Source organism: Vogesella sp. XCS3 (assembly GCF_020616155.1).
GTDB lineage: Bacteria > Pseudomonadota > Gammaproteobacteria > Burkholderiales > Chromobacteriaceae > Vogesella.
On the sequence record NZ_CP085530.1, the window covers coordinates 3345343 to 3401405 of the forward strand.

General features: G+C 59.5%; 57 protein-coding genes (2 of these 57 only partly in view). 44 read left to right on the plus strand and 13 right to left on the minus strand.

The window, feature by feature from the left end; all coding sequences use genetic code 11:
- Both mutS and LCH97_RS15935 read right to left on the minus strand, forming a co-directional pair.
- On the minus strand, nt 1-202 hold the 5' end (the start) of the coding sequence (gene mutS, locus LCH97_RS15930; RefSeq protein ID WP_227302530.1) for a DNA mismatch repair protein MutS. 2342 nt of this gene lie to the left of the window's left edge; 202 of the gene's 2544 nt are visible here — the first part of the coding sequence; it begins with the start codon at nt 200-202; its stop codon lies off the left edge, out of view.
- A 93-nt stretch (nt 203-295) separates the two neighbouring features.
- Nucleotides 296-2149: a diguanylate cyclase domain-containing protein gene (locus LCH97_RS15935; protein WP_227302531.1), complete on the minus strand. Its 1854-nt coding sequence runs from the start codon at nt 2147-2149 to the stop codon at nt 296-298.
- A 177-nt stretch (nt 2150-2326) separates the two neighbouring features.
- Here LCH97_RS15935 and LCH97_RS15940 point away from each other — a divergent pair, with 177 nt between their 5' ends.
- From LCH97_RS15940 to arsB, 9 genes are all read left to right on the plus strand, one after another.
- The gene (locus LCH97_RS15940) at nt 2327-2896 is read left to right on the plus strand and encodes a GbsR/MarR family transcriptional regulator (protein WP_227302532.1); all 570 of its coding nucleotides are present in this window, start codon (nt 2327-2329) and stop codon (nt 2894-2896) included.
- A gap of 2 nt (nt 2897-2898) precedes the next feature.
- On the plus strand, nt 2899-4227 hold the full coding sequence (locus tag LCH97_RS15945) for a cytochrome ubiquinol oxidase subunit I (RefSeq protein WP_227302533.1): 1329 nt from the start codon (nt 2899-2901) through the stop codon (nt 4225-4227).
- A complete protein-coding gene (locus LCH97_RS15950; RefSeq protein ID WP_227302534.1) occupies nt 4224-5234 on the plus strand; it encodes a cytochrome d ubiquinol oxidase subunit II in 1011 nt (336 codons plus the stop codon). The genes LCH97_RS15945 and LCH97_RS15950 overlap by 4 nt, the downstream gene beginning before the upstream one ends.
- Nucleotides 5235-5491: 257 nt before the next feature.
- Complete coding sequence (locus LCH97_RS15955) at nt 5492-5578, plus strand: DUF3149 domain-containing protein (RefSeq protein WP_255619344.1); 87 nt, start codon at nt 5492-5494, stop codon at nt 5576-5578.
- Nucleotides 5579-5852: 274 nt separating this feature from the next.
- Nucleotides 5853-6350 carry a tyrosine-protein phosphatase gene (locus LCH97_RS15960; protein ID WP_227302536.1) on the plus strand — a complete coding sequence of 166 codons (498 nt, stop codon included), beginning with the start codon at nt 5853-5855 and terminating at the stop codon, nt 6348-6350.
- 22 nt (nt 6351-6372) lie between these two features.
- Nucleotides 6373-7383, plus strand: a complete 1011-nt coding sequence (locus LCH97_RS15965) for an ArsJ-associated glyceraldehyde-3-phosphate dehydrogenase (RefSeq protein WP_227302537.1) — start codon at nt 6373-6375, stop codon at nt 7381-7383.
- Nucleotides 7384-7386: 3 nt separating this feature from the next.
- Complete coding sequence (gene arsJ, locus LCH97_RS15970; protein WP_227302538.1) at nt 7387-8622, plus strand: organoarsenical effux MFS transporter ArsJ; 1236 nt, start codon at nt 7387-7389, stop codon at nt 8620-8622.
- A gap of 371 nt (nt 8623-8993) precedes the next feature.
- The gene (locus LCH97_RS15980; protein WP_227305398.1) at nt 8994-9515 is read left to right on the plus strand and encodes an arsenate reductase ArsC; all 522 of its coding nucleotides are present in this window, start codon (nt 8994-8996) and stop codon (nt 9513-9515) included.
- A complete protein-coding gene (arsB, locus tag LCH97_RS15985) occupies nt 9512-10576 on the plus strand; it encodes an ACR3 family arsenite efflux transporter (protein WP_227302539.1) in 1065 nt (354 codons plus the stop codon). The genes LCH97_RS15980 and arsB overlap by 4 nt, the downstream gene beginning before the upstream one ends.
- 77 nt (nt 10577-10653) lie before the next feature.
- Here arsB and LCH97_RS15990 read toward each other — a convergent pair whose 3' ends face one another.
- The 5 genes from LCH97_RS15990 to LCH97_RS16010 all read right to left on the minus strand — a co-directional run bounded on the left by LCH97_RS15990 (nt 10654) and on the right by LCH97_RS16010 (nt 15444).
- The gene (locus LCH97_RS15990; protein ID WP_227302540.1) at nt 10654-11721 is read right to left on the minus strand and encodes a PLP-dependent cysteine synthase family protein; all 1068 of its coding nucleotides are present in this window, start codon (nt 11719-11721) and stop codon (nt 10654-10656) included.
- Nucleotides 11722-12036: 315 nt separating this feature from the next.
- Nucleotides 12037-12321, minus strand: coding sequence for a hypothetical protein (locus LCH97_RS15995; RefSeq protein ID WP_227302541.1), 285 nt, complete (start codon nt 12319-12321; stop codon nt 12037-12039).
- Nucleotides 12322-12400: 79 nt separating this feature from the next.
- A complete protein-coding gene (locus tag LCH97_RS16000) occupies nt 12401-13333 on the minus strand; it encodes an IS5 family transposase (RefSeq protein WP_227301451.1) in 933 nt (310 codons plus the stop codon).
- A 60-nt stretch (nt 13334-13393) separates the two neighbouring features.
- On the minus strand, nt 13394-14761 hold the full coding sequence (locus LCH97_RS16005; RefSeq protein WP_227302542.1) for a heavy metal sensor histidine kinase: 1368 nt from the start codon (nt 14759-14761) through the stop codon (nt 13394-13396).
- Entirely contained in the window at nt 14758-15444 is a 687-nt protein-coding gene (locus LCH97_RS16010) for a heavy metal response regulator transcription factor (protein WP_227302543.1), read from the minus strand. The genes LCH97_RS16005 and LCH97_RS16010 overlap by 4 nt, the downstream gene beginning before the upstream one ends.
- 187 nt (nt 15445-15631) lie before the next feature.
- Between LCH97_RS16010 and LCH97_RS16015 the strand changes: the two genes are divergently transcribed.
- The 22 genes from LCH97_RS16015 to LCH97_RS16120 all read left to right on the plus strand — a co-directional run bounded on the left by LCH97_RS16015 (nt 15632) and on the right by LCH97_RS16120 (nt 39195).
- Nucleotides 15632-16714 carry a hypothetical protein gene (locus LCH97_RS16015; protein WP_227302544.1) on the plus strand — a complete coding sequence of 361 codons (1083 nt, stop codon included), beginning with the start codon at nt 15632-15634 and terminating at the stop codon, nt 16712-16714.
- Nucleotides 16715-16725: 11 nt separating this feature from the next.
- Nucleotides 16726-18114 (plus strand): multicopper oxidase family protein, encoded by a 1389-nt coding sequence (locus LCH97_RS16020; protein ID WP_227302545.1) that lies wholly within the window; start codon nt 16726-16728, stop codon nt 18112-18114.
- A gap of 23 nt (nt 18115-18137) precedes the next feature.
- Entirely contained in the window at nt 18138-18614 is a 477-nt protein-coding gene (locus LCH97_RS16025; RefSeq protein ID WP_227302546.1) for a plastocyanin/azurin family copper-binding protein, read from the plus strand.
- 59 nt (nt 18615-18673) lie between these two features.
- Nucleotides 18674-19015 (plus strand): copper-binding protein, encoded by a 342-nt coding sequence (locus LCH97_RS16030; protein WP_227302547.1) that lies wholly within the window; start codon nt 18674-18676, stop codon nt 19013-19015.
- A gap of 135 nt (nt 19016-19150) precedes the next feature.
- On the plus strand, nt 19151-19564 hold the full coding sequence (locus LCH97_RS16035; RefSeq protein ID WP_227302548.1) for a c-type cytochrome: 414 nt from the start codon (nt 19151-19153) through the stop codon (nt 19562-19564).
- Nucleotides 19565-19772: 208 nt separating this feature from the next.
- Nucleotides 19773-20042 (plus strand): metal-sensing transcriptional repressor, encoded by a 270-nt coding sequence (locus LCH97_RS16040; RefSeq protein ID WP_227302549.1) that lies wholly within the window; start codon nt 19773-19775, stop codon nt 20040-20042.
- 13 nt (nt 20043-20055) lie between these two features.
- Entirely contained in the window at nt 20056-21174 is a 1119-nt protein-coding gene (locus tag LCH97_RS16045; protein ID WP_227302550.1) for a nickel/cobalt efflux protein RcnA, read from the plus strand.
- A gap of 47 nt (nt 21175-21221) precedes the next feature.
- Nucleotides 21222-21701 carry a hypothetical protein gene (locus LCH97_RS16050; protein WP_017507091.1) on the plus strand — a complete coding sequence of 160 codons (480 nt, stop codon included), beginning with the start codon at nt 21222-21224 and terminating at the stop codon, nt 21699-21701.
- Nucleotides 21702-22009: 308 nt separating this feature from the next.
- Nucleotides 22010-23992, plus strand: a complete 1983-nt coding sequence (locus LCH97_RS16055) for a methyl-accepting chemotaxis protein (protein ID WP_227302551.1) — start codon at nt 22010-22012, stop codon at nt 23990-23992.
- Nucleotides 23993-24528: 536 nt separating this feature from the next.
- Nucleotides 24529-25029 carry a molybdopterin-guanine dinucleotide biosynthesis protein B gene (mobB, locus tag LCH97_RS16060; RefSeq protein WP_038296597.1) on the plus strand — a complete coding sequence of 167 codons (501 nt, stop codon included), beginning with the start codon at nt 24529-24531 and terminating at the stop codon, nt 25027-25029.
- Entirely contained in the window at nt 25026-25280 is a 255-nt protein-coding gene (locus tag LCH97_RS16065) for a MoaD/ThiS family protein (protein WP_017507094.1), read from the plus strand. The genes mobB and LCH97_RS16065 overlap by 4 nt, the downstream gene beginning before the upstream one ends.
- 1 nt (nt 25281) lies before the next feature.
- A complete protein-coding gene (locus LCH97_RS16070) occupies nt 25282-25740 on the plus strand; it encodes a molybdenum cofactor biosynthesis protein MoaE (RefSeq protein ID WP_227302552.1) in 459 nt (152 codons plus the stop codon).
- Nucleotides 25741-26047: 307 nt separating this feature from the next.
- On the plus strand, nt 26048-27304 hold the full coding sequence (locus tag LCH97_RS16075; protein ID WP_026107642.1) for a nitrate/nitrite transporter: 1257 nt from the start codon (nt 26048-26050) through the stop codon (nt 27302-27304).
- A 66-nt stretch (nt 27305-27370) separates the two neighbouring features.
- The gene (locus tag LCH97_RS16080; protein ID WP_017507097.1) at nt 27371-28753 is read left to right on the plus strand and encodes a NarK family nitrate/nitrite MFS transporter; all 1383 of its coding nucleotides are present in this window, start codon (nt 27371-27373) and stop codon (nt 28751-28753) included.
- A gap of 298 nt (nt 28754-29051) precedes the next feature.
- On the plus strand, nt 29052-32738 hold the full coding sequence (locus tag LCH97_RS16085) for a nitrate reductase subunit alpha (RefSeq protein WP_017507098.1): 3687 nt from the start codon (nt 29052-29054) through the stop codon (nt 32736-32738).
- Between the two features lie 72 nt (nt 32739-32810).
- Nucleotides 32811-34367, plus strand: coding sequence for a nitrate reductase subunit beta (gene narH, locus LCH97_RS16090; protein WP_017507099.1), 1557 nt, complete (start codon nt 32811-32813; stop codon nt 34365-34367).
- Complete coding sequence (narJ, locus tag LCH97_RS16095) at nt 34364-35020, plus strand: nitrate reductase molybdenum cofactor assembly chaperone (RefSeq protein ID WP_227302553.1); 657 nt, start codon at nt 34364-34366, stop codon at nt 35018-35020. Before narH ends, narJ begins: the two co-directional genes overlap by 4 nt.
- A 48-nt stretch (nt 35021-35068) precedes the next feature.
- A complete protein-coding gene (gene narI / locus LCH97_RS16100) occupies nt 35069-35755 on the plus strand; it encodes a respiratory nitrate reductase subunit gamma (protein ID WP_017507101.1) in 687 nt (228 codons plus the stop codon).
- Between the two features lie 14 nt (nt 35756-35769).
- Nucleotides 35770-37047: a gephyrin-like molybdotransferase Glp gene (gene glp, locus LCH97_RS16105; protein WP_227302554.1), complete on the plus strand. Its 1278-nt coding sequence runs from the start codon at nt 35770-35772 to the stop codon at nt 37045-37047.
- Entirely contained in the window at nt 37044-37535 is a 492-nt protein-coding gene (moaC, locus tag LCH97_RS16110; protein WP_017507103.1) for a cyclic pyranopterin monophosphate synthase MoaC, read from the plus strand. Before glp ends, moaC begins: the two co-directional genes overlap by 4 nt.
- Before the next feature lie 79 nt (nt 37536-37614).
- Complete coding sequence (locus tag LCH97_RS16115) at nt 37615-37938, plus strand: DUF2249 domain-containing protein (RefSeq protein ID WP_017507104.1); 324 nt, start codon at nt 37615-37617, stop codon at nt 37936-37938.
- 3 nt (nt 37939-37941) lie between these two features.
- A complete protein-coding gene (locus LCH97_RS16120) occupies nt 37942-39195 on the plus strand; it encodes an NnrS family protein (protein ID WP_081600539.1) in 1254 nt (417 codons plus the stop codon).
- 113 nt (nt 39196-39308) lie between these two features.
- On the opposite strand, the gene LCH97_RS16125 is transcribed toward LCH97_RS16120, so the two are convergent.
- From LCH97_RS16125 to LCH97_RS16145, 5 genes are all read right to left on the minus strand, one after another.
- Nucleotides 39309-39962 carry a response regulator transcription factor gene (locus tag LCH97_RS16125; protein ID WP_017507106.1) on the minus strand — a complete coding sequence of 218 codons (654 nt, stop codon included), beginning with the start codon at nt 39960-39962 and terminating at the stop codon, nt 39309-39311.
- Nucleotides 39959-41866: a type IV pili methyl-accepting chemotaxis transducer N-terminal domain-containing protein gene (locus LCH97_RS16130; RefSeq protein ID WP_227302555.1), complete on the minus strand. Its 1908-nt coding sequence runs from the start codon at nt 41864-41866 to the stop codon at nt 39959-39961. Before LCH97_RS16130 ends, LCH97_RS16125 begins: the two co-directional genes overlap by 4 nt.
- A 78-nt stretch (nt 41867-41944) precedes the next feature.
- Nucleotides 41945-42595 (minus strand): carbonic anhydrase, encoded by a 651-nt coding sequence (locus LCH97_RS16135; RefSeq protein WP_227302556.1) that lies wholly within the window; start codon nt 42593-42595, stop codon nt 41945-41947.
- 2 nt (nt 42596-42597) lie between these two features.
- Entirely contained in the window at nt 42598-43572 is a 975-nt protein-coding gene (gene moaA / locus LCH97_RS16140; RefSeq protein ID WP_026107644.1) for a GTP 3',8-cyclase MoaA, read from the minus strand.
- Nucleotides 43573-43593: 21 nt separating this feature from the next.
- Entirely contained in the window at nt 43594-43989 is a 396-nt protein-coding gene (locus tag LCH97_RS16145) for a hypothetical protein (RefSeq protein ID WP_017507111.1), read from the minus strand.
- 233 nt (nt 43990-44222) lie between these two features.
- Here LCH97_RS16145 and LCH97_RS16150 point away from each other — a divergent pair, with 233 nt between their 5' ends.
- Nucleotides 44223-44441 carry a DUF2249 domain-containing protein gene (locus LCH97_RS16150; protein WP_227302557.1) on the plus strand — a complete coding sequence of 73 codons (219 nt, stop codon included), beginning with the start codon at nt 44223-44225 and terminating at the stop codon, nt 44439-44441.
- 46 nt (nt 44442-44487) lie between these two features.
- On the opposite strand, the gene cobA is transcribed toward LCH97_RS16150, so the two are convergent.
- Nucleotides 44488-45291, minus strand: a complete 804-nt coding sequence (gene cobA / locus LCH97_RS16155; RefSeq protein WP_017507112.1) for a uroporphyrinogen-III C-methyltransferase — start codon at nt 45289-45291, stop codon at nt 44488-44490.
- A gap of 144 nt (nt 45292-45435) precedes the next feature.
- On the opposite strand from cobA, the gene LCH97_RS16160 reads away from it, so the two are divergent.
- The 12 genes from LCH97_RS16160 to LCH97_RS16215 all read left to right on the plus strand — a co-directional run.
- On the plus strand, nt 45436-45861 hold the full coding sequence (locus LCH97_RS16160; protein ID WP_017507113.1) for a cytochrome c: 426 nt from the start codon (nt 45436-45438) through the stop codon (nt 45859-45861).
- 65 nt (nt 45862-45926) lie between these two features.
- Nucleotides 45927-47357, plus strand: a complete 1431-nt coding sequence (locus LCH97_RS16165; protein ID WP_017507114.1) for a cbb3-type cytochrome c oxidase subunit I — start codon at nt 45927-45929, stop codon at nt 47355-47357.
- Nucleotides 47358-47557: 200 nt separating this feature from the next.
- Complete coding sequence (locus tag LCH97_RS16170) at nt 47558-48133, plus strand: cytochrome c oxidase subunit 3 (protein WP_227302558.1); 576 nt, start codon at nt 47558-47560, stop codon at nt 48131-48133.
- 63 nt (nt 48134-48196) lie between these two features.
- Nucleotides 48197-48469 (plus strand): cytochrome C oxidase subunit IV family protein, encoded by a 273-nt coding sequence (locus LCH97_RS16175; protein ID WP_227302559.1) that lies wholly within the window; start codon nt 48197-48199, stop codon nt 48467-48469.
- Nucleotides 48466-49275 (plus strand): CbbQ/NirQ/NorQ/GpvN family protein, encoded by an 810-nt coding sequence (locus tag LCH97_RS16180; protein WP_017507117.1) that lies wholly within the window; start codon nt 48466-48468, stop codon nt 49273-49275. Before LCH97_RS16175 ends, LCH97_RS16180 begins: the two co-directional genes overlap by 4 nt.
- Nucleotide 49276: 1 nt before the next feature.
- Entirely contained in the window at nt 49277-51094 is a 1818-nt protein-coding gene (locus tag LCH97_RS16185) for a nitric oxide reductase activation protein NorD (RefSeq protein ID WP_227302560.1), read from the plus strand.
- A gap of 22 nt (nt 51095-51116) precedes the next feature.
- Nucleotides 51117-51341, plus strand: a complete 225-nt coding sequence (locus LCH97_RS16190; RefSeq protein WP_017507119.1) for a DUF3079 domain-containing protein — start codon at nt 51117-51119, stop codon at nt 51339-51341.
- A 64-nt stretch (nt 51342-51405) separates the two neighbouring features.
- On the plus strand, nt 51406-53136 hold the full coding sequence (locus LCH97_RS16195) for a nitrite reductase (protein ID WP_017507120.1): 1731 nt from the start codon (nt 51406-51408) through the stop codon (nt 53134-53136).
- Between the two features lie 42 nt (nt 53137-53178).
- The gene (locus LCH97_RS16200) at nt 53179-53487 is read left to right on the plus strand and encodes a c-type cytochrome (RefSeq protein WP_017507121.1); all 309 of its coding nucleotides are present in this window, start codon (nt 53179-53181) and stop codon (nt 53485-53487) included.
- A gap of 90 nt (nt 53488-53577) precedes the next feature.
- Nucleotides 53578-53943, plus strand: a complete 366-nt coding sequence (locus LCH97_RS16205; protein ID WP_017507122.1) for a cytochrome c — start codon at nt 53578-53580, stop codon at nt 53941-53943.
- A complete protein-coding gene (locus LCH97_RS16210; RefSeq protein ID WP_017507123.1) occupies nt 53940-55115 on the plus strand; it encodes a cytochrome D1 domain-containing protein in 1176 nt (391 codons plus the stop codon). Before LCH97_RS16205 ends, LCH97_RS16210 begins: the two co-directional genes overlap by 4 nt.
- A gap of 1 nt (nt 55116) precedes the next feature.
- Nucleotides 55117-56063, plus strand: the 5' portion of a protein-coding gene (locus LCH97_RS16215; RefSeq protein ID WP_017507124.1) for an Lrp/AsnC family transcriptional regulator. 46 nt of this gene lie beyond the right edge of the window; the window shows 947 of its 993 coding nt (coding positions 1-947); it begins with the start codon at nt 55117-55119; its stop codon lies beyond the right edge, outside the window.

A 56063-nucleotide genomic window follows, 5' to 3' on the forward strand; every position in this document is an offset into this window, starting at 1 on the left:
GGATGCCGGCCATTTTGACAGGTTGGCCGCCGCTGGCACCGCGGGCTGTAAGGGTGATGTCCAGCAGGCGGGCGGCTTTTTCTGCGTCGTCGTAGAACAGCTCGTAGAAGTCACCCATGCGGTAAAACAGCAGCTTGTCGGCGTGGTCCCGCTTGAGGGCCAGGTATTGCTGCATCATGGGCGTGTGCTGAGGCGTGGTCATCGATCGTTCCGTACTGAAAAAGGTTGGCCGCAAAAGGCAACGCCCCGTCTGGCGGGGCGCGGCAAGCTATTTTACGGGATGCGCGCTAGCGCGTCACGGCGGCAGCATCACCATGCGGTTGCGGCCCTGGTGCTTGGCCTGGTACAGCGCCATATCGGCACGCGCCAGCAGGCTGCGGCTATCGTCGCCAGGCTCCAGCAGCGTCAGGCCGATAGACGCGGTAAGGGCGATGCTATGCCCGCCAAATTGCAGAGGTTGCTGTGCGATGGTATCCAGCAAGTGCTGGCTGTAGCGTTGTGCCGCTTGCGCGGTAGTGCCCGGTAGCAGTATGCAAAACTCTTCGCCCCCCAGGCGGCCGGCACAGTCATGCGGGCCCAGCTGCTGGCGCAACTGGCTGGCAATATGGGTGAGGGTGGCATCGCCGCAGGCATGGCCGTAGCTGTCATTTACCTGTTTGAAGTGGTCCAGGTCCAGCATCAGCAAGGCCAGGCCAGGGCGGGATGGGCTGGCCAGCAGCGCGTCCAGCTGGCCCAGCAGGGTGGGGCGGTTGTGCAGGCCGGTGAGCGAGTCGATGGTGGCCTGCTCGCGTAGCTGGCGTTCTTGCTGTTTGCGCAGGCTGATATCGCGTGCCGAGCCCCAGATCACCGGCTGGCCATCCAGTATCAGCCGGCGTACGCACACTTCCACCTCGATGATGTCGCCATTTTTGGTGCGGTTATAGCTGTCGAAGGTCTCGCCTTGTTCGCTGGTGTGCTGCAATTGCTCGCGTAGTTCTGCTTCGTCGCGGTGAGCCACCAGGTCCCACAGCCGTAATTGCCGCAGCTCGGCCTGGCTATAACCCAGCAGTTTGCACAGCGAATCGCTGGCCTCCAGCAGTCGCCCTTCCATATCGATGATGGACAGCGCGTCGGCGGCGTTCTGCAAGATGGCCTGATACCACTGGGTACGGCTATCCAGTGCCTGGCGGTTGGCGTCGTTTTCCATCAGCACGGCCAGCAGGCGGGCGGTGTCTTCAATGACGGTAATGGCTTCCAGCGTGGGCGCGCTAGGGGCGTGGTGGTAGACGGCAAAAGTGCCGTGCACCTTGCCCTTGCTGTCGATGATGGGTTCGGACCAGCAGCTGCCCAGCGCAAACTGGCGTGCCAGTTCGCGGTAGGGTGCCCAGTTAGGGTGTTGCTGCAGATCTTCGGCTACCAGCCGTTTGCGGTGCCACGCCGCCGCCCCGCAGCTGCCCACCATGGGGCCGATGGCCAGGCCGTCTATCAAGGCGGTATAGGCTTGCGGTAATGATGGGCCCACCAGCGGGCGCAGGCATTGCGTATCGTCTACCTGCAGGATGGAACACAGCCAGCCAGGCAAGGCTTGCTCGATGTGCAGTACGACGTCGCCCAGCAGCGTGGGCAGCGGCTTGCCCTGAATGTACTGGCGCAGAAAGTGCGAATGCAGGGCATCCCAGCTGGCGCGCGAGCTGCTGATGCGCTCGTGTTCCAGCCTTTGCAGCTCGGCGGCGGCGCGGGTAGCGAAGGGGGCGATATCTTGTAGCAGCGTATCGGGCAGTACGTTTGCCCGCTCGTCAAACAGCGCCAGGTGCCCCATGCAATGGCCGTGTTTATCCAGCAAGGGCCAGCCGGCAAAGCTCTGCCAGGCCGTGTCTTGCTCGGCTGCAAAGTGCCGGTTCACCCCGCTATGGTGCACGACAGCCTGCTGCTGCAGGATCACCTGCTCGCATGGCGTGCCTGCCAGCGCATAGCGGCCAGGGTGGGCGCTAGTGTTGGCGATAATGACTTCGACATGCCGAACGGGCAGCGTCAGTTGCTGGCTGATAAAAACCAGTTGTGCACCGCTGTGCCGGGCCAGGCTGTTTACCAGCTGTTGCAGGTAATCCTTGCCCAGTGCAGCTGCGGTGTCGTCTAGCAGTGCATGGCGCAGAGAGGGGGCTGTGGGCATGAGGGAAATCAGTAGTGTCGATACTTATGAGTATCGTCCAACTGCAATCATTTGATAAAGCAACATTGTTTTCACGCGGGCTATCGTGTCAGGCGTGCATTGACAAGGCCTATTTTCTGAAACTATGATCCATATCAAAGTTTCAGAAAGTACTGAAAATTCAAAAAGGCCACACACATGAACCTGCCACCCCTGATCCAATCTTTTGTGCTGCACTTTGGCGAGATGGGCAGCCACTGGGGCATTAACCGCACCGTAGGGCAGATTTACGCCCTGCTTTATGTTTCCGACCGGCCGCTGAACGCGGACGACATCGTGGAGGCCATCGGCTGTTCGCGCTCCAATACCAGTATGGCGCTGAAAGAATTGCAGGCCTGGCGCTTGGTCAAATTGCAACACTTGCCAGGCGACCGCCGCGAGTACTTCAGCACGCCGGAAGACGTGTGGGCCATTTTCAAGACGCTGGCCGAAGAGCGGCAAAAGCGAGAAGTCGAGCCCACGCTGACCATGCTGCGCGGCGCCATCATGGAAACCCCGTCCGGCGAGGCCGAACGCCACGCCCAGGCACGCATGAACGAGATGTACCAGCTGATCGAGCTGGTCACCAAGTGGTTTGCCGACATCCGCGACATGGACGTGGAAACGCTGGAAAAGCTGATGAAGCTGGGCAGCCAGGTGGGCAAGGTGCTGCAGTTCACCCAGAGCCTGGGCCGTTTGGCCGGGCGTGACAGTGGCAAGGAGGATTAGCCATGGACAGCCTGGACCCGGTCATCCTGGCTCGCATCCAGTTTGCGGCCAACATTACCTTCCACATCCTGTTCCCTACCATCAGCATTGCCATGGGCTGGGTGCTGCTGTACTTCAAGGCGCGCTTTAACCGCAGTGGCGACGAGGCGTGGATGGACGCCTACGGCTTCTGGGTAAAAATCTTTGCGCTGACCTTTGCGCTGGGCGTGGTGTCCGGCATCACCATGAGCTTCCAGTTCGGCACCAACTGGCCGGGCTTCATGCAGCACGTGGGCAATGTGGCCGGGCCGCTGCTGGCTTACGAGGTGCTGACCGCCTTCTTCCTGGAGGCCACCTTCCTGGGCATCATGCTGTTCGGCCGCGCCAAAGTGTCCAACCGCGTGCATACGCTGGCCACCTTTCTGGTGGCGTTCGGCACCACGGTGTCGGCGTTCTGGATCATCGTGCTGAATTCGTGGATGCAGACCCCCGCCGGGGTAGAGGTGATCGCCGGCAAGGTGCACGTGCAAAGCTGGCTGGCGGTGATTTTCAACCCGTCCATGCCCTACCGCCTGACCCACATGCTGCTGGCCTCCGGCCTGACGGTGGCGTTTCTGGTGGCTGGCGTGTCGGCCTACCGCTGGTTGCGCGGTGACCGCGCCGCCGCAGTGGCGCACACGCTGAAAACCGGCGTCAGCCTGGCGGCCTTGCTGATTCCGTTGCAGGTGCTGGTAGGCGACATGCACGGGCTGAACACCTTCCAGCACCAGCCGGCCAAGCTGGCCGCCATCGAAGGCGTGTGGCACACCGAACGTGGCGCGCCCTTGCTGCTGTTTGCGCTGCCGGACGAAGCTACGCAAAGCAACCGCTTCGAGGTCGGCATACCCAAACTGGCCAGCCTGATCATTACCCATCACCCCGATGGCGAGATCCGCGGCCTGAATGAATTCCCCAACGCCCACCCGCCCGTGGCCAAGGTGTTCTGGAGCTTCCGCGTGATGGTGGGGGTAGGCATGCTGATGCTGGCGGTGAGCTGGCTGGCGTGGTGGCAGCTGCGTCGCGGCCAACTGGCACCGTGGTTGCAGCGTGGCCTAGTGGCGATGACCTTCTCTGGCTGGGTAGCTACGGTGGCCGGCTGGTACGTCACCGAAATCGGCCGCCAGCCGTGGCTGGTCACCGGCATCCTGCGCACCGCCGACGCCGCATCCAGCGTGGGCAGCGGCATGATCCTGTCTACTTTGCTGATGTACCTGGCGTTGTACGCAGTGCTGCTGGCCAGCTATGTGTCGGTGGTGTTTTATCTGGCGCGCAAGGCAGCGCCTGCGGCCAACCTTGAAGGAGCACAGCCATGAATGCCGAACTGTGGTTGCCGGTGATCTTTGCCGGCCTGATGGCGCTGTCGATGCTGATTTATGTGGTGCTGGACGGCTACGACCTGGGCGTTGGCGTGCTGCTACCGCTGGGTAACGACGACGAGCGCGACGCCATGATCGCCAGCATCGGCCCGTTCTGGGATGCCAACGAAACCTGGCTGGTGCTGGGCGTGGGGCTGCTGCTGGTGGCGTTTCCGATGGCACACGGTATCATCCTGGGCGAGCTGTACCTGCCGGTGGCCATCATGCTGCTGGGGCTGATCCTGCGCGGGGTGGCGTTCGACTTCCGCGTCAAGGCGCAGGCGCAGCACCAGCCGGCGTGGAACCTGGCGTTTGCTGCCGGCTCGCTGCTGGCGTCTATTAGCCAGGGCGTGATGCTGGGCCGCTACCTGACCGGCTTTGCGCCCGGGGCGGGCGCCTGGGGCTTTGCGCTGCTGACCGGCCTGGGGCTAACTGCGGCCTACGTGCTGCTGGGTGCCGGCTGGCTGATCATGAAGAGCAGCGACCGCCTGCAGCAGCGTGCCACGCGCTGGGCGCAGTACGCGCTGGCCGGTACCGCGCTGGCAGTATTGCTGGTGTCGGTGGCTACGCCGCTGGCCAGCAGCCGCATCGCCGATAAATGGTTCGTGTTGCCGGATTTCCTGCTGCTGTTGCCGCTGCCGTTGATCAGCGTGGCGCTGTTCGGCCTCTTGGCCGCCAGCCTGCCCAGGTTGGCCGCACGCCAGCGCGCCGGGCAGGACGCGCTGTGCTGGCTGCCGTTTGCCTGCACCGTGGGTATTGTGCTGCTGGCGTTTTGGGGGCTGGCGTATAGCGTGTTTCCCGAAATCGTCATCGGCCGGCTGGACATCTGGCAGGCTGCCAGCGACCCGGAAGCGCTGTGGGTGATTCTGGCCGGTGCTGCCGTGGTGCTGCCCACCATCATCGCTTATACGGTGTTTGCCTACCGCGTGTTCTGGGGCAAGGCAGGCAAGCTCAGCTACAGCTAGAAAATATTGCGCCAAATCAAAAGAGCAGGGTTTATTCCTGCTCTTTTTTTATTTCTATCATGGACTTAAAGCAGGGTGTGCGCGCTTTGCGCACACATACGATACGTTACATTTTGATAGAGCGATTCGCTTGACTTGGGTCAAAGCCCATGAAAAGCGCAGGGGTAAGATGACTGCATCCAGATCGAATACCGGGCTGCCGGGGGAGCAATATCATGGAATTGTGGAAACAACTTCTCTCTGACGACGTAGGCATGATGAGCGCTATCGTTATCACTGTCACAACAGTCATCGTGCTGACCTGTATCGCCATCTTTATCAAAAAGGCGAACGACGATAAGTAAGCTTTAAACGCATGCCACGGCATGCGCGTGTGATTTCCTCTTGATGTGTGTGTGTTTGGGGGTACGGTGGTGGGCCGTACCCCTTTTTTTATAGTTTTTCCGCGCGCGCAGCTGGCTCACCACTGTGCCAGAGCTGCCCACGCCACCGTGCAGACGCTACACGCGATTTGCCGTCGTCTACGTCCCCTTTCGCTGCCTTCATCTTGCTGTCACATGGCCCGCCTAGACTTTATTTCAATGATTCTTGTAATATTGATTTGGCCGGAGACCAGACATGACCCACCCTTTCGATACGCTGGCCATCCCTGCTGTGGATGGCTGTTTACTGCTGACACCGTGCCCCGGTACCCAGGCTGTTAGCCTGAGCCAGGCGCTGCATACCCTGCAGCAGGCCGGTGCCAGCGGTGTCATCAGCCTGATGCCGGCTGCCGAGCTACAGCAGAACGGCGCCGATGATATAGGCGCTGCGTGTGGCCAACTGGGCCTGGCCTGGTTTCACCTGCCGGTAGCGGACGAGCGCGCACCGCTGGCGGATTTCGATAGTGCCTGGCAAGCCGCCGCGCCCGATCTGCTGGCGCGGCTGCGGGCTGGCCAGTGCCTGGCCATTCATTGCAAGGGCGGGTCTGGCCGTACCGGCCTGGTCGCTGCCCGCATCCTGATTGCTCTGGGTGTGCCGCGCAGCGCTGCCATCGCGCAGGTACAGGCGCTGCGCCCCAAGGCCATACAGCACCCGGTGCACCAGGCCTGGATTGGCCAGTACGACGCCGTTTAACCTTTTAGCGAGACACCCCACTATGACCATCAAGATCGGTATCAACGGTTTTGGCCGCATCGGCCGCCTGGCACTGCGTGCCGCCTGGGCCTGGCCCGAGTTTGAATTCGTGCACATCAACGACCCGGCCGGCGACGCGGAAACCCACGCCCACTTGCTGAATTTTGATTCGGTGCACGGCCGCTGGGGCCACGAGGCCAGCGCGGTGGACGGCGCTATCGTTATTGACGGCAAGCGCATCAGCGTCAGCCACAACAAGGCGATTGCCGATACCGACTGGCGCGGTTGCGATGTAGTGATCGAAGCCAGCGGCAAGATGAAAACTGTAGCCGTGCTGCAGGCGTACCTGGAACAGGGCGTCAAGCGCGTGGTAGTGAGCGCGCCGGTAAAAGAGCCAGGCGCGCTGAACGTGGTGATGGGTGTGAACCAGCAGCTGTTCGACCCTGCCGTGCACCGCATCGTTACCGCTGCCTCGTGCACCACCAACTGCTTGGCGCCGGTGGTGAAGGTGATCCACGAAACCTTCGGTATCCGCCACGGCAGCATCACCACCATCCACGACCTGACCAACACCCAGAGCATTCTGGACCAGCCGCACAAAGACCTGCGCCGCGCCCGCGCCAGCGGCATGAGCCTGATCCCCACCAGCACCGGCTCGGCTACCGCTATTGCCGAGATCTTCCCCGAGCTGCGCGGCCGCCTCAATGGCCACGCCGTGCGCGTGCCGCTGGCCAACGCCTCGCTGACCGACTGCGTGTTCGAGGTAGAGCGCGCCACCACCGCCGAGGAGGTCAACGTCGCGCTGCAGCATGCGGCCAACCATACGCTGCAGGGCATTCTGGGCTACGAAGCGCGCCCGCTGGTATCTATCGATTACCGTACCGACCCGCGTTCGTCCATTATCGATGCGCTGTCCACCATGGTAGTGAACGGCACGCAGGTAAAGCTGTACGCCTGGTACGACAACGAATGGGGCTACGCCAACCGCACCGTGGAGCTGGCGCGGCTGGTGGGCCTGGCCGACCAGGGCTAAGCGATGCAGGCGCTTTCCACGCTATCGCCGGCCATCCGCCAGTACCTGCTGGTGACGGCCAACTACTGGGCGTTCACCCTTACCGACGGCGCGCTGCGCATGCTGGTGGTGCTGCACTTTCACCAGCTGGGCTACGCCCCGTTGCAGATTGCCGCGCTGTTCCTGTTTTACGAGGTGTTCGGCGTGGTCACCAACCTGGTGGGCGGCTATCTGGGCGCGCGGCTGGGGCTGAACCGCACCATGAACCTGGGTCTGGCGCTGCAGGTGCTGGCGTTGCTGATGTTGGCCGCACCGGCCGCCGTGCTCACCGTACCGTACGTGATGGCCAGCCAGGCACTGTCCGGCATTGCCAAAGACCTGAACAAGATGTCTGCCAAAAGCAGCATCAAGCTGCTGGTGCCGGACGGCGAGCAGGGCACGCTGTACCGCTGGGTGGCGCTGCTGACCGGCTCCAAGAACGCGTTGAAAGGCGTGGGCTTCTTTCTGGGCGGTGCCTTGCTGGCTACGCTGGGCTTTGGCGACGCGGTGCTGGGCATGGCGGCGCTATTGGCGGCGATCTGGCTGTTCAGCCTGTGGCAGCTGCGGCCCGACCTGGGCATGGCCAAGGCCAAGCCGAAGTTTCGCGAGCTGCTGTCCAAAAGCCCGGCCATCAACCGGCTGTCGGCGGCGCGGCTATTCCTGTTTGGCGCGCGCGACGTATGGTTTGTGGTGGCGCTGCCGGTGTACCTCGGCAACGTGTTTGGCTGGGATGTCTGGCAGGTAGGCGGCTTTCTGGCGGCGTGGGTTATCGGCTACGGCGTGGTGCAAACGCTGGCACCAGCCATTACCGGCAAAAAGCAGGGCAGGGTGCCGGATGGGCGCAGCGCTTTTGCATGGGCTGCCATGCTGGCCGGCCTGCCCGCTGCCATGGCCTTAGGGTTGGCCGCAGGCTGGCCTGCTGGCTGGGTGGTACTGGGCGGGCTGGCGCTGTTTGGCGTGCTGTTTGCGGTGAACTCCTCGCTGCATAGCTACCTGATTGTCAGCTATGCCAAGGCCGACGGCGTGTCGCTGGACGTGGGCTTTTACTATATGTCCAACGCCATGGGCCGGCTGATCGGCACCGTGCTGTCCGGCTGGGTGTACCAGCAATACGGCCTGGCCGCCTGCCTGTGGCTATCTACTGTGTTTATTACCGTGGCCGCGCTGGTGTCGCTGGCCCTGCCGCAGCACGCGGCCAACCCTGCCCGAGAAAACGCATGAGCCTGCCCAAAGAAAGCGCCGTCAAACTATTCGAAGCGCTGGCCTCCGGCGTGCGCCTGGACATCTACCGCCTGCTGGTACGCCAGGGCCACGAAGGCATGGTGGCCGGCCAGATTGCGGCCAACCTCGACTTGCCAGCCAACAATGTGTCGTTCCACCTGAAAGGCATGAGCCACGCCGGGCTGGTGACGGTGGCGCAAGAAGGCCGCTTTCAACGCTACCGCGCCAACCTGGCGCTGATGCAGCAACTGCTGGCCTACCTCACCGACGAATGCTGCGCCGGCCAGCCGCAGCAGTGCCCGGAGCTGGCCGTGCCGTGCTGCCCGCCTCCGGTTTCCCCGTTTGCTATGACCACCCTGGAGCCTGACATCATGCGCGACCGGGTCTACAACGTGCTGTTCATCTGCAGTGGCAACAGTGCCCGCAGCATCATGGCCGAAGCCATCCTCAACCAGCTGGGCGAAGGCCGCTTCCGTGCGTTTAGTGCGGGCAGCCACCCGCGCGGCTTTGTGCACCCGCAAACGCTGGCCACGCTGCAGCAGCACCAGCACGACGCTGCCAGCGCGCGCTGCAAGAGCTGGGACGAGTTTGCCGGCCCCGATGCGCCGGCAATGGATTTTGTGTTTACCGTGTGCGACGCCGCAGCCGGTGAGGCCTGCCCGGCCTGGCTCGGCCAGCCGATGACGGCGCACTGGGGCTTTGCCGACCCGGCTGCGGTAAGTGGCGACGAAGCCACGCAGCACAAGGCCTTTGTGCGTACCTACCGTGACATCACCACCCGCTTGCGCCTGTTCCTCAGCCTGCCCCTGCACAAGCTGGACCGCCTGGCGCTGCAGCATGCGGTGCAGAACATTGGCCGGCCAGATGCGCTGAGCGGCGAGTCGCAGGCATGAGTAGCACTTGCGACACCCGGCCGCCGTCTGCGGCCAAGGGTATGAGCCTGTTCGAGCGCTACCTCAGCGCCTGGGTGGCGGCCTGCATTGTGGTGGGCCTCGGCCTGGGCCAGCTGTGGCCGCAGGGCTTTGCCGCGCTGGCGGCCATGGAAATCGCCCGCGTCAACCTGCCGGTGGGCGTGCTGGTGTGGGTGATGATCATCCCCATGTTGCTGAAGATCGACTTTGGCGCGCTGCACCAGGTGCGCCAGCACGTGCGCGGCATCGGCGTGACCCTGTTTGTGAACTGGCTGGTCAAGCCGTTTTCCATGGCGCTGCTGGGCTGGCTGTTCGTGCGCCAGCTGTTTGCGCCGTGGCTGCCAGCCGACCAGCTGGACAGCTACATCGCCGGGCTGATCCTGCTGGCGGCCGCACCGTGCACCGCCATGGTGTTTGTGTGGAGCCGGCTTACCGGGGGCGACCCGTACTTTACGCTGTCGCAAGTGGCGCTGAACGACCTGATCATGGTGTTTGCCTTTGCCCCGTTGGTGGCGCTGCTGCTGGGCGTGTCCAGCATCGCCGTGCCGTGGGCTACGCTGCTGACCTCGGTGCTGCTGTACATCGTGCTGCCGGTGCTACTGGCGCAGGCGCTGCGCAAGTGGCTGCTGGCACGCGGCCCGGCTGCGTTCGAGCGCGCCATGGCCGCCATCCAGCCGTGGTCGATGGCGGCGCTGCTGCTGACGCTGGTACTGCTGTTTGCCTTTCAGGGCCAGGCCATTCTGGCGCAGCCGCTGGTGATCGTGCTGCTGGCAGTGCCCATCCTGATCCAGGTACTGTTCAACGCTGGCCTGGCCTACTGGCTGAACCGGCGCCTGGGCGAGCAGCACAGCGTGGCCTGCCCGTCGGCACTGATTGGCGCGTCCAACTTTTTCGAGCTGGCGGTGGCCGCCGCCATCAGCCTATTTGGCCTGCACTCCGGCGCCGCACTGGCCACGGTAGTGGGGGTGCTGATCGAGGTGCCGGTGATGTTGCTGGTGGTACGCGTCGTCAACGCCAGCCGTGGCTGGTACCAGCAAGCTTAAGGTTGGCCGCACGGCGTCTGGGGTAGCAAAAAGCCGATGGCGGGTGCCATCGGCTTTTTTGTGGGTAGCGAAGGCGCTTACTGCGGCGGCTGCCACACGCCATCGTGAAAGAAGCGGCGGTAGCTGTGCAGCCACGGCTGGATGTCGTGGCCGCCAGCGGCTAGCCACGCCGGGTTGTAGTAGCTGTTCAGGTAGCGGCTGCCGTCGTCGCAGATCATGGTGACGATGCTGCCTTGCTCGCCACGCTGCAGCATGTCGGCCATCAGCAGGCATACGCCGTAGAAGTTGGTGCCGGTGGAGCCGCCGCACTTGCGGCCCAGCACTTCTTCCAGAAAGTGGATAGCGGCGTAGCTGGCCACGTTGGGCACGCGGATCATGTGGTCGATCACCGTGGGGATGAACGACGGCTCCACCCGCGGGCGGCCAATGCCTTCCACACCGGAGCCACCCTCGCAGCTACAGTGCGCGTCGCCGCTGACGTAGCTGGCGTAAAACGCCGAGTTTTCCGGGTCCACCACGCACACTTGCGTCTGCTTTTGCTGGTAGCGCACGTAGCGGCCAAAGGTGGCGCTGGTGCCGCCGGTGCCCGCGCCGCACACAATCCAGCGTGGCTCCGGCTGCGGCTCCAGCGCCATCTGGCGGAAGATGGTATCGGCAATATTGTTGTTGCCGCGCCAGTCGGTGGCGCGTTCGGCGTAGGTGAACTGGTCCATGTAGTGGCCGTTCAGCTCGCGCGCCAGGCGCTGCGATTCGTCGTAGATGGTGGCCGGGTCGTCCACCAGGTGGCAGCGGCCGCCGTAGAACTCGATGGCGCGAATCTTCTCGCACGAGGTGCTGGCCGGCATGACTGCAATAAACGGCAAACCCAGCAGGCGGGCAAAGTAAGCCTCGGACACCGCCGTGCTGCCGCTGGACGCCTCGATCACCGGCGTGCCCTCTTTAATCCAGCCATTGCTCAACGCGTACAGAAACAGCGAGCGCGCCAGCCGGTGCTTCAGGCTGCCGGTAGGGTGGGTGGACTCGTCCTTGAAATACAGCTGGATGCCGGGCGCCGCCGGCAGCACCAGTGGTATCAGGTGGGTGTCGCTGCTACGGTTGAAATCGGCCTCGATCTTGCGAATGGCCTGCATCAGCCAGCTTGTCATGGTGTCTCCTCGCCGGCCAAGGTTGGCCGCAAACGTCTTATTGGATACAAACCATTGTAGCGGGCCAAAACTGTGGCCATCAGTGGCAGCAGTGGCACAAAACGGGGATACAGTTGGAGGGCGGGCTGGGTGGGGCGGGTAAGTGCGGTGTGCCCACCGGGCTATTGCTAGCGAGTGGTGGGCACGGGGTGTGGGCGTCAGGTGTGGTAAGCGTTAATATCAGCCAATCGTATTGCTCTAGCAGTTGGCATTGATGTTTTGTGAGCTCTGACGTTAGAGAGGTGGCGTCATTTGCATGTTGGCTTGAATGATTTGTTATGTACTTTCTAATCGAAGGATGGCGGCCTTGATAGACTCGGTCATTTCATAGACTCTCTGCGTATTAAGGCGTATTTCTTCACCTTCTTTGAACCATGTAAAGACTTTAAGACTTTTGAAATCTTTATTCCCTCGACCACGGTTGTGAACAATAGCATGTCGATAATGCCTTAAATCTCCTATTTCATTAATTTGCAATTCATCTTTTGTTTTTCCAAGTTGCTTTGCAATATCCTCTCGGTATTTGTGTTCCCAAAATCCAAAGATAGTGACTAAGGTCATTTGGGCTGCCCATCGATCATTGTGAGGCTTTGTTGCACAAATCAGCCGTAGGTCGAACTACCCCAATCCCCAGACGGATTTATCCCATACGGACCGTTTGCGGCGTGCCCAGTGCTGTGAAGCGATTCAGAATCGCTGCACAGATTTGAAGCTCCGCTACTTGCCGGTCAAAGTCCCGTGACTTAACCCGATCTGCCAGCAATTTGAAACAGTGCATCTTCGTTTCGACCAAGCTGCGGCGATGGTAGCCACTCCACTTTTTCCAGAGCGCGCGCCCCAGATACTTCACCGCTCGTAGCGACTCATTGCGAGCCTGATTGCCCCGTAAATTCCCTTTCCAGAATTGGCCATTTCGACGTGGGGGAATGATGGCTGCCGCCCCACGCTCTGCAATCGCTGCGTAACATAGGCGTGTGTCGTACGCCCCATCCGTGGTGACGGTTACCAGTCCCTCTCCCGCCGGAATTTGCGATAGCAGCTCTGGCAGCATCGTGGCATCTCCAGTGCGATTGTCGGTCACTTCCATTGCCCGGATTTCCAGCGTTTGCGCATCTATGCCCAGATGCAGCTTGCGCCATTGGCGGCGGTAATCAGCGCCATGCTTTTTCACCTTCCACTCGCCTTCACCCATCATCTTGATGCCGGTGCTATCCACCAAGAGATGCAGACAACCTTGCTTTTTCTGTACCGGGATGCGGACTTGCAGGTCTTTCTGGCGGCGGGAAAGCGTGCTGAAGTCGGGGACGGCCCAGTCAAGGCCAGCCAGGCGCAACATACTTTCGACCATACCTGTGGCTTGCCGTAGCGCCAGGCCAAAGAGGCATTTGATGGTGAGACAGAACTGGATGGCAGCATCAGAAAAAGTTAGCTGCCGTCCCCGCCTGCCGGTAGCCGGTGCCAACCAGTTCATGCCTTTGTCGAGCCAGAGAAGGAGCTGCCCTCGTTGCTTGAGGGACTGGTTGTATGACTGCCAGTTGATGGTTTGGTACTTGGGAGGAAGGGGCTTGCTCATGCGGTCATTCTACCGGACGGACGCAAGCACTGATTTGTGCAACAAAGCCTCGGCTAACTATCAGTTAGGAAACCGCAAGGTAAAGCAATTCACACCCGCGGCTGAGTCGACGGTAATGTGCCCACCGTGCAGCTCGACAATCGACCGGGTAATGGCCAAGCCCAAGCCTGCGCCATCGGACTCCCCCGCGACGCGTGCAGGGTCTGCGCGGTAGAACCTGTCAAACAATCGGGGGATGACCGCTTCGGGTATGGCGTCCCCTTCGTTGCGTACCTGGAGGGCCCAGCCGGTAGCGTCTTCTGCCATGACGATGCTGACGACACTACCGGGATAGGCGTGGCGCAGTGCGTTGGACAGTAGGTTGCTGAGTGCCCGTCTCAGCATCAGACGGTCACCTTGCAACTGACCGTGACCAGCTTGCTGCAAGCGGATGTCTTTCTCTTCTGCTAGCGCGTCGTAAAACTCGAACAGTGCCGCGACTTCATCCTCGATGACAATCGTCTCGCGGCTAGGCAAAACCAGGCCATGCTCGGCTTTGGCCAGAAAGAGCATGTCAGACACGGTGCGGGCAAGACGCTGAAACTCTTCTGCATTGGATGCCAGTATTTCCCGGTACGCTTCCGCGCTACGTGGTTGGGCGATGGCGACCTGTGTTTCGGTCAGCAGATTGCTGATGGGCGTGCGCAGCTCATGCGCCAGATCGGAAGAAAATTCTGACAACTTGTGAAAATCGTTCTGCAGCCGGCGCAACATGGCATTGAGGGTATGTGCGAGATCGGCCATTTCTGGAGGTACCGAGTCAACCGGCATTTGTGCGTCCAGATGTTGCCCGGTGATTTGCTGCGCTTTGGCTTTCATGTCACGCAGCGGGGCCAGACCATTGTGTGCTACCCACCAAGCCAGCAAACCGCCCAGTAAAGCCGAGAGAACGATGTATCCCAAGAGGGAGTGACCGACGGTATGCATGAAGTGCTCATGTCTCTTGGTGTCAATCACGGCGCAGATGGTCAGCTCGGTCCGTTGCTGATCTGCCAGTTGTCCTTTACTGCACAGGCCGTGGTAGTTGGCGCCCTTGTGCTGCCAGCTCTGCATGCTCTGGTTTGTGATCGGTTGGGTATCGGGAAAGTAAAATCCCGCGGGCACGGGGGAAGTGTACACGGGGTAGCCCAGGCGCTGTAATTGCACGTAAAGGTCGCGGTGGTTATGTACCACGTCATCGAGCCGGGTAGCCAAAGCGCCAAGGTTGGCCGTGGTGCGCATGACTTCCTGAATCAGGCCAATCTTGTCGCGCAGGTCATCTGCATCTTGCTCATCGAAGTGGCGATTCACCATCACGCCGACCAGCACGCCCAGGCCTGCCAGTAACAGAACGGATACCAGCGCGTACAGCAATGTCAGTCTGGCCGTGAGTGACAGACGGTACGTCATGCATCCGTCTCCGGTACTTCCAGTACGTAACCCATGCCGCGTACGGTATGAATGAGTTTGGGTTCGAAGCCGTCGTCAATTTTTACCCGCAACCGGCGCACGGCCACATCGATGACATTCGTATCGCTATCGAAATTCATGTCCCACACCTGGGAAGCGATCAGGCTGCGCGGCAGGACCTCGCCTTGGCGGCGCATGAGCAGCTCCAGCAAGCCGAACTCTTTGGCAGTCAACGTAATCCGCTTGCCTTCGCGACAGACCCGTCGCCGTAGCAGGTCCAGCTCCAGCCCGGCAATCTGCAACGTTGTCGTATCTTGCGGACTGCGACCACGGCGCAAGATGGTGCGTACCCTGGCCAGCAACTCTGCGAATGAAAAGGGTTTGACCAGGTAATCGTCTGCGCCCAGCTCCAGGCCCTTGACCCGGTCCTCTACCTGGTCGCGTGCAGTCAGGAAGAGGGTCGGCATGGTTTTATGCCGCAGCCGCAACTGCGTCAGCACTTGCCAACCATCCATGGTAGGCAGCATCACGTCCAGAATCAGCAGGTCATACATCCCCTCCAGGGCAAGGTAAAACCCCTCCTGCCCGTCTTGTGCCAGATCCACCGTAAAGCCGGCCTCGCGTAGCCCCTGGCGCAAATACTCCCCGGTCTTGAGTTCGTCTTCGACAATCAGAATTTTCATCGCCATTCCCGTATCAAGCCGACAGTTTGCCATTTCCCGCGATGGAATGCGCCAGATGACAGATTTGTAATCTGACTGTCAGTTTGTTGTTGGCTGCCGTCGGTCAGACTAGGCGTACTGAATACGGACCTGATTTTCTGCCAACGCGCCGCAAGGCTTGGTCGATAGCAGAAAAGGAGAGTGGAGTATGAATAAACACACAACATGGCTTGCCATCCTGCCACTGCTGGCCAGCCTGGCGCAGGCACAGCAAGCCCCGGAAAGCGAGTGGCGGCAAGCCAACCGGCACGTGGCCGAATTCCCGCGTGGGCATGCAGATGTTTTGAAATGGGAACAGCAGCAGGCAGTCGCTGCCGTGCCGACTGTCACCAAAGCTGCCCCATTGCAGATTGGGCAACTCGCCGAGGGAGTACGCCTTGCTTGGCAAGCTCACCCTGAACTGGCGAGATCACTGAACCAGCTTGGCGCCGAGCAAACCGAGCTGCTAGCGACTGGGCAGTGGCAGGCCTTGTCGCTGACACAGTTGCGCCGAGTGGAAGACGCTGCAGAACTGATCGAGATTGCTCATGGTTCGCGCAAGGTTCTGCTAGCCGCCGTTGCTGCAACACAAGCGCAGCCCTATCAGCATCAAATCCTGAAAGCCGCCGAAGCCGCATCCGAGCTGGGTGAGCGTATGGCGAAAACCGGTAACTGGAGCCAGCTACAGGCGGCGCAGCGGCAGCTGATTCATCTTGATGCGCAGCAACAGTGGCAGCGCGACCAGTATGCCGTGGCGCAGAACGAGATGGCGCTACTCAAGACAATACAGCAATGGGCTCGCACCACCCCACCCAGCTTGCAGCTGCCAGCCGCACTGCCCGAACTGCCGGTTACCCCATTGAGCGAGCAAGCCATGCAAAGCCGGCTGGCTCAGGTGCGAGATACGCTGCCTCACCGTGAAAAAGTCACCGCGCTGCCCAATGCAGAGATGGCCTACCGCGCCTACCGTACCGCCCATGCGCTGGCTAGCAAACAGCAGCAGATACAGACATTGAAGCAGTTTGTGTATGACGAAACGGTGCTGCGTTACAACGGCATGCTGATGAATACCTGGGAATTGCTGGACGAGGCGCGAGCCTTTGCGGAAGCAAGGGTCCGGGCCATCAACGCCATTCGCGACTTCTGGCTGGCAGAGGCAGACCTGCAACTGGTTCTGCTGGGTGGACAGCCCGAAAGCTTTGTAACGTTGGCCGCAGGCAGCGGCGATAGCCCTGCTGCTGCGGGACATTGAAAGGATAAGGCATGAGTATTGATCAATCCCGCCGCCAATTTTTTGCGGGCGCTGCCACCGCCGTCGTTGGTGCTACTGTCGCCCGTTCGGCACTGGCTGCGTTACCGGAGCCCGTCATTCAGACCTCGGTAGAAACCGCGCCACCACTGATTCCCGATACCGGCCGCCCGTACAACCCGGTGGTAACCCTTAATGGCTGGACGCTACCCTGGCGAATGAACAATGGCGTCAAGGAGTTTCACCTGGTCGCCGAGCCGGTAGAACGCGAAATGGCCCCCGGCTTTACTGCCCAGCTGTGGGGCTACAACGGGCAGAGCCCGGGGCCGACCATTGAGGTTGTCGAAGGTGACCGCGTACGTATCTTCGTCACCAACAAGTTGCCGGAGCATACCAGCGTGCACTGGCATGGCCAGCGCCTGCCTAACGGCATGGACGGCGTGTCCGGGCTGACCCAGCGCAGCATTAAACCCGGTAAAACCTTTGTTTACGAGTTCGAAGCACGGCGCCCGGGGACATTCATGTACCACCCGCATGCCGACGAAATGGTGCAGATGGCCATGGGCATGCATGGTTTCTGGGTCACCCACCCCAAGGGCAAACACCCGCTGATCGACGAGGTCGACCGCGACTTCTGCTTCCTGCTTAATTCCTTTGATGTAGAGCCCGGCAGTAAGACGCCCAAGGTCAATACCATGACCGATTTTAATATCTGGGCGTGGAACAGCCGCATCTTCCCGGGTATCGATTCGCTGAATGTGCGCCTGAACGACAAGGTGCGCATCCGGGTGGGCAACCTGACCATGACCAACCACCCTATCCACCTGCATGGCCACGAGTTCCTGGTGACCGGCACCGATGGCGGGCCAACACCCAAATCCACCCGCTGGTACGAAGTCACCACTGATATTGCAGTCGGCCAGATGCGCCAACTGGAGTTCATTGCGGACGAGGAAGGCGATTGGGCCATCCATTGCCATAAAAGCCACCACACCATGAACGCCATGGGGCATGACGTACCAAACATGATTGGTGTCGATCACCGAGGACTGGTGGGCAAGATCCAGCAAGTAGCACCGGATTACATGCTGATGGGTGAGCGTGGCATGGCGGATATGGGGGAGATGGAAATGCCGATTCCCGATAACACCGCACCCATGATGACCGGGCAAGGCCCGTTTGGCCCGCTGGAGATGGGGGGCATGTTCAGCGTGCTGAAGGTGCGCAAAGACCAGCCTGCCGGCAGCTACAAAGACCCGGGCTGGTTTCAGCACCCGGCGGGTACGGTGGCGTACGAATACCGGGGGGAACTGCCTGCGGCCTCACGTCAGCCCGCTGCGGCCAACCCAGCCGCTGCCACGGTAAAAGCCAAAAAACCGGGGACAACGCCCGGTCACCACTAATCACACCCTCAGGAATAGACCACATGAAAACCACCCGCCAATTGATCGCCATTGCCTTGCTGGCTAGCGTGGGGACTGCCCCAGCCTGGGCTGCCGGCAGTCATGCAGGCAGCCATGACGAATCTGCCATTGGGTTGCCGGGTAAGGCTGCCAATGTCACTCGCACCATCCAGATGGACATGTCTGACAACATGCGCTTTTCAGCGCCGTTGATTCGTGTGAAGCAAGGCGAGACTGTCCGTTTCGTTGTGCAAAACCTGGGTAAGGTAAAGCACGAGTTCAGTCTGGGGACAGAAAAAGAGCTGCTTGAGCACTACGAGCAAATGAAGAAATTTCCGGACATGGAGCACGACGAGCCCAGCAAGGTATCGCTCGCACCCGGCACCAAAGGCGAGGTGATCTGGCAGTTCACCAAGGCAGGTACGGTTCACTTTGCCTGCCTGCACCCCGGGCACTACGATGCCGGCATGAAAGGCTTGGTCAAAGTAGACAAGAAGTAAAACCATGCGGGCGAGCAGAAAGCCTGCCCGGCGTATTGATGTTTGAGGAGTATGAAACCATGACCATTCGTACCGTGTTTTTCGCCACCGCTTTGGGCTTGGCTGCTTTCAGCCCTGTCGTTCAAGCTACCCAGCACACCATGGCAGGCAGCCACATGAGCGCCAGCAATCACATGAACATGATGGCTGACGGTGAAGTCCGCAAACTGGACCTGGCTGCCGGCAAAATCACCATCAAGCATGGCCCGATTGCGCACATGGACATGCCAGGCATGACCATGGTGTTCACCGCCAAAGACAAAGCATTGCTGGATAAGGTCAAAGTGGGGGACAAAATCCGCTTCATGGTCAGTCATGAGGACGGCAAGATGATGGTTACCGACATCCAGCCAGCCAACTGATACCCGTACGGCCGTGTCACCACGGCCTTTTTCACCTTTCAGGATGTCGACTCAATCATGTCGTTGCTGACGTCTAAACAGAAAATGGCCTTCATCACGTTGCTCGTGCTGGCGGCTACGGGGGTTGCCGTTTATTTGACGACCGATCGCGGCCCGGTGGCACAACCGTTTGCACTACGCCCGGATGATGCGGCACTGGTGACACGTGGCCATCAGGTGTACCTGGAAAACTGCGCCAGTTGTCATGGCAGCGAGCGTGAAGGGCAGGCAAATTGGCGTGAGCGTAACGCGCAAGGCATGTTGCCGGCGCCGCCACACGATGAAAGCGGCCACACCTGGCACCACCCGGACGAGATGCTGTTTGCGCTGACCAAGTACGGCGTTGCCAAGGTGGCCAATATGCCAGGCTACCAGTCCGCCATGCCAGCATACGAAGGCAAGCTCAGTGATAGCGACATCATCGCGGTGCTGTCCTGGATAAAAAGCCAGTGGCCAGAAGAAACGCGCAAGCTACACGATCAGGTAAATCAACGCGCACAGGTAAAGTGAGGGCATTGCCATAGCCTTTAGCGAGGCTTTAGTTTGGTGTCCGATTGCCATCAGGTTGCTGATTAGAGAGTGCCATGATAGCTATTGCCTTTGGTGTGGCATTTCTTTTTGCTCGAACAGCCCATCACCTCTCTGTGCTAACCACTGCTATTTATTAAATCCAGTCGCTACTTGCTTGCTTATATCCCCCCGGGTAGGATGCTGAGCCATGAGCATACACACTTCCCATCCCGACATTATCAAGCGCCTCAAGCGTGCCGAAGGCCACCTCAGGAGCATCATCACCATGCTCGAAGAGGAGCGTAGTTGCCTGGAGATTGCCCAGCAGCTGCAAGCCGTAGAAAGCGCCGTGACGAATGCCAAAAAGACGCTTGTTCACGACCATATCGAGCACTGTCTAGAGCACGCTGTACGCGAAGGTGCGCAGAGTGCAGACGACACCTTGCGTGAATTCAAAGCCATTACCAAATACCTCTGAGGCGCTACCTGCCATGACTGAGTTTGCTACCCTTCTGCAGCAAGGTAATGCCTGGCTGTTTATCCCTAGTGCCATCCTGCTGGGCGTATTGCACGGCCTGGAGCCGGGCCACTCCAAGACCATGATGGCTGCCTTTATTGTGGCCATACGCGGCACGCTGGGGCAGGCGGTGTTGCTAGGCTTGTCGGCTACCCTGTCGCACACCGCTGTGGTGTGGGCTGTGGCCATGACTGGCCTGTACTTTGGCCAGAACTGGGACCCGGGCAAGACCGAAGCCTATTTTCAGCTGGCATCTGCCGTGATTATTGTTGGTGTAGCCGCCTGGATGATCTGGCGCACCTGGTATAACCAGCAATGCGCGCACGACCATGACCATCATCACGACCATGACCATGATGAAGGCCAGACCATTGATACCGGTCACGGCAAGGTAAGGCTGCAGGTATTCGAAGACGGCGTACCGCCTCGTTTTCGCCTATATCACGCAAGCCAGCATGGCCATCTATGGACGGCTGAACATATCCGTGTGGAAACCCTGCGCCCAGATGGGCAACGGCAGGTTTTTACTTTTGTGCAGCGAGATGGCTTTGTGGAGTCCGAGCAGCTCATTCCCGAGCCACACGAATTCGTGGCGCGCCTGAGCCTGGGGCATGGGCAGCATAGCCACGATTACGAAGTGCAATACGTCGAACATGGCCACGATCACGCTGTAAATGACTCGGATGGCCTGAACGTATCGACAGACGGTTATCAAGACCCGCACGAATTGGCCCATGCAAACGATATCCGTCGCCGCTTTGCCGGGCGGGAGGTGACCACCGGCCAGATTGTCATGTTTGGCCTGACAGGCGGCCTGATTCCGTGCCCGGCCTCGATTACTGTTTTGCTGCTATGCCTGCAGTTAAAGAAAGTCGCACTTGGGGCGGTGCTGGTGCTGTGTTTCAGTATTGGGCTGGCGCTGACCATGGTGGCTTCGGGGGCATTGGCCGCACTCAGCGTGCGCCATGCCCGAAAACACTGGGGCGGCTTTGGGGATTTTGCGCGTAAAGCGCCTTATTTCTCTGGCGGCCTGATCATGCTGGTGGGGCTGTACGTGGGCTATCACGGTTGGCTGGCGTTGCCCGCGGCCTAGCAAACACCAGCAAAGATTGTTCTGTGATGCGATGCAAGGTCATACCGATGAATGCCGCCATGATGAGCGAAGCCGATGATGCCCCTTGGCAAATCGTCATGGCGCAGCTGCCATTGGCTTTTGGCCTGGCGGGTCATAATTTTCTGGTGCTGCTGGATGGCAACGTGCGTGTAGCATCAGAAATCAATGGCTTAGCCATAGGGCAGAATGGCAGCGTGCGGGCTATAGGCTGGCGGCTTGGCGACCGATTGCGGGCGGTGGTCAGTAGCGGTAGTTGTTACTATCAGGGAGCTTTGGGCCAAGCTGTGCTGTATGTAGGTCCGCGGCAGGCTGCCATGCGGCTGTGGCTGAAAGCCGAAGAGAAAGCCTGTGCGATCAACGCCCTGGCCCTGAAATATCCGTTTTTAGGGTGCGGTAAAAACAGCAACTCCGTAGCCAGCACCTTGATTCATGCCATGGGTCTGGCAGAGTGCCGGCCTTCGCGGTCAGCAGTCATCGATTTTGGCCGTGGCAAGATACTGGTTTGATCACTTTCAGGTGCTAGCGTTACGTGTTAAACGCAACCGATTTCTTGCAATGAGAATGCTCTGGCATGCCATATGCCAGAACAGCTTTTGTCATGACCTCATGCAGAGTATTTGCTTGTCCCATCTATGGCCCACGGCTTAGGTGGATAGTTGTGTGCTGAGACGTTGGAAGAGGGAGATTGGAACAGGGCTAGCCTGACGCACTTGGTCTGTTTTTTGCCATTTTTAATATAAAATAATTATAAATAATTAATTTCGCTGCTCAATCCATCCGGCTTTACTATGTATTCACCTCTCAGGAGCCTTCCATGCTTTCCAAACTAGGAATTGGCCATAAATTGCTGTTGCTTGTGTTGCCTTTCGGTGGCGCGGCGTGTGTATTAGGTTTGACGTTGTCACTGCAGCGCTACGAGGTGTTCACTGAAATGCGTAGCGCGCAAGAGCTGGTTGCCGTTGCAACGCAAAGCGCCAACCTGATTGATGGCTTGCAGACCGAGCGAGGATTAAGTAATGGCTACCTGAGTGGTCAGGGTCCGTTGCCGGACAAGCTAAAAGAAGCCAGACAGAAAACCGATCAGTCTCTTTCCAGCCTGGCAGGCGTAGTCAGCACTCTATCTGCTGGTGAGCTGGCAGGGAGTAGTCAGCGGGTGGTGACTGATGTGCAGAACCTGCTAGCCAAGCGCGGGGCAGTAGACAGCCGCGGGCTACCTGCGACAGAAGCTTTTGCAGCTTACAGTCAGCAAATTGATGCCCAAGTTGCCTTATTGGCGAGTCTCGGTCGTGCTACGGATGCTGGTGATGTGATTCGCTACAGTACTAGCTTATCTAACCTGTTGTGCGTAAAGGAGTACGCAGGGCGTGAGCGTGGCTTTGTGAATGGCTTGCTATCGGGTGGGCCGGTTTCTTTGGTTGGACTCGCGCAAGCGACAGCGTTGCAAGCGCGTCAAGATATGTGCGCCAGCCAACTGCTGCTGCTGTCGCCAGCGCATGTTCGAGAAGCCATGCAGCCATATTTGCAGTCTGATGCTGATGCAGCGCTGGAAACCCTACGCCAGACTTTGCACGCAACGGCGCCGGGCACTGCCGCCTCAATAGACCCTGAGTTATGGTTTACTGCGGCTACTGCACAGATCGTTCAACTGAAAAAAGCACAGGACGATTTACTGTTAAGGTTGAGTAATACCGTAGAGCAGCATCAGGACGATGCTAGTCGCAGCCTGATCTTAACTCTGGCCTGTTCCGTGGTGTTGCTGGTGCTGTTGATTTTTGGTGGTGGTGCGGTATATCGCAGTATCCGTTACCCGATTGTGAGGCTGTCCGGCCTGATGCAGGAGATGAGTCACAATCTTGATCTGGCTGTGCGTGCCAAGCTGGAGGGGAGTGATGAAATCGCCGGCATGGGCCAGGCATTCGACCGGCTGGTGAGTGCTTTTGGTGAAACTCTTAAAGATGTGAAGCTCAATGCTCACCAGCTTGTAAAAGCTTCTGATGCCTTGCAGGCGGTCTCTGCTCGCGCAGCGAATGCTGCCGAGGCGCAAAGTACCTCTTCGTCGGGTATCGCTGCTGCTGTTGAACAAATGACCGTTGGTATTGCTTCTGTTAGTGACAATACGCGGGATAACTTACAAGTCGTGCAGCAAATGCAAGAGGGCGTCAATGTTGGCCGTCACCGTATGCAAGCGACTGCCGCAGCGATGACGCAGACTGCTAGCAGTGTGGAGGGAGCGGGGCAGGTCATACAGGATTTGGCCGAGAAGTCGCAAAATATCCGGCGCATTATTACCGCCATACGCGAGATTGCTGATCAGACCAACCTGCTGGCATTAAATGCTGCTATCGAGGCTGCACGAGCCGGGGAGATGGGACGTGGTTTTGCCGTGGTGGCTGATGAGGTGCGCAAGCTAGCGGAGCGCACTGGTAAGGAAACCGTGGAAATTGCCAGTTTGATAGAAACGATGACAGCCAGTACGAATGATGCATCCAGTCGAATGCAGCAAGCACATAGTCAGATGAGTGAAGGGCTGCAGCTGGTGCAGTCTAGTCTAGACGAATTGGGGCGTATTCACCAAGAGGCTGACCTTAGCGCAAGTAAGAGCCAGGACACCGCGGCCGCGATGCAGCAGCAGTCGGCTGCCAGTAATGAGGTAGCTGTCAATGTCAGCAGGATTGCATCACTAGCAGAAGACAATGCGGCCATTGTGGATGAGGCAGCCCAACTGGCCAGTCAGCTCAAGCAGACTGCCTCTACCCTGGTTGGTTACGTTGACCGCTTTAAGCATACATCCAGCTAGTTCCTAGCTATTAAATGAGCAAAAGCGCACTGTTCGTAGTGCGCTTTTGCTTTTATATAGGATCGTGCTGTTTGCCGATTGGGTCTATCTTATCGTTAGATATGGTGTTTGGTAGTCGTCTCTGGCGTGTGCTGATGATTTTTCATGACAAAGAGATTGGGTGTGGCGGGTAGTGGCTTGATGTTCTCAGATCAAGCAAGCTTGTACCAAGACACTAGGTATCTCATTTATGCAGGCAGCTGCGCTGGTTAGATCTGGCCTGTCTAGCTTTAACTACTCAGGGAGTGCCGGATACGCCCATTTAGGTCTAAAGATCTAGCTGGTCTACGCACTCTAGGTCAGAGGTGTTGAATGTACTTCCTGATATTCTTTCCGGGCTCAAGGGGTACGCAGCGGCGAGTCAGTGTTGCTGTCGTAATGTAGATCAATCCGGAGTTAGCAGAACGATACGTCGCGAAGATATTTAGTCTGGCTGTTGCGTAGTGCTGCTGACTCTGAAATAGCAGATTAGGTCATTTAGCGTGCAGATGTGTGATATGGCTACACCACTTCTTGTGTTGGCGGGTTGGTCTGGAAGTGGCAAGACCACGCTGCTGGAGCAGTTGTTGCCCTGCTTGACCGCAACCGGTTTGCGCGTGTCCGTGGTTAAGCACAGCCACCATGCGGTGGATTTCGACACCCCAGGCAAGGATAGCTACCGCCACCGAGCAGCCGGTGCGGCACAGGTAATGCTGCTGGGTGAACGCGGCCTAGCCGTCTATGAAAACCTGTCAGCGCCCTTAGACTTGGCAGCACAACTGGCACGGCTGCACCCGGTAGACCTGGTGATTTTGGAAGGGCAGAAGTGGCTAGCGGTGCCTAAGCTGGAGGTACACCGCTCGGCGCTGGGTAAGCCCTTGCTGCAACCGGACGATCCAGACATTCTGGCGGTAGCTAGCGACGCTACCTTGCCGGCACTGGCAGTGCCACAACTCGACCTCAACGATATCGATGCCATTGCCGCCTTTGTGCTGCGCTGGTGGGAGCAACAAGCATGAGTAGCATCCGCATCCTGTACTTTGGTCGCCTCAAAGACGCCGTCGGTCGTGCCGACGAAAACCTGGACTGGGCTGGTGGTAGCACCAGCCAGTTGCTGGCGCAACTGCGCAGTCGTGGTGAGGCGTGGGCCGGCGCGCTGGCTGAGGGCCAGGTGTTCCGCCTGGTCGTCAACCAACAGATCGTGCGCGGTGACGCCGACATCCCCGTCGGTGCCGAAGTCGGCATTCTGCCGCCGGTAACGGGGGGCTGACATGCATTGCGATATCACCATACAGACCGCGCTGTTTGACCTGGGCGCCGAAGAAGCGATGCTGCGTGCGCAAGCTGGCGATGCCGGCGCGCTGGTGGCGTTCCAAGGCATGGTGCGCGGTCACGACGCCGCCATCCCGCTGACGGCACTGTTCCTGGAGCACTACCCGGGTGTGACCGAAGCCGAAATCTGCCGCATCGCCGAGGACGCCGCCGCACGTTGGCCGCTGACGGCGGTGCGGGTCATTCACCGCGTGGGCAGCCTGGCGCCGGGCGAGGGCATCGTGCTGGTGCTGGTGGCGTCCGGCCACCGCGCGGCGGCGTTCGCCGGCGCGGCCTTCCTGATGGACTACCTGAAAACCGAAGCACCGTTCTGGAAGCGCGAACACTTTGCCGACGGCAGTCTGCGCTGGGTGGACGCCAAGGCCAGCGATGATGATGCCGCTGCACGCTGGGCCTGATCTGTAGATTCTGCTTCCGGTACGCCGCTGCGTGGTGTCTTGCTGTCTGTTTTGCTTGGCCCCTATCGTTGTGGCCAACCTTGTCATCTACTTCAGGATTTGTTACCTGGAAGCGTGGCTGATGTCGCCTGTGCTTTTGTAAAAACTACTGCGCAAATTACCTCTAGTTATTCCGGCTTAGTTCTGGACTCCCCACCTGCTTGTCTGGCTACGTCATCGGCAGGGTTGTTCTTACTCCTCCGGCCAATACCCGTACACGTTGACGGGGCATAGCATGCCTCTGACTCTTTCGTACAGGTAATGTGTCATGGCATCCCCGGCTTATAAGCAATACGCGGTGCTGGCTAGTAGCACTGTGGCGTTCACTGTCTGTTTCATGATCTGGATGATGTTTGCTGTACTGGGCATTCCGATCAAGCAGCAATTGGGCTTGAGTGAAACCCAATTCGGTATTTTGGCGGCCACACCGGTGCTATCAGGCTCGTTGATCCGCGTGCCGCTGGGCATCTGGACGGACCGCTTTGGCGGTCGCATCGTGCTGTTTGTGCTAATGCTGGCCAGTGTTGTACCCATTTACATTATGCAGTTTGCCACTGCGTACTGGCACTTTCTCACCATCGGTCTATTTGTCGGTTTGGCTGGGGGTTCGTTTTCAGTAGGTACGCCTTATGTAGCGCGCTGGTTCCGGAAGGAACAGCAAGGCATGGCTATGGGTGTTTTCGGTGCAGGTAATGCGGGCTCTTCGCTTACCAAGCTGGTCGCACCTGGCATCATTGCTGCTGCTGGCTGGCAGATGGTGCCTACCGTGTACGCCGTAATTATGTTGGTGACTGCCATTCTATTTTGGGTTTTCTCTTACCACGATCCAAAGCATGTTGTGTCCAGTAAGGCTAGTTTGAGCCAGCAGTTGGCACTAATGAAAAACCCAGCAGTGTTACGCTATTGCCAGTACTACTCCGTGGTGTTTGGCGGCTATGTGGCACTGGCGTTGTGGATGACGAAATACTACGTGGCCGAATATGGCTTCGATATCAAGCATGCAGCTTTTCTTGCCGCCTGCTTCTCCTTGCCTGGTGGCGTTTTGCGTGCGCTGGGGGGGTGGTTATCAGACAAGTATGGTGCTTACAAAGTGACTTGGGGCGTGATGTGGGCGTGCTGGGTTGCTTTCTTTATCTTGTCTTATCCGCAAACTCACTTTGTCATTCAGACTGTTAAAGGCCCCCAGGGCTTCGAGATTGGTTTGAGTGCTACTTGGTTCACGCTGCTGCTGTTTGGTGTAGGCGTCGCCATGGCTATCGGCAAGGCGTCGGTGTTCAAGTTCATCGCGGACGAGTTTCCCGACAATATCGGTGCCGTCTCTGGCGTAGTTGGTTTGGCCGGCGGCCTGGGTGGCTTTCTGCTGCCCATCCTGTTTGGTCTGCTGGTGGACCTGACTGGTGTACGTTCTAGCTCGTTCATGCTGTTGTACGGTACTGTTTGCGTCAGCCTGGTTTGGATGCACTTCTCGTTCAAACCGGTAGCTCAGGCTCGACAGGCCGTGCTCAAACCTGCGGCTAACAACTAGCAAGGCACCTGTTTTCTCGGTTAACAAACCGGGGCGGCAGGGGCCGCCCCGACAAGGGAGCGAATCATGTCTGAACACGTCCTTCACCGCTGGGAGCCGGAAAACCCGGCCTTCTGGCAACAACAAGGTAAGCCGGTGGCACGCCGCAACCTATGGCTGTCTATCCCCGCGCTGACACTGGCCTTCATCATCTGGCAAGTGTGGAGTGTGGCGGTACTGAACATGCCCAATATCGGCTTCAACTACACGCAAAACCAGCTGTTCTGGCTGGCCGCGCTGCCGGCGCTGTCCGGCGCCACGCTGCGCATTTTCTACAGCTTCATGGTGCCGATCTTCGGTGGTCGCAAGTGGACGGCTATCTCCACCGCCAGCCTGCTGATCCCGGCCATCGGTATCGGCTTTGCAGTGCAGGACACCTCCACCAGCTACGTCACCATGCTGATCCTGGCGCTGCTGTGTGGTTTTGGCGGCGGCAACTTCAGCTCGTCGATGTCCAACATCAGCTTCTTTTTCCCCAAAGCCGAAAAAGGCACCGCGCTGGGTCTGAACGCCGGCCTAGGTAACCTGGGCGTATCGGTGGTGCAGTTCGTGGTGCCTATCGTCATCACCATGGGCCTGTTCGGCAGCTTTGGCGGCGAGCCGCAAACCTGGGTAAAAGGTGCGGCCAGCAAGCAGATGTGGTTGCAGAACGCCGGCTTCGTGTGGGTGCCGTTCATTGTGCTGTCCACGCTGGCGGCCTGGTTCGGCATGAATGACCTTGCCTCGGCCAAAGCGTCGTTTGCCGATCAGGCGGTGATCTTCAAGCGCAAGCACAACTGGCTGATGTGCTGGCTGTATATCGGTACTTTTGGTTCCTTTATCGGTTTCTCGGCGGGCTTCCCGTTGCTAGTCAAAGGCCAGTTCCCCGATATCGACCCCACCAAATACGTGTTCTTCGGCCCGCTGGTGGGGGCGTTGGCACGTCCGATTGGCGGCTGGTTGGCCGACAAGATCGGCGGCGCTCGCGTGACTCAGGTGGTATTTCTACTGATGATCGCGGCTGTATTTGCTGTAATCGGTTTCCTCCCTCACGCTGGCCAGGGTGGTAATTTCCAGGGTTTCTTTGCGATGTTCCTTTGTCTGTTTGCGCTGACGGGTATTGGTAATGGTTCCACCTTTATGCAAGTGCCAGCCATCTTTCTGACACTACACAAACGTATGGCAGGTCGTAGCGAATCAGCACAAAAGCAGGCAGTGGCCGATGCAACTAAGGAGGCGGCTGCGGTGCTGGGCTTTTCCGGTGCCATCGGTGCCTACGGTGGTTTCTTCATTCCCAAAAGTTACGGCACGTCGATTGCCCTGACGGGGGGGGTAGAAGCCGCGCTGTATGCTTTCATCGCTTTTTATGTGACCTGCATGCTGGTGAACTGGTGGTTCTATGCCCGCAAAGGCGCGGAAATTCCGTGTTGAGCTAAATCGTTTTCTCCAAGCGGTGCGACGCGCTGCTTCTTTTCACGCGCCCTACGGGGCGCGTTTTTTTATGCGCTGTTCGCTAAGCCGGACGGTGAATGTACGGATGGAGATAGCGTTGGTGGCTAAGCCTTTGGGAGTAGGAGGACTCCTCCCTCTGCCGCTGCAGTTTGCCACCAGTGGGGAATGGGAGGCGAGCTAGCCGGCGCCTAAGCTTGGTAGCGTGAATCGGGGTATCCGCATACCGCTTGCGGCCAACCTAAGCAGGCCGCAGCGGCGGCAAACACACGGAGGCAAAATGAGCCACTTTCTCGACAGACTAAATTTTCTTGGCAAGGTAAGGTCCACCTTTGCTGATGGCCACGGCGCAGTAGTAAACGAAGATCGTAAGTGGGAAGACGGTTACCGGCAGCGCTGGCAGCACGACAAAATTGTGCGCTCCACCCATGGCGTAAACTGTACCGGCTCTTGCAGCTGGAAGGTTTACGTGAAGAACGGGCTGATTACCTGGGAAACCCAGCAGACAGACTACCCGCGCACGCGGCCGGATCTACCTAACCACGAGCCGCGCGGCTGTCCGCGTGGTGCGTCGTACAGCTGGTATGTTTACTCGGCACAGCGTGTGAAGTACCCCATGGTACGTGGCCGTCTGATGAGGATGTGGCGAGAGGCCAGGCAGAAGATGGGTGCTATTGATGCCTGGCAGCTCATTAGCCAGAATCCTGAAACTGCCAATGAATATAAGAGTAAACGTGGCCAGGGTGGCTTTGTTCGTGCTAGCTGGGACGAAGTAAACGAAATAATTGCGGCAGCAAACGCGTTCACCATCAAAAACTATGGTCCTGACCGCGTTGTAGGCTTTTCACCCATTCCAGCGATGTCGATGGTGAGCTATGCCGCTGGCAGCCGTTACCTAAGCCTGATCGGGGGGGTGCCGCTATCGTTTTATGACTGGTACTGCGACTTGCCGCCAGCCAGCCCGCAAATTTGGGGCGAACAGACTGACGTAGCCGAATCGGCAGATTGGTATAACAGTAACTACCTGATGGTGTGGGGCTCCAACATTCCGATGACGCGTACCCCGGATGCCCACTTTTATACCGAAGTGCGCTACAAGGGCACCAAAACGGTGGCCGTCTCGTCCGACTTTGGCGAAATGGCTAAGTTTGGCGATATTTGGCTCGCACCGAAGCAGGGTACCGACGCGGCATTGGCCATGGCTATGGGCCACGTTATCTTCAAAGAATTTCACCTCGATAAGCCATCCGACTACTTTACCGGCTACATACGCCAGTACACCGACATGCCGATGCTGGTGACGCTGAAAGCTCAGGATGGTCGCTATGTGCCGGACTACTTCCTGCGTGCATCCAACCTGGTGGACAACCTGGGCCAGGACAACAACCCCGAATGGAAAACCCTGGTGCTGGACGAGCTTAGCGGCGAGCTGGTAGCGCCCAATGGTTCGGTGGGCTTCCGTTGGGGCCAAAGCGGCAAGTGGAATCTGGAAGAAAAAGACGGTGCCGGCAATGGCCGCGACATCAAGGCCCGCCTGTCTCTGATCGACCAGCGTGACGCCGTGGTGGGTGTGGGCTTCCCATACTTCGGCAGCGAGCATGACGAGCTGTTGGAGCGTAACGTCCCGGTAAAACGGGTTCGTCTGGCCGACGGTAGCGACGCGCTGGTGGCCACTGTGTTCGACTTGATGGCGGCCAACTACGGTATCGACCGTGGTCTGGGCGGCGGCAACGTGGCGCGCGACTATATGGACGACGTGCCCTACACCCCGGCTTGGCAGCAAAAGCATACCGGCGTAAAACCAGAGATGGTGATCCAGGTGGCTCGGGAATTTGCTCGTAATGCCGACGAGACACATGGCCGCTCGATGGTAATCGTCGGCGCCGCGCTGAACCATTGGTATCACATGGATATGACCTACCGCGGCATCATCAACATGCTGATGATGTGTGGTTGTATCGGTCAGAGTGGTGGTGGCTGGTGCCACTATGTGGGTCAGGAGAAGTTGCGCCCGCAGACAGGATGGGCACCGCTGGCTTTTGCCTCTGACTGGGTACGCCCATCGCGCCAGATGAATGGCACTAGCTTCTTCTATGCCCATACCAGCCAGTGGCGTCACGAGAAACTGGGTGTTGGTGAAATCTTGGCTCCTACTGCCGATGGCAAAATGGGCAATATGGCGCTGATCGACTACAACGCCAAGGCCGAGCGCATGGGCTGGCTGCCGTCTGCACCACAGCTCACCACCAACCCGCTTGACGTGGTGCGCGACGCTGAAGCCGCAGGGCAAGACCCGGTGGCCTACGCCGTGTCGCAGCTGAAATCTGGCAAGTTGGATATGAGCTGTAACGACCCGGACAACCCGAAAAACTTCCCGCGTAACATGTTCGTGTGGCGTTCCAACATCCTGGGTAGCTCTGGCAAGGGCCACGAGTATTTCCTCAAATACCTGCTGGGTACTCAAAACGCGGTAATGAATGGCGAGGAAGGCTGCATCAAGCCTACCGAAATCAACGTGCGACCGGCAGCCGAAGGTAAACTCGACCTGTTGGTTGTGCTGGACTTCCGCATGTCCACCACTTGCCTGTATGGCGACATCGTGCTACCGACGGCTACGTGGTATGAGAAGGATGACCTGAACACTTCCGACATGCATCCCTTCATCCACCCGCTGTCCGAGGCCGTGCAGCCGTTGTGGCAAGCTCGCAGCGACTGGGAGATCTACAAGGGTTTTGCCAAGGCGCTCACTAACGTTGGTGGTGACTACCTGGGTACCCGTAAGGATCTGGTACTGACCCCGCTAATGCACGATACGCCAGAAGAGCTAGGCCAGCCGTTCGACCCGCGCGACTGGAAAAAAGGCGAGTGCGAACCAGTGCCTGGCAAAACCATGCCCAAAATGACGGTGGTTGAGCGCGACTATCGCAAGATTTATGACAAGTTTACCGCTATTGGCCCCTTGCTGGAAAAAGTGGGTAACGGCGGCAAGGGTATCGGTTGGAAAACTGCGCACGAAGTAGATGTATTGCGCGGCCTCAACAAGACGGTGCAGGGCGGGGTGGCCGACGGCCAGCCGCGTCTGGATAGCGCTATCGACGCTGCCGAGATGATCCTGACACTGGCTCCGGAAACCAATGGCCACGTGGCGGTAAAAGCCTGGGATGCGCTGTCCAAGGTAACCGGCCGTGATCACACTCACCTGGCCTTGCCGCGCGAGCACGACAGCATCCGCTTCCGTGACGTACAGGCCCAGCCGCGCAAGATCATCAGTTCGCCAACCTGGTCCGGTCTGGAAAGCGAGGAGGTGAGCTACAACGCTGGCTACACCAACGTACATGAACTGATCCCATGGCGCACGCTCACCGGCCGCCAGCAGTTCTATCAGGATCACCAGTGGATGCGCGCCTTCGGCGAAGGCCTGTGCGTGTACCGCCCGCACGTGGACCTGAAAACCACGGCTGCCATCTTGGGCAAGAAGCCCAATGGCAACAGCGAAATCGTACTGAACTGGATTACGCCGCACCAGAAGTGGGGTATCCACAGTACTTACTCCGACAACCTGCGCATGCTCACCCTAAGCCGTGGCGGCCCACACGTGTGGATCTCCGAGATTGACGCCAAGAAGGCCGGCATCGTGGACAACGACTGGATCGAGGTATTCAACGTAAACGGCACGCTCACTGCCCGCGCCGTGGTATCGCAGCGCGTGCCAGAAGGCATGAGCCTGATGTACCACGCCCAGGAAAAGATCGTGAACGTGCCTGGTGCCGAAATCAGCGGTAAGCGCGGTGGCATCCACAACTCGGTGACACGAACAGTAACCAAGCCCACGCACATGATCGGCGGCTACGCACAGCTGGCCTGGGGCTTTAACTACTACGGCACCGTGGGCGCAAACCGCGACGAGTTCGTGGTGATACGCAAGATGAAGAACGTGGACTGGATGGATCGTCCACTGGCCGAGTAAGCCGTCTCAGACTGGATACGTGACGCTAGCAGGCCGCAGCCTGCTAGCGTCACAAGACAAGGAGTTTTTCACATGAAAATCCGTGCCCAAATCGGTATGGTGCTCAACCTCGACAAGTGCATCGGTTGCCATACCTGTTCGGTAACCTGCAAAAACGTGTGGACCAGCCGCGACGGTATCGAGTACGCCTGGTTCAACAACGTGGAAACCAAGCCCGGCATCGGCTATCCCAAGGACTGGGAAAACCAGGATAAGTGGCAGGGCGGCTGGGTACGCAAAGCTAATGGCAAGCTGGAGCCGCGTCAGGGCGGCCGGCTGAAGATTCTGGCCAATATTTTTGCTAACCCCAACTTACCGGCTATCGACGAGTATTACGAGCCGTTTACCTACGACTACGAGCACCTGCAGAACGCGCCGGAAATGATCACGCCGCCTACCGCCCGTCCGGTATCGGTGCTGACTGGCAAGAAGATGGACAAAATCGAATGGGGCCCGAACTGGGAAGACGACCTGGGTGGTGAATTCAGCAAGCGCAGCAAGGACGCCTTGTTCGAGGGCATCCAGAAGGAAATGTACTCGGCCTTCGAGAACACTTTCATGATGTACCTGCCGCGCCTGTGCGAGCACTGCCTGAACCCGGCCTGCGTGGCCAGCTGCCCGTCTGGCTCCATCTACAAACGTGAAGACGATGGTATTGTACTGATCGACCAGGACAAGTGCCGTGGTTGGCGCATGTGTGTGTCTGGCTGCCCGTACAAGAAAATTTACTACAACTGGACCACCGGTAAGGCCGAGAAGTGCATCTTCTGCTACCCGCGCATTGAGGCCGGCCAGCCTACTGTGTGTTCGGAAACCTGCGTTGGCCGCATTCGCTACCTGGGTGTGCTGCTGTACGACGCAGACAAGATCGAAGCCGCCGCCAGTGTGGAAGACCCGAAGAGCCTGTACGAGGCGCAACTGGGTGTGTTCCTGGACCCGCACTCCAGCACCGTGCAGGAAGAGGCTCGCAAGCAGGGCATTCCGGAAGCCTGGCTCACCGCAGCGCAAAAGTCACCGGTGTACAAGATGGCCATGGAATGGAAAGTGGCATTTCCACTGCATCCGGAATACCGCACGCTGCCGATGGTGTGGTATATCCCGCCGCTATCTCCCATCCAGAGTGCTATGGAAAACGGTTTGATCGGCGAAAACGGCATCATCCCAGACGTGAAAGACCTGCGTATCCCGATTCGTTATCTGGCCAATTTGCTGACTGCCGGCAAGGAAGAGCCGGTGGTGAGAGCGCTGGAGACCATGGTCGCCATGCGCCGCTACATGCGCGCCAAGAGTATCCATAAGCAAGTGGATGAGACCACGTTGAAAGGCACGCACCTAAAACCTCTTCAAGTCGAAGAAATGTACCAGGTGATGGCCATCGCCAACTACGAAGACCGCTTCGTTATCCCGTCCAGCCATAAGGAAATGGTGGAAAACACCTTTGATGACAAGGCCAGCTGCGGCTTCACCTTTGGTAACGGCTGCTCTGGCGGATCATCTGAATCTAGCTTATTTGGCAAGAAGAAGGCCACGCCTATTGTGTTCCACGATATGCGGCGCGATCGCAAAGCCAACACCGGGAGTAAGTCATGACACCAAGCATTGTTTACCGTGCACTGAGCACATTACTGGTGTACCCGGAGGCTGAATTACAAGCAGCTATTCCAGAATTGGCCAACACACTTGCCGTGGAGCCGGATGTATTACGTGGTGTCCAGCCGTTACTGACAAGGTTATCAGAAGGGGACTTGATAGAGTTGCAGCAAGACTATGTACAGCTATTCGACCGCAACCCCAGTCATTCGCTGCACCTGTTCGAGCACATTCATGGCGAAGATCGTGCCCGTGGCCAAGCCATGGTGGACTTAATTGATGAGTATCGTCGGCATGGCTTTGAGCCAGTAGCTGATGAGCTGCCTGATTATGTGCCGCTATTCCTTGAGTTCATTTCGCTGTGCGAGGCTGACGAAGCCGCTCGTTTACTGGGTGATGCCGTACATGTGCTGGCCCACGTGTCCAAGAAACTGGCAGATAGCGGCTCGGCTTACGCCGGGGTGCTGGATGCGCTGGTGTGGTTGTCGCCAGTGGTCCCCGAGCCGTTGACGGTACCGCCGGTCCGCGACATGGACGAGGCTCTGGAAACCTTCGGCCCCGGAGTCGACGGTGTGGAGCCTCTACTGAAGCCAGCTATGCCGTCTGTGGCCACAGTCAACTTTTATCCTAAGGGCCACGCTGCTACCCGTTAACCACGCATGTGGCCAGTCGTTAAGGTTGGCCACAGCAAGGAGAAAACAATGGACTATCTGCATCAATTCGTTTTCGGGATCTACCCGTATATCGCGCTGGCGATCTTCCTGCTGGGTAGCTTGGTGCGCTTCGAACGCGAACAGTACAGCTGGAAAAGCGAATCCAGCCAGCTACTGCACCGTGGCAGCTTGCGCCTGGGCAACATCCTGTTCCACGTCGGCATCATTGGTCTGTTCTTCGGCCATGCAGTGGGCCTGCTGACCCCAGTAGCGGTATGGGATGCACTGGGTGTGACTCACAGTTTCAAGCAAGCTTTTGCCATGACTGCTGGCGGCATTATGGGTACGTTGTGCCTGATTGGTGTGCTTATTCTACTGGCACGCCGTTTGGGTAACGATCGCCTGGCTGCCAACACCACCTGGCGCGACAAGTTGGTACTGCTGTGGATTCTGGCCACGCTGCTACTGGGCCTGTCCACCATCGCCGTCTCCGCCCAGCACATGGACGGTCACGAAATGGTGCTGTTGATGACCTGGGCGCAACACGTGGTGACCTTCCGTGGTGATGCGGCCAGTTTCATCGCTGACGCCTCGCCAGTGTTCAAGGCCCATCTGTTCATGGGAATGAGCTTGTTCGTGATTTTCCCGTTTACCCGTCTCGTGCACGTTTGGAGCGGCTTTGGTGCCGTTGGCTACCTGGGTCGCAGCTGGCAGCTGGTGCGTCCTCGCCGCTAAACCAGCACCGGCTTTTGCTGGTTGCAGCGCTAACGACGCCGGCTTGTGCCGGCGTCGTTTTTAATGACTTCACAAGAAAGACAAGTATGCAAAGCGTGGATGCCACCCGCGATGCGCTGTTGGCTTGCGCCCGTGCGCCGGCCCAGAGCGAAACCCTACCCCTTTTGGATATTGCTCATCGAGTGCTAGCCCGGCCTTTAGTGGCACGTTTGGATGTGCCCCCGCACGATAATAGTGCTATGGATGGCTACGCCGTGCGAAGCAGCGAACTAAAACCAGGCGTGGCTTTCGAGGTTAGCCAGCGTCTGCCCGCCGGCAGTCTGCCTTCACCATTATTGCCAGCTAGTGTGGCACGCATTTTTACTGGCGCAATGCTGCCCGAAGGTGCCGATGCCGTGGTGATGCAGGAGCACACCAGCACGCTACCCGATGGACGTGTGATGTTTGACGACGTGGTGAGGTCCGGGCTGAATATCCGCCGCCGTGGCGAGGATATCACCGACGGCAGCAGCGTACTGGCCGGTGGTCTACGCCTTAAACCGGCTCATCTGGGTTTGGCCGCATCTGTGGGCGTGGCCTCATTGCCGGTCTACACGCAGTTGCGTGTGGCTGTGTTTTTTACTGGTGACGAACTGCAAGAACCGGGGAGACCTGCTTTGCCTGTTCACATCTATAACGCTAATCGCTACTGGCTGGTGCCTGCCCTGCGGGCGTTGGGTTGTGAGGTGCTGGATTTGGGTATTGTGCCGGATCGACTGGCCGACACGCGGCAACTGTTGCGCGATGCTGGCCAGGCTGCCGATGTGGTAATGACCTGTGGCGGTGTATCGGTTGGCGAGGAAGATCACGTCAAGGCGGCGGTTTGCGCCGAAGGCGAGCTACAGCAGTGGCGAGTCGCGATCAAGCCGGGCAAGCCGCTGGCATTTGGGCGCGTAGGGCAGGCTGACTTTATCGGTTTGCCCGGTAATCCAGTGGCTGCCTGGGTGGGCTTTATCGTGCTTGTGAGAGACTTTCTGCGTGCCCGTCAAGGCGAGGTGCTACCTCGCTGGCAGCCGCAGGGTTGGTTGCCAGCCAGCTTTCGCTGGCCAAGGCCAGACCCGCGGCGGGAGGAATTCTTGCGGGTACGCGTGGTGCCAGATGGCACCAGCCACGTGTTGCATGCCTACCCACAACAGGGCTCGGCAGTGCTGTCGTCCTGCGTATGGTCAGACGGGCTAGCGCGGCTGCAGCCTGGGCAAGTGGTAGAGCCAGGTACCTTACTGCCAGTATACGGCTGGGGTGCAGGCGTATGAGCAATCTTACTCATTTCGATGCTAGCGGCCAAGCCCATATGGTGGATGTTGGCCATAAGGCAGAAACCCGCCGCACGGCGGTGGCCTGCGGTCATATCGACATGCATGCCGACACATACGCTGTACTGCAGGCCGGCAACAGTAAGAAGGGCGATGTGCTGGGCATCGCCCGCCTAGCGGCTATTCAGGGCAGTAAGCGTACGGCTGACCTTGTTCCCCTTTGTCATCCGCTGGCGTTGACTCATGTTGCTGTCACCTTTCGCTATAACGATACGGCGTGCCGTCTGAGTTTGGTGGTGACGGCTGAGACTGTTGGCCGCACCGGTGTGGAAATGGAAGCGCTGACCGCGGTGATGGCCGGCTTGCTCACGGTGTACGACATGCTGAAAGCTATCGATCGAGGTATGCGGATCGGTGGCATACGACTGTTGGAAAAGCAAGGGGGACACAGCGGGCACTGGCAAGCCGAGACCGCCTTGCCGAGCTGAAATCCTTATCCTGTCTCAAGGAAGTATGACTCTGCTCCCCGTAACATGCTAAGCAAGTTCAACCCTGTGGATAGCAAATATGCAAGACCTAACCGTACATTTATTCGACGCACGTGGCGTCGCCAAGCGCTTTCGTCATGCCGCCATATTTGGTGCGCTGGAGCAACTGAATCGCGGTGAAATTATGCGCTTCGTCAACGATCACGAGCCTGTGCCACTGCTGCAGCAAATTCGTCAGCGCTACCAGGATCAGGTGCAGATCGTGGCTGTTTCGCAGCAGCCTGGTGAAGTGGTATTCGATTTCTCGGTCTTCCCGGCCGGTTCGGACCAGGATGACGCCACGCCGCCGCCAGTCGGCAGTTGTGGTGGTGGGGGTGGTGGCTGCGGTTGTAGCGGGGGCTAAAACATGCGGCCAACCCTGAATGTGCAGCCTGCTGCCTCTGGGCGCATCAGGCTCAGCCCGCAAGCGGTGCCATCAGCACCGCCGCTGAGTTTACGTACCCGTCTTGATAGCGTACCTCACCGAGCGTTCTTTCTGGCGGGCGTGCTGGCTGTACTCAGCCAAGGCCTCTGGTGGGCGCTGACCTGGCTACTGGCACCTCAACAGGCCTACGCGGCTGTTCCGGTGCACGGGCTGTTGACACCACTGGCTGTGTTTCCTCTGTTCATGCAGGGTTTTGTGTTTACCGCTGGTCCGCGTTGGCTGAGCGTAGCCGATGGCACGCCCAAGCGGGGAAATCTGTCGCAGGCGCTGCTAGCCCTCGTGGGTATCTGGCTAGCGCTGCTCGGTTTCATGCTGGGCGGTGTCTGGCCGTTGCCAGGGCTGCTGCTGATTGTGGCCCAATGGGCTGGTAGCTGCTGGCGCTGGGCGGCAATCTGCCATCGCAGCCAAATAACTGATCGGCTTCATGGAGTTGCCATACTGCTGGCTATGCTTGGCGGGTTAGGTGCTATGCTGTTCGCTTGCTGCTGGGTGATCAGCGGCAACGACATCTGGTGGGCAGCAGCTCGGCAGGGCTTGTTTTGGTGCTTTTTACTGCCGGTATTCCTGACGGTTTCGCATCGCATGCTACCGTTTTTCACACAGGCGGTCTTACCCACTCATCAATCGTGGCGGCCTGCGCATTTGTTGCACTGCTGGCTGGCCTGCTGCGTATTGCTGGCGGTGGCTAACTTGGCCGGATTGCATAAGTTGGAGGCGGTACTTGCTATGCTAATGGCTGGTAGCCTGGCCTACACTAGTGCTCGCTGGGGCCTGCGCGTCAGCTTGCAGAACCGCCTGCTGGCCATGTTGCATTTCAGTTTCGTTTGGTTGGTACCTGCGCTGTTGCTGCAAGCCGCTTCTGCACTAGGTCAGCCGGTGGGGTCTGCGCCAGTGCATGCATTGGGGCTGGGTTTTGCGGGTACCATGCTGATGGCGTTTGTCACGCGAGTCAGTCTTGGCCACAGTGGTCGCCCACTACAGGCTGACCGCGGCTTTGTGGTTCTTTACGTACTGTTGTACCTTATCGCTCTATGGCGTGTCTTTCTGGCGATAGTTGGTAACCACGCCGGTTGGCTTGCATTTGCGTCACTTGCTTGGTTGGCGGTGTTGTTTGTCTGGGCGGTACGTGTGATTCCCATGTACCTTCAGCCGCGGTTGGATGGTAAGGTTGACTGAGTCCTGTGTACTCTTATCACAAAAAAGCCACGCGTTAAGCGCGTGGCTTTTTTAATACTTAAGAGACACTACAAACAGACAAGAATATTGTAATTCTTGCCAAGGTATCCGGACTAGAGCTTCTCCAGGCCGTGCTCTACTGCGTACACAGCAGCTTGTACCCTGCTGCTGATGCCCAGCTTGCGCAGAATGTTCTGCACGTGCACTTTCACTGTGCTCTCGGCTAGGTCTAGAGCGCGAGCAATTTCTTTGTTGCTTCCACCGCGAGCAAGGTGGCTAAGTGTTTCGCGCTCACGCGGTGTTAGGCTGTCCAGCTCACTTTGTGGTGCGACAGGTATTGGTGTACGTAGTCGAGCTACTAGCTTGGCTGTCATTTCCGGTGATAACACACTATCGCCATCCACTGCACGACGGATGCTGTCCAGAAGGAAGTCAGCATTAATATTCTTCAGCAGGTAGCCCCGAGCGCCAGTCTTCATACACTCGGCTAGGTCTTCTCCGTCTTCGGATACGGTCAGCATCAGCACAGCTAACTCGGGTTGGCTAACGAGCATCTGTGCCAGTGCATCGCGGCCGTTCATGACCGGCATGTCCAAATCCAGTAGAACGATGTCAGGTTTGAGTTGCTCTGCTTTTTTGACACCTTCCAGGCCATCTGCGGCTTCGCCGATTACTTCCAAGTCAGCTTGGCGTTGAAGCAAGGCTTTGAGGCCGCTACGGAAAAGGGTGTGATCATCGACTAGCAGTATACGAAGGAGGGGGGTCATGCGGCTTGTCTTTCTGTGCGGGGCAGGGTAATTGTCACCATGGTGCCGTTGCCTGCCCGGGGGGTGAACTGAATGCTGGCATGGATGCGAGCCGCGCGTTCCTGCATGATGGAGAGTCCGACATGACGGTCTTTACGGGCTTCCATCAATTTGTCATCGAAGCCACAGCCATCATCAGCAATTTCCATGACGAAGTCGTCTTCGTTGCTTATACGTATATCTACGCGCTGCGCTTGTGCGTGCTTGCGTACGTTCGATAGTGCTTCTTGCAGAATGAAGATCATCTGTAGTTGCTGATCTGGCGTGAGTGGGAGACCGTTACCACTGATGTTGAATTGTGTCAGCACGCGAGCCTGAGTTTCAAAGCGCTGCAACAGGCTGTCTACAGCAGCTAGAAAGTCTTGCTTGCTAATGCGAGTACGGAAATTCAGTAGTAGCTCGCGCACGTCTTCGTAACACTCTTGAACACCTGCCTGGATGAATGCTAGATTTTCACGTGCTTCAGGGCTGAGATAGGCAGGCAAGGCACTTTCCAGCATTTGTACCTGCAAGTTCAGAAATGATAGTGACTGCGCGATGCTGTCATGCAAGCCTTGCGCCATTAGATTGCGCTCTTCTGATACGGCAAACTGGCGGTCGCGTGCGGCCAGACGTTGGTTTTCTATGGCTACACCTAAGTGATTTCCTAGGGTCTCTATGAGAAACTGTTCATGCTGCGGTAGCTGTGTGGCGTGGCGGAAATAGAGGGTAAAGATACCAACGTTCTGCTGCTTGGCACGAATGTGGAAAATAGCTACGCTTGAGAAACCAGCTTGTTGGCAATGCTTCTCTTCATCGCCAGGTAGCTTGCGAAAGAGCCGTACGATGGCTTGTGGCTGAGCTACGGCATCGCCGCAGTAGCAGCCGTTAATTTGCTGGCAGTCATTCTCTTGCTGCAAAGGTACAGGTAAACCCAACTGTGCTAAGGGTTCCAATCGGCCTCGCTTACTGTCTACGAGTCGGATGCTGCCTGCATCAGCCCCGGTGAGTTTCATGAGTTGCTCGATAAAACCACGGCCCATATCTGCCAATTCGTGAGCTTCATGCAAGTAAGCGGTAATACCGTAAAGTGCAGTTAGTTGACGGTTCTTTTCGTCTAGGGAGCGGGTTTTGTCGCGTACTTTATCTTCCAGTGTGGTGTATAGCTCTTGCAAGCGGCTGGCCATCTGGTTGAATCCGTGTGAAATATCAGCCAGCTCATCGTTCCCTACTACGGGCACACGTGTAGCCAGCTGTCCGTCACGTAGCTGTACTATCCCTTCGCCCAAGGTATTTAACGGACGGATGATAAGCAGAAATAGAAGGTACATCATCGTGATGGCGCCGATGATGGCCATCGCCATGAGGGCCATTTGAAACAACCGAAGTAATGTAGTGTTTTTGGCGTTATCTTCTTCCACTAGGCGTACTAGGCGGTCTATTTGTTCTACAAATCCGCTGATATCTAGTATCGGCATGGTGGGGCCTGTGACCTGGCCGCGCCTTGCTTGCTCCAGCATGGGGAGAATCTGGTATTGCCATTGTTTCAAGATCAATACGGCTTGCTGGCGCACTGCAGCATTGTCCGGTAGGAATAATGGTCGAGCAGGATCTCCGCGCTGTAGCCGTGTCATGGTGTCTGCAAACTGCTTTTCCTCATGGGTGATGCTGGCTGAGCTGGCACCTTCGCTGACCATCAGCGCTACACGATAACTACGCATGCGCAGGCTGCCCGCATCATTAATGGCAGCAGCACCTCCTTCAAGTTTCCAGGACAGAATAAGGGTATAGCCAATAGATGTCATGGCCAGTAGTAGCCAGACAATGGTGAGTCCCAGCAGCTTGCCGGATAGACTGCGCATGGCTTCGGGGGCGGAAAAGTGCATAGTGGGAGCGCGCGATTTGGGATGGTTTCACCTTAATGCGCTTTGATCGCTTCGGCAATCCGCCAAAAGGAGGAGGCGTTAGCAGTCTGCCCGTTCAAGCGGGCAAACTAGTGGAACGAAACGGTGGCTTTCAGCGTCCAGACCCCAAAGTGCACCTTCATGCATATCGAAGTACCAACCATCCAGCATAAGTTGTCCCGTCTTGACGCGGTCAGCCAACCACGGGTAGCCCAGCAAGTTGTTCAGTGATACCAGGATGGCTGCCTGCTCGCATTGACGAGTTTGCACGGTGGCATTATCCCCTGCATGGTGGCGGTAAGTTAGTTCTCGTGCTGGTTCCGCTATAGCCAGCCAGCGTGTGAGGGCGCTATCGCGTGGTGTACTGCGTTGGAGCAAGGCCTGGATCCCACCACAACCTGAGTGTCCCATGACAATGATGCGGCCAACCTTCAGGCTAAGTACTGCGAATTCCAACGCAGCCGCCACGCTGGCGTGTTCATTGTGCGGGCTGTATGGCGGTACCAAGTTAGCGACATTGCGTATGACGAACATTTCACCGGGTTGGCTGCCCATGAGTGCAGGAGGGTGAACTCGTGAGTCACAGCAAGCAATCACTAGCGTTGCAGGGTGCTGGCCCTGGCATAGGCCGGCGTAGACGGGGTTGTCTGGAGAGAAGTACTCTTGCTGAAAGCGGCGAAAGCCCTGCAGCAGCGGATCATCGAGTGCCATGCTTAGCCTCCGGTCATCGACATGAAGCGTACTATGCGGGTAGGTGCTTCGTTGAAAGTGTGTTGTTGTGGTTTGAGCTCGATCGCAGTGCGGATGGCATTGTCAAGTTCACTATCACTGCAGCCCTCTCTTAGCAATGGACGTAGTTCAAAACGTTCCTCTTGTCCCAGGCACATGTACAAGGTGCCGTCTACCGATAGCCGAACACGGTTGCAGCTAGCACAGAAGTGCTGTGACATTGGGGTAATCAAGCCCAAGGTAAAGCCACCATCTGCGCTTTCCCAGTAGCGAGCGGGCCCCCCTCCTAGCGTTTTGCAGCTGGGCCGTAGGCCAAAGCGTTGTTGTAGGCGATCCAGTATCGGCTGCAGAACCACTCCGCGAGTTTGCTGGCCGGTGTGCCCCATTGGCATGGCCTCAATCAAGCGCAGGATTAAACCATGGGCCATGCAGTAAGCCACCATCGGTTCGATATCATCTTCATTGATACCGGCCAGCGGCACCATATTGATCTTGATGCTGGTAAAGCCTACTTCGCGTGCCGCTTGTAGGCCATCAAGTACTTGTTGCAAGCAGTGACTGCCGGTAATGCCATGGACACAATCTTCGCGCAGAGAATCAAGACTGACATTCAGCCGTTGTACGCCAGCAGCGTGCAATGCTTCTGCTTGCTGTACCAGTTGGGTGCCATTAGTGGTGAGAGACAAGTCATCCACACCTGGTAGCGAGGCTAGCTGTGCAGCAAGATTCGGCAGGTTGCGGCGTAATAGGGGTTCGCCGCCGGTGAGGCGGTAGCGGCGTGTGCCCAGGCGTGTAAAGGCAGCGACTACCCGGCTGATTTCATCAAAACTTAGCCAGTTAGCTGGCTCTTCGAAACCTTTGAAGCCTTTAGGTATGCAATAGGTACAGCGCAGATCACAGCGATCGGTTACTGAAATGCGCAGGTAGTCCACGCTGCGGCCAAAACGGTCGGTCAGCATGACGAATCCTTTCTGTAGGTGTTACAGGAAACGAAGCGGCTGGCCCGCACGGTTAAACGCAAGGTAGCGCGCAATATCACCGCCAGTTTGTATAGTCTGGATCATGCGTTTGAGGGGCGCATCTGCTGTGGCGCTACCGCTGTCATCGATCGCAGCGACAAACACTACCTCCCAGCGGTGATCCAGAGCATCGGCATCACGCTGCAGCGTTGCAAAGTCGGTCAGCTCGGCAGGGGTTTTATCGACGCAAAGCACGGGTTGCAAAATGCCACCTTCACCGGCCGCAAAGCGTTCAGCTTCAGCTGGTTGATGGTCGTCATGCAGACGGCGCTGGCAAAAGGCGAATAATAGACGCTGCGGTGCAGCTTGCTGACTTGCAGCCTGTAGCAGGCCACTGAAATCGTGAATAGCGGACATGGCGGTATTCCTAGGGTAGTTGACCGCAGTGTAGGCCGACGATGAGGCCTTGCCGATACGCTATCAGCAGGGGGGGGCTACGCCGAAAGAGGTAGCGGGTAAGTAAAGCCTTGATACGGATCATTCCGCCCGTATTGGATGGCGGCGATACTACCGCCATCGTTTATTCGGAGTGTTTTGCCATGCTATTTGCTAGGCTTTATTCCTGCGCTCTTTTATGGATTGGGTGATGCATGATGCCACGTGACTTGCGCGGTTTAGCACCACCTGGGCCACTGGAGATTATTTTAGCAGAGGTCGATGAGGCGAAGCCTGGAAAGCAATTGGCTTATGTGCTTCCTCATTTTCCAGGGCCACTGGCATCTCTGCTGGCGGAGCAGGGGGTACGGCTGCAGAGTCAAATGCTGCCTGACTTTAGTGGTGTCGTATTGACCCTGCAATTGCCCGGATGAGTGTTTAAGGGTTGAGGATACGCCTTAGTCATTTATCTCAGGATGTTTAGCTGGACTGACTAGTGCTAACTCCTGGTAAAGAGGGTGATAGCAAGGGGTAGAGTCTTACCACTTCTCCAATGAGTAATAGCGCCGGAGGTATAATTAGCTGGCGTTGCACGGTATCGGCAAGGCCGGCAAGCGTTGTACAGCACACCCGCTGTTGCGGCGTCGTGGCGTTTTCTATCACTGCTACAGGCGTGCCAGGCAGCCGACCATGCTCCATCAGGTTGCCAGCGATAGCAGCCGCCTCACCTAGCCCCATGTACACCACGATGGTCTCTCTGCAGTCGGTTCTTTGTGTCCAGTTCAGTGCTAATTCACCTTCACGGCGGTGGCCTGTGACCAATATTACTCCTTGCGCGCAGTCGCGATGGGTAAGTGGAATGCCGCAGCTTGCAGCTGCACCCAGCGCTGCACTGATACCTGGCACGACTTCACAGCGTATGCCTTCTGCTGCTAGTGCGGTCAGCTCTTCACCGCCCCTGCCGAAGAGCAGTGGATCTCCCCCCTTCAGTCTGACCACTCGCCGGCCTTGGCGCGCGTAATCCACCATTAGCTGGTGTATGGCAGCCTGTGGCAGTGTGTGTCGGTTGGCACGCTTGCCAACGCAAACCAGCTCGGCCTGGCGGTTGGCCAGCGCCAGGATGTCGGGGCTGACCAGCAAGTCGTACAGCACCACGTCGGCCTCGGCCAGGCGGCGCAGTGCTTTGAGGGTCAGCAGGTCCGGGTCGCCGGGGCCTGCGCCCACCAGGCTGACTTCGCCGGCCTGTAGCGGGGTAGCGTGGGAAAACGGTTGCGCGGTGTTCATGGCGGCTCCTCTGGTGTTGAGGTCGTCAGTGTAGGAAGGGCAGCGCCTGGAAATCGTTGATTCGAATCAATGCTATCCGGATACCCCGAAACGTACAGTCCGCCCTGAATGCCGGGGTTCCGGTACACATGATGGGAGGCTGCGATGAGCACCAGTTTTACCAAGTCAACCGCACGAAACATTTTCTACGGAGGGGCGGTGTTTTTCTTCCTGCTGTTTGTCGCACTGACGTTCGACACCGTGCAGGCCCTGCCCAAGCGCGATAACCGCGCCAACCTCACCGAACAGGTGGCGCGCGGCAAGAACCTGTGGGAGGTGAACAACTGTATCGGCTGCCACACCTTGCTGGGCGAGGGCGCCTACTTTGCGCCGGAGCTGGGCAACGTCTACCAGCGTCGCGGGCCGGAGTTCATCAAGGCCTGGATCAAGGCGCAGCCCACCGGGGCACCGGGCCGTCGCCAGATGCCCAATTTCCACCTGACCGATGCCCAGATCGACGACCTGGTGGCATTCCTGAAGTACAGCAGCCAGATCAACACCAATAACTGGCCGCCGAACATCGAAGGCTAGACCAGTCCGCCGTACCAGCGGGTGCGGCCAACGTATCCAGCCCTTTACCTTAACGGGAGAAACACATGACATCCCTTGCTTCGGCAGCAGGTCGGCAAACCACGCCGTCTGCGGCCAACGTCCAGCTCAAGTACCGCTCGCAGGTGGTGGCCAAGCCATATTTCACGGCCGCCATCGGCCTGTTTGTCGGCCAGATCATTTTTGGCCTGGTGATGGGCCTGCAGTACGTGATCGGCGACTTTCTGTTTCCGGCCATTCCGTTCAACGTGGCGCGCATGGTGCACACCAACCTGCTGATCGTGTGGCTGCTGTTCGGCTTCATGGGCGCCGGTTATTACCTGATTCCAGAAGAGTCGGAACGCGAGCTGCACAGCCCCAAACTGGCCATCGCCACGTTCTGGGTATTCCTGGTAGCGGGGGCGCTGACCATCGTCGGCTACCTGGCGGTGCCCTATGCCACGCTGGCGCAGATGACGGGCAACGATCTGCTGCCCACCATGGGGCGGGAATTCCTGGAGCAGCCCACCATTACCAAGATCGGCATCGTGCTGGTGGCGCTGTCCTTCCTGTTCAACCTCAGCATGACGGTACTGAAAGGCCGCAAGACCAGTATCAGCATGGTGATGATGCTGGGGCTGTGGGGGCTGGCGATTTTCTTCCTGTTCTCGTTCTACAACCCGCATAACCTGGTGCTGGACAAGTACTTCTGGTGGTGGGTGGTGCACTTGTGGGTGGAAGGCGTGTGGGAACTGATCATGGGTGCCATGCTGGCCTTCGTACTGGTGAAAGTGACTGGCGTGGACCGTGAAGTGATCGAAAAATGGCTGTACGTGATCATTGCCATGACGCTGATTACCGGCATCATCGGTACCGGCCACCACTATTTCTGGATCGGTACGCCGGCTTACTGGCAGGTGTGGGGGTCGGCCTTCTCGGCACTGGAGCCGATTCCGTTCTTCATGATGACCCTGTTCGCCTTCAATATGGTGAACAAGCGTCGCCGCGAGCACCCCAACAAGGCCGCCGTGCTGTGGGCGCTGGGTACCGGCGTGATGTCCTTCCTGGGGGCGGGCGTGTGGGGCTTCTTGCACACGCTGGCGCCGGTGAACTACCTGACCCACGGCACGCAGATTACGGCCAGTCACGGTCACATGGCTTTCTACGGTGCCTACGCCATGGTGGTAATGACCATGATCTCCTACGCCATGCCGCTGATGCGCGGCCGCGAAGCCAACAGCAATCGCGCCCAGGTGGTGGAAATGTGGTCGTTCTGGCTGATGACCATCGCCATGGTATTCATCACGCTGTTCCTCACCGCCGCCGGCATCCTGCAAGTGTGGATGCAGCGCATGGGCGATACCCCGCTGTCGTTCATGGCCACCCAGGACAAACTGGCGTTCTTCTACTGGCTGCGTGAAGGGGCCGGCGTCGTGTTCTTCATCGGCCTGCTGCTGTACATCATCAGTTTCTTCGTCGGCAAGGACGAAGCCCGCTAAGCCGGGCACCGGGCTGCCGGCACGCCATCTGCGGCGCTGGAAGTGCCGGGCTTGAACCTGAAGGGGCGCAGATCTGCGCCCTTTTTGGCCGCTTGCCGCTGTCTGCGGCGCCACCGTCTTGTGTTTTTTCTCCCTGCAACCCCTGTCTGCCCGCGTGCGTCCTGGCATGCGCCGGGCAGCGTGTTTTTTGCGGAGGCGATATGTCCCACCCCATGCCGACCACGCCACGCCGGGTACCCGGCGACCTGGCCATGTGGTTTTTCATCCTGGCGGAGCTGGCCGTGTTTAGTCTGCTGTTTGCCGCCTGCGCTTACGCCCGGCTGCAGCAGCCGCAGCTGTTTGCCCGTCAGCAGGCCGGCCTGCCATTGTGGCCGGCACTGGCCAATACTGTGCTGCTGCTTAGTGGCAGCGCAGCCGTATTCAATGCCTGCTGCGCTTATGCGGCCGGGAGGGGGCAGGCAGGGCGGCGCTGGTTGCTGGCCTGCCTGCTGTGCGGCAGCGGCTTCATGCTGCTGAAAGGCCACGAGCTGGGGGCGCTGTTTGCCGCCGGCATTAATCTGTCCAGCAACAGTTTCTGGATGTTCTACCTGTCGCTGGCCGGCTTTCATTACCTGCACGTGCTGCTGGGCATGGTCATTGTGGCTGCGGTGTGGTGGCGGGCCGGCCAGGGCGCCTACGCGGCCAACCATGACGGTGTGGAAACCGTTGCCGCCTACTGGCACATGGTGGACCTGGTGTGGCTGGTGCTGTTCGCCCTGCTGTACACCGCCCGCTAGGAGGGTGGCGTTTTCTTATTGCGTATCAAGGCAGAGCCGGCAGAGCACCGGTAGGCTGCCGACATGACATCCCCCCACGTTCACCGCATTTACTGGCGCCTTTGGCTGGCCTTGCTGTTGCTCACCGCTGCGCTGGCACGGCTGGCCGACACGCTGGCCCCCGGCCCGCTGTTGCTGACACTGGCACTGGGCGGCGCTTGGCTGAAGGGCACGCTGGTGGCCGAGCACTACATGGGCTTGCGCCGCGCGCCGCTCTGGCTGCGTGCAGCCGTGCACGGCTGGCTGCTGCTGGTGTGTGGCGGGATCTTGCTGACTTTCCTGCCGGAGTTGCTATGAACGCGCCCCACCGAGCCGCCGCTGCGGCACCGCTGCCTTTCTACCAACCGCTGGCCGACGAATGCGAGGTGTTCGAGGCGGCCTGGCACCAGCAACTGCCCCTGCTGATCAAGGGCCCCACCGGCTGCGGCAAAACCCGCTTCGTGGCACACATGGCCGCCCGGCTGGGCCTGCCGCTGTTTACCGTGTCCTGCCACGATGACCTGTCGGCTGCCGATCTGGTAGGCCGCCACCTGATTGCCGCCGGCAATACCCAGTGGTGCGACGGCCCGCTCACCCGTGCCGTGCGCGCTGGCGGCATCTGCTATCTGGACGAAGTGGTAGAAGCGCGCAAGGACACCACTGTGGTGCTGCACCCGCTCACCGACGATCGTCGCATCCTGCCCATCGAGCGCACCGGCGAACAGTTGGCCGCACCCGCCAGTTTCATGCTGGTGGTATCGTACAACCCCGGTTACCAGCACGTGCTGAAAACGCTGAAGCCCTCCACCCGGCAGCGCTTCGTGGCGCTGGCGTTCGACTTTCCGCCGCCGGCGGTAGAGCTGACCGTACTGCGCGAAGAGGGCGGCGCCGACGAGGCGCTGGCGCGCCGGCTGGTGGCGCTGGCCGCCCAGTTGCGCCGCTTGGGCGGCTATCACCTGGACGAAGCGGTCAGTACCCGCCTGCTGGTGTACGCCGCCAAGCTGATCGCTAGCGGCATGGCCGCCCGTACTGCCTGCCGGGTAGCGCTGGTGGAACCGTTATCGGACGAGCCGGATACGTTGGCCGCGCTGATGGCGGTAGTGGATACACAGTTCGGAGCCTGACATGGAAGACCTCGTCGGCAGCTGGTGGGACCGGCTGGTGCGCCGTGCCGCCTACCCCGGCTACCCGCAAGCGGCGGTATTGCTGGATGACGTGGCGCCGCAAGCGTTGCTTTTTTTTCGTGCCATGGGCGGCGACCCCGGCCTGGCCATCCGCAGCGCGGTAGGCACGGCACACGGTGCCCGCCGCCGCTGGCTGGCACGTGTTGCCGGTATCGACACCCACGTCGAGCTGGCCTGGCGCGACGGACAGGCGCTGTACCTGCCCGAGCGCATCGACCTGTACCCGGACGCCGCGCTCAACCGCGGCCTGTATTTCTGGCTGATGGCCTTGGCCGCGCAGCCTCCAGCGCAGGGCGACTGGCTGCAAAGCAATAGCGAGGGCACGGCGCGCTGCCTGGCCACCATGCCGGGGCTGGCGACCTTGTACCAGCGGCTGGTAGCGGCCTTGCTGCCGCTACGCAACTGGCCGGCAAACGGTACCGGCCAGGCCGCCGAGCAGGCCATCCGCCACGCGCTGTTGCAACCGGGTACAGCGACAGCTCTGCCTGCTGGCAGCCCGCCACCGCAGCCGGTGCCGCTGTGGCTGCACCCGTCACCCCCGTCTGCTGCCGCGGCTAACCAGGACGACGGCCAGCAGCCGGAGCAGGGCCATGGCGACAGCCGGGACAGCAAAGCCCGGCGCCGCTACCGTGCCCGCCGCGATAACCCGGACGATCGCAAGAACGGCATGTTGCTGCAGTTTCGCGCCGAAAGCATCTTTACCTGGGACGACTACGTGCGCGTCAACCGTCACCAGGACGAGGACGAGCCTGACGACGGTGCCGCCGCCGAAGACATGGATCGCCTCACCGTCAGCCGCGACGGCAAGACCCGCGCCAGCCGGCTGAAGTTTGACCTCGACCTGCCGGCTGCCGCTTACGACGACACGCCGCTGGGCGACGGTTTGCTGCTGCCGGAATGGGACTACCGCCGCGAGCGGTTGGTGGCCGACCATTGCCGCTTACAGCCGATGCTGCCACGTGACGCCAGCCCGGCACCTTTGCCGGACAAACTGCAGGCGGCCGCCCGGCGTTTGCGGCGGCAATTCCAGGCCTTGTCACCCGAGCGCAGCCGCAAAAGCGGTGAAGCCAGCGGGCCGGACCTGGACCTGGACCGCATCATCCGCTTCTTGGCCGAACAACGCAGCGGTGTGGCCGTGGCCGAACCGCCGTTGTACCAGGCATGGCCGCCCGCCGGGCGCAGCATGGCCTGCCTGCTGCTGGCCGACCTGTCGCTGTCTACCGAAAGCTGGCTGGGCGAGGCCGGGCAGGTGATTCACGTCATCCGCGACAGCCTGCTGCTATTTGCCGAAGCACTGGCGGCCTGCGGTGACGCCTTCGGCCTGTACGGTTTTTCGTCACTGCGGCGCAGCGAGGTACGCTACCTGCTGCTGAAAGATTTCGGTGAACCCTACGACGATGCCGCACGCGGGCGCATTCTGGCCATTCGCCCCGGTTACTACACTCGGATGGGCGCCGCTATCCGCCAGTCCACCACAATCCTATTGCAGCAGCCGGCCCCGCGCCGCTTGTTGCTGATCGTGTCCGACGGCAAACCCAACGACCTGGACCACTACGAAGGCCGTTACGGCGTGGAAGACACCCGCCAGGCGGTGCTGGAAGCACGCCGCGCCGGGCTGATTCCGTTTTGTGTCACCGTCGACCGCGAGGCCGGCGACTACCTGCCGCACCTGTTCGGCAAGCGCGGTTACAGCGTGGTACACGACGCCCACCGCCTGCCGCAGGTGCTGACTAGCCTGTACGCCAGCCTGACTGCCTGAAACCCGTGTACCGGAGTGTGCCATGCGCCGCAAATTCCCCATTCACCCCGCCCATCCCGAGCGCCTGTGTTGGGGCTGCGACAAGTATTGTGCGGCCAGCGACCTGCAATGCGGCAACGGCTGCGGCCGCACCCAGCACCCGGCCGAGCTGCTGGGCGACGACTGGTACCTGCAGGGGGACTGGGGCTTCAGCACCGAGGAGCTGGCGCGTTTTACCGGGCTGGAAAGCGTTGATTCGAATCAATGATGATGTGCTGAGACGGGGCGGATGATGCACGCATGAATTCCCTCATAGCGTGGTGGAGAGCATCATGACAAGCTTCAGGATCCGTACCGTGGCCCAAGGCGTTTTATTGGCAACCCTGCCCTTTGCAGCTGCACTGGCCTATGCCGATGCGGCCAACAAACCTGTCAGTCCGGCTGAGGCAGCCTATCAGGCTGGCGGTTCGCCGCTCGCAGGCGAGGACATGCATCAGAATATCAACCCCAAAGCACCGCCTATGACTAAGGCTGAGTTTGCACGGGCTCGTCAGATTTATTTCGAGCGTTGTGCCGGCTGTCACGGTGTGCTGCGCAAGGGAGCTACTGGTAAACCGCTTACTCCAGACATTACTCTGGGCAAGGGCACCGACTACCTGAAGATCTTCATCGCCTACGGCAGCCCGGCCGGCATGCCCAACTGGCAGACCTCCGGCGAGATGAGCGAGCAGGACGTGGACCTGATGGCGCGCTACATCCAGCAGGAGCCGCCGACGCCGCCCGAGTTTTCGCTGGCGGACATCGAGAAGTCGCGCAAGGTCTACCTGCCGGTAGACAAGCGCCCGACACGCAAGATGAACAACTACAACCTCGACAACCTGTTCTCGGTGACGCTGCGCGACAGCGGCGAGGTGGCGCTAATCGACGGCGACAGCAAGCAGATCATCAACATCGTCAAGACCGGCTACGCGGTCCACATCTCGCGGCTGTCCAAGTCCGGCCGCTACCTGTACGTGATCGGCCGCGACGCACGCCTCAACCTGATCGACCTGTGGTTGCCCAAACCGGACAATGTGGCCGAGGTGAAGGTGGGGCTGGAAGCGCGCTCGGTGGAAACCTCCAAGTACAAGGGTTTCGAAGACAAGATCGCCGTGGCCGGCACCTACTGGCCGCCGCAATTCGTGATCATGGACGGCGACACGCTGCAGCCGCGCAAGATCGTGTCCACCCGTGGCATGACCGTGGACAACGAGTACCACCCCGAGCCGCGCGTGGCGTCCATCGTGGCCAGCCACTACCGCCCCGAGTTCGTGATCAACGCCAAAGAAACCGGCAAGATTATGATGGTGGACTACAGCGACCTGGCCAACCTGAAAACCACCACTATCGACTCGGCCAAGTTCCTGCACGATGGCGGTTTCGATAGCAGCGGCCGCTATTTCCTGGTGGCGGCCAACGCTTCCAACAAGATTGCGGTGGTGGATACCAAGACCGACAAGCTGGCCGCTCTGGTCGACGTGGGCAAGATTCCGCACCCGGGGCGCGGGGCCAACTTCGTGCATCCCAAGTACGGCCCGGTATGGAGCACCTCGCATCTGGGCAGCGACGAGGTGACGCTGATCGGCACTGACCCGGCGAAACACCCGCAGTACGCGTGGAAGGCGGTTGCCACCTTCAAAGGGCAGGGCGGCGGCTCGCTGTTCATCAAGACGCATCCGAAATCCAGCAATCTGTGGGTGGATACCCCGCTTAACCCGGACGCCAAGGTCAGCCAGAGCGTGGCGGTGTACGACATCCGCCAGCTGGACAAGCCGCCGCAAGTCATCGACATCGCCGCGTGTGCCAGCCTGGACGATGACGGTGCCAAGCGTGTGGTGCAGCCGGAGTACAACAAGGCCGGTGACGAGGTGTGGTTCTCGGTGTGGAGCGCCAAGAACAAGCAGTCGGCCATCGTGGTGGTCAACGACAAGACCCGCCAGTGCAAGGCCGTCATCAAGGACAAGCGCCTGATTACCCCGACTGGCAAGTTCAACGTGTTCAACACCCAACACGACGTTTACTGATCCAACCATCACGGCGGGCTGCGGCCCGCCCAAGGAGTCAACATGAAAACCTCTCTGCTTACTGCCATGCTGCTGTCCGCCGGCCTGCTGCTGGCCACCACCGCCCAGGCCTCACCGGAGCTGGCCAAGAAGTACAACTGCCTGGCCTGCCACAGCATGGACAAGAAGGTGGTCGGCCCGTCGTTCAAGGACATCGCCAGCAAGTACAAAGGCCAAAACGTGCAGGCCAAGCTGGAAGAAAAAGTGAAGAAAGGCGGCGCCGGCAGCTTTGGCCCGGTGCCGATGTCACCCAATCCGCAACTGCCTGACGCCGACCTGAAGGTACTGGTGAAGTGGGTGCTGTCCCAGTAAGCCGCCCGTGCCGCCAGCCAGTACCGGTATGGCGGCGTTGCGGCCAACCTTGCGCGGGCCGGCCCGGCCCGCGTTAGCCGGAGTACCGTCATGACGAAGCCACTGTACAGCAGGGGTAGCCTGATCGGCCTCATGCTGATGCTGCTGGCCTGTGCGCTGCTATTTGCCAGCGAGGCAGTGCCGGCGTCTCATCTGCCGAAGCCGGATGCGGCCCGGAGCCAGGTACTGCTGCATCTGCTGCGCGAAGACTGCGGCGCCTGCCACGGCCTGACGCGACAGGGTGGGCTGGGCAGCCCGCTCACCGCCGCCGCGTTGGCCGGCAAGCCGGCCGATAGCCTGGTGGCCACCATTCTCGATGGCCGCCCCGGTACCGCCATGCCGCCGTGGCGGCCCTTCATCAGCGAGCAGGAAGCCCGCTGGCTGGTAGAACTCTTGCAACAGGACCTCCCGCGATGACACTTCGAACCCTGCTGAGCGCCGTGTTGGCCGCAGCTGCGCTGGCCGGCTGCGCCACCCCCACGCTACGCGGCAGCGGCGATCTGGGGGTGGTAATCGAACGTGCCGCCGGCAGCCTGCAGGTGGTGCAGCAACAGCCGCCGGCCAGCCTGGCACGCGTCAGAGGCCTGGGCGACCTGTCGCACGCTTCGCTGGTGTATAGCCGTGATGCCCGCTATGTCTACGTGTTTGCCCGCGACGGCGGCTTGTCCAAAGTGGACCTGCTCACCGGTACCTTGCAGGCCCGCGTGCTGCAGGCCGGCAACAGCATTGGCGGGGCCATTTCCAGCGATGGCCGCATCGTGGCGGCACAGAACTACAGCCCCGGCGGGGTGAAGCTGTTCGATGCCGACACGCTGACGCTGCTGGCCGACATCCCGGCGCAGGACGCCGCCGGGCAGTCGTCGCGTGTGGTGGGCCTGGCCGACTTGCCGGGTAACCACTTTGCCTTTGCGCTGTTTGACGCCGGCGAAATCTGGCTACTAGATGCGGCCAACCCGTGCCAGCCGGCCATCACCCGTTACCGCGGCATCGGGCGGCAGCCTTACGACGGTCTGGCCAGTAGCGATGGCCGCTACTACATCGCCGGCCTGTTCGGCGAAGACGGCCTGGCCTTGCTGGACACCTGGCACCTCGATGCCGGCGTGCGCCGCATCCTGCCGGCGTACGGCCAGGGCGAGACCCGGCTGCCGGTGTACAAGATGCCGCACCTGCGCGGCTGGAGCCTGGCCGGCGATTATGCGTTCTTTCCCGCCATCGGCCAGTCACAGGTGCTGGTGGCCGATAGCCGCAGCTGGCAGCCGGTGGCCAAGGTGCCGGTATACGGCCAGCCGGTGTTCGTGATGGCCGAACCGGGCGGGCGCCGCGTGTGGGTGAACTTTGCCTTTCCACACAATGACACCGTGCAGGTGATCGACGTGCCCAGCATGCAGGTGGTGCACACGCTGAAGCCGGGGCGCGCCATCCTGCACATGGAGTTCACCGCCCGTGGCGACGCGGTATGGTTGTCCAGCCGCGACGACGACAAGGTCGTGGTTATTGATACCCGCACGCTGGCCGTGCGTAGTGTGCTGCCGGCGGCCAACCCGTCCGGGATCTTCTTCAGCTGGCGTGCCGGCCGCATGGGGATGTGACATGCTGCAGCCACACGACCCGTTATTGCAGTTGCTGGACCGCTACCAGCGCGACTTCCCCTTGCTGGCATCGCCGTTCGGCTTTCTGGCCGCCGAATGCGGGCTGAGCGAGGCGCAATTGCTGCTGCGCCTGCGCTTGGTACAGGAGCAAGGCCTGCTGGCCAGGCTGGGGGCCGTGTTTGCGCCCAATACCGTGGGTGCCAGTACGTTGGCTGCGCTGGCGGTACCACCGGCGCAGCTGGATGCGGTGGCCGCACTGGTCAGCGCCCAGCCCGAGGTCAACCACAACTACGCACGCGATCACCATTACAACCTGTGGTTCGTGCTGGCCGCTGATAGCCGCCCGGCGCTGGACGCCGCGCTGGCACGCATCGCCAGCGTGACCGGCCTGACGCCGCTGGACCTGCCGCTGCAGCGCGAGTACCACATCGACCTGGGTTTTGCGCTGGGCCGGCACGGCCCGCCGCGGCGTGCGCGCTTGCCGGCAGCGCAGCGCTTGCTGCAGCTGGCGGGCAGCGAGCAGCGCCTGCTGGCTGCGCTGGGACCGGGTTTGCCGCTGCAGCCGCAGCCGTTTCTGGCCCTGGCCGCTGCCAGTGGGCTGTCCGAACTGCATGTGCGCCAGCGCCTGCAGCAGTGGCTGGACGATGGCGTGATCCGCCGTTTCGGCTTTGTGCTGCGCCACCGCGAACTGGGCTACCGTGCCAACGCCATGTGTGTGTGGCAAGTGCCTGCCGCGCAACGCGACGCCATCGGCACGCAACTGGCCGCCGATGCCGCCGTCACCCTGTGCTACGCCCGACCGCCGCAGGGGGCGCACTGGCCGTACAACCTGTTCTGCATGGTGCACGCCCGCAGTAGCGATGAGGCGGCGGCGCACTACCGGCGGCTGAGCGCCGATTACGGTTTGCACGCCATGCCGTCGGCCATGCTGCTGTCTACCCGTCGTTA

Excerpts from the sequence above, each read along its gene's own strand:
- arsJ (WP_227302538.1), top strand. The coding sequence starts at position 7,387 with ATGCAGGCGCTTTCCACGCTATCGCCGGCCATCCGCCAGTACCTGCTG.
- LCH97_RS16050 (WP_017507091.1), top strand. The coding sequence starts at position 21,222 with ATGAATGCCGCCATGATGAGCGAAGCCGATGATGCCCCTTGGCAAATC.
- LCH97_RS16085 (WP_017507098.1), top strand. The coding sequence starts at position 29,052 with ATGAGCCACTTTCTCGACAGACTAAATTTTCTTGGCAAGGTAAGGTCC.
- LCH97_RS16200 (WP_017507121.1), top strand. The coding sequence starts at position 53,179 with ATGAAAACCTCTCTGCTTACTGCCATGCTGCTGTCCGCCGGCCTGCTG.
- LCH97_RS16000 (WP_227301451.1), bottom strand. The coding sequence starts at position 13,333 with ATGAGCAAGCCCCTTCCTCCCAAGTACCAAACCATCAACTGGCAGTCA.
- cobA (WP_017507112.1), bottom strand. The coding sequence starts at position 45,291 with ATGAACACCGCGCAACCGTTTTCCCACGCTACCCCGCTACAGGCCGGC.
- LCH97_RS16010 (WP_227302543.1), bottom strand. The coding sequence starts at position 15,444 with ATGAAAATTCTGATTGTCGAAGACGAACTCAAGACCGGGGAGTATTTG.
- arsB (WP_227302539.1), top strand. The coding sequence starts at position 9,512 with ATGAGTAGCACTTGCGACACCCGGCCGCCGTCTGCGGCCAAGGGTATG.
- LCH97_RS16030 (WP_227302547.1), top strand. The coding sequence starts at position 18,674 with ATGACCATTCGTACCGTGTTTTTCGCCACCGCTTTGGGCTTGGCTGCT.
- LCH97_RS16180 (WP_017507117.1), top strand. The coding sequence starts at position 48,466 with ATGAACGCGCCCCACCGAGCCGCCGCTGCGGCACCGCTGCCTTTCTAC.
- LCH97_RS16080 (WP_017507097.1), top strand. The coding sequence starts at position 27,371 with ATGTCTGAACACGTCCTTCACCGCTGGGAGCCGGAAAACCCGGCCTTC.
- LCH97_RS16190 (WP_017507119.1), top strand. The coding sequence starts at position 51,117 with ATGCGCCGCAAATTCCCCATTCACCCCGCCCATCCCGAGCGCCTGTGT.
- LCH97_RS16065 (WP_017507094.1), top strand. The coding sequence starts at position 25,026 with ATGAGTAGCATCCGCATCCTGTACTTTGGTCGCCTCAAAGACGCCGTC.
- LCH97_RS16150 (WP_227302557.1), top strand. The coding sequence starts at position 44,223 with ATGATGCCACGTGACTTGCGCGGTTTAGCACCACCTGGGCCACTGGAG.
- LCH97_RS16005 (WP_227302542.1), bottom strand. The coding sequence starts at position 14,761 with ATGACGTACCGTCTGTCACTCACGGCCAGACTGACATTGCTGTACGCG.
- LCH97_RS16135 (WP_227302556.1), bottom strand. The coding sequence starts at position 42,595 with ATGGCACTCGATGATCCGCTGCTGCAGGGCTTTCGCCGCTTTCAGCAA.
- mobB (WP_038296597.1), top strand. The coding sequence starts at position 24,529 with ATGGCTACACCACTTCTTGTGTTGGCGGGTTGGTCTGGAAGTGGCAAG.
- moaC (WP_017507103.1), top strand. The coding sequence starts at position 37,044 with ATGAGCAATCTTACTCATTTCGATGCTAGCGGCCAAGCCCATATGGTG.
- LCH97_RS16125 (WP_017507106.1), bottom strand. The coding sequence starts at position 39,962 with ATGACCCCCCTCCTTCGTATACTGCTAGTCGATGATCACACCCTTTTC.
- LCH97_RS16120 (WP_081600539.1), top strand. The coding sequence starts at position 37,942 with ATGCGGCCAACCCTGAATGTGCAGCCTGCTGCCTCTGGGCGCATCAGG.
- LCH97_RS15990 (WP_227302540.1), bottom strand. The coding sequence starts at position 11,721 with ATGACAAGCTGGCTGATGCAGGCCATTCGCAAGATCGAGGCCGATTTC.
- LCH97_RS16025 (WP_227302546.1), top strand. The coding sequence starts at position 18,138 with ATGAAAACCACCCGCCAATTGATCGCCATTGCCTTGCTGGCTAGCGTG.
- LCH97_RS16185 (WP_227302560.1), top strand. The coding sequence starts at position 49,277 with ATGGAAGACCTCGTCGGCAGCTGGTGGGACCGGCTGGTGCGCCGTGCC.
- LCH97_RS15960 (WP_227302536.1), top strand. The coding sequence starts at position 5,853 with ATGACCCACCCTTTCGATACGCTGGCCATCCCTGCTGTGGATGGCTGT.
- LCH97_RS16115 (WP_017507104.1), top strand. The coding sequence starts at position 37,615 with ATGCAAGACCTAACCGTACATTTATTCGACGCACGTGGCGTCGCCAAG.
- LCH97_RS15995 (WP_227302541.1), bottom strand. The coding sequence starts at position 12,321 with ATGACCTTAGTCACTATCTTTGGATTTTGGGAACACAAATACCGAGAG.
- LCH97_RS16210 (WP_017507123.1), top strand. The coding sequence starts at position 53,940 with ATGACACTTCGAACCCTGCTGAGCGCCGTGTTGGCCGCAGCTGCGCTG.
- narI (WP_017507101.1), top strand. The coding sequence starts at position 35,069 with ATGGACTATCTGCATCAATTCGTTTTCGGGATCTACCCGTATATCGCG.
- LCH97_RS16130 (WP_227302555.1), bottom strand. The coding sequence starts at position 41,866 with ATGCACTTTTCCGCCCCCGAAGCCATGCGCAGTCTATCCGGCAAGCTG.
- LCH97_RS15935 (WP_227302531.1), bottom strand. The coding sequence starts at position 2,149 with ATGCCCACAGCCCCCTCTCTGCGCCATGCACTGCTAGACGACACCGCA.
- LCH97_RS16075 (WP_026107642.1), top strand. The coding sequence starts at position 26,048 with ATGGCATCCCCGGCTTATAAGCAATACGCGGTGCTGGCTAGTAGCACT.
- LCH97_RS15955 (WP_255619344.1), top strand. The coding sequence starts at position 5,492 with ATGAGCGCTATCGTTATCACTGTCACAACAGTCATCGTGCTGACCTGT.
- LCH97_RS16145 (WP_017507111.1), bottom strand. The coding sequence starts at position 43,989 with ATGTCCGCTATTCACGATTTCAGTGGCCTGCTACAGGCTGCAAGTCAG.
- LCH97_RS16045 (WP_227302550.1), top strand. The coding sequence starts at position 20,056 with ATGACTGAGTTTGCTACCCTTCTGCAGCAAGGTAATGCCTGGCTGTTT.
- narH (WP_017507099.1), top strand. The coding sequence starts at position 32,811 with ATGAAAATCCGTGCCCAAATCGGTATGGTGCTCAACCTCGACAAGTGC.
- LCH97_RS15965 (WP_227302537.1), top strand. The coding sequence starts at position 6,373 with ATGACCATCAAGATCGGTATCAACGGTTTTGGCCGCATCGGCCGCCTG.
- LCH97_RS15980 (WP_227305398.1), top strand. The coding sequence starts at position 8,994 with ATGCGCGACCGGGTCTACAACGTGCTGTTCATCTGCAGTGGCAACAGT.
- LCH97_RS16160 (WP_017507113.1), top strand. The coding sequence starts at position 45,436 with ATGAGCACCAGTTTTACCAAGTCAACCGCACGAAACATTTTCTACGGA.
- LCH97_RS16170 (WP_227302558.1), top strand. The coding sequence starts at position 47,558 with ATGTCCCACCCCATGCCGACCACGCCACGCCGGGTACCCGGCGACCTG.
- LCH97_RS15945 (WP_227302533.1), top strand. The coding sequence starts at position 2,899 with ATGGACAGCCTGGACCCGGTCATCCTGGCTCGCATCCAGTTTGCGGCC.
- LCH97_RS16015 (WP_227302544.1), top strand. The coding sequence starts at position 15,632 with ATGAATAAACACACAACATGGCTTGCCATCCTGCCACTGCTGGCCAGC.
- LCH97_RS16195 (WP_017507120.1), top strand. The coding sequence starts at position 51,406 with ATGACAAGCTTCAGGATCCGTACCGTGGCCCAAGGCGTTTTATTGGCA.
- LCH97_RS16205 (WP_017507122.1), top strand. The coding sequence starts at position 53,578 with ATGACGAAGCCACTGTACAGCAGGGGTAGCCTGATCGGCCTCATGCTG.
- LCH97_RS16175 (WP_227302559.1), top strand. The coding sequence starts at position 48,197 with ATGACATCCCCCCACGTTCACCGCATTTACTGGCGCCTTTGGCTGGCC.
- LCH97_RS16070 (WP_227302552.1), top strand. The coding sequence starts at position 25,282 with ATGCATTGCGATATCACCATACAGACCGCGCTGTTTGACCTGGGCGCC.
- LCH97_RS15950 (WP_227302534.1), top strand. The coding sequence starts at position 4,224 with ATGAATGCCGAACTGTGGTTGCCGGTGATCTTTGCCGGCCTGATGGCG.
- LCH97_RS16040 (WP_227302549.1), top strand. The coding sequence starts at position 19,773 with ATGAGCATACACACTTCCCATCCCGACATTATCAAGCGCCTCAAGCGT.
- LCH97_RS15940 (WP_227302532.1), top strand. The coding sequence starts at position 2,327 with ATGAACCTGCCACCCCTGATCCAATCTTTTGTGCTGCACTTTGGCGAG.
- LCH97_RS16055 (WP_227302551.1), top strand. The coding sequence starts at position 22,010 with ATGCTTTCCAAACTAGGAATTGGCCATAAATTGCTGTTGCTTGTGTTG.
- moaA (WP_026107644.1), bottom strand. The coding sequence starts at position 43,572 with ATGCTGACCGACCGTTTTGGCCGCAGCGTGGACTACCTGCGCATTTCA.
- LCH97_RS16165 (WP_017507114.1), top strand. The coding sequence starts at position 45,927 with ATGACATCCCTTGCTTCGGCAGCAGGTCGGCAAACCACGCCGTCTGCG.
- LCH97_RS16020 (WP_227302545.1), top strand. The coding sequence starts at position 16,726 with ATGAGTATTGATCAATCCCGCCGCCAATTTTTTGCGGGCGCTGCCACC.
- narJ (WP_227302553.1), top strand. The coding sequence starts at position 34,364 with ATGACACCAAGCATTGTTTACCGTGCACTGAGCACATTACTGGTGTAC.